General features: G+C 75.1%; 49 protein-coding genes, 2 tRNA genes and 1 pseudogene (1 of these 52 only partly in view). 42 read left to right on the top strand and 10 right to left on the bottom strand.

The features are described 5' to 3' along the window. Together IEY37_RS00445 and IEY37_RS00440 are read right to left on the bottom strand one after the other, a co-directional pair. On the bottom strand, positions 1-81 hold the beginning of the coding sequence (locus IEY37_RS00445) for a PH domain-containing protein (RefSeq protein WP_188939570.1). The gene continues 468 nt to the left of window position 1, outside the view; only the first 81 of its 549 coding nucleotides appear in the window; it begins with the start codon at positions 79-81; the stop codon falls past the left edge of the window. Between the two features lie 3 nt (positions 82-84). Beyond that, on the bottom strand, positions 85-837 hold the full coding sequence (locus IEY37_RS00440) for a PH domain-containing protein (RefSeq protein ID WP_188939569.1): 753 nt from the start codon (positions 835-837) through the stop codon (positions 85-87). Positions 838-1253: 416 nt separating this feature from the next. Here IEY37_RS00440 and IEY37_RS00435 point away from each other — a divergent pair, with 416 nt between their 5' ends. The 3 genes from IEY37_RS00435 to ilvC all read left to right on the top strand — a co-directional run bounded on the left by IEY37_RS00435 (position 1254) and on the right by ilvC (position 4833). Beyond that, positions 1254-3065 (top strand): acetolactate synthase large subunit, encoded by a 1812-nt coding sequence (locus IEY37_RS00435; RefSeq protein ID WP_188939568.1) that lies wholly within the window; start codon positions 1254-1256, stop codon positions 3063-3065. Positions 3066-3136: 71 nt separating this feature from the next. After that, positions 3137-3649 carry an acetolactate synthase small subunit gene (gene ilvN / locus IEY37_RS00430; protein WP_188939567.1) on the top strand — a complete coding sequence of 171 codons (513 nt, stop codon included), beginning with the start codon at positions 3137-3139 and terminating at the stop codon, positions 3647-3649. Between the two features lie 155 nt (positions 3650-3804). Next, positions 3805-4833, top strand: a complete 1029-nt coding sequence (gene ilvC / locus IEY37_RS00425; protein WP_188939566.1) for a ketol-acid reductoisomerase — start codon at positions 3805-3807, stop codon at positions 4831-4833. A 150-nt stretch (positions 4834-4983) separates the two neighbouring features. Here the strand turns inward: ilvC and IEY37_RS00420 are convergent, their stop codons facing one another. Beyond that, positions 4984-5712 (bottom strand): hypothetical protein, encoded by a 729-nt coding sequence (locus tag IEY37_RS00420; protein WP_188939565.1) that lies wholly within the window; start codon positions 5710-5712, stop codon positions 4984-4986. Positions 5713-6105: 393 nt separating this feature from the next. On the opposite strand from IEY37_RS00420, the gene serA reads away from it, so the two are divergent. The 7 genes from serA to IEY37_RS00385 all read left to right on the top strand — a co-directional run bounded on the left by serA (position 6106) and on the right by IEY37_RS00385 (position 13559). Then, complete coding sequence (gene serA, locus IEY37_RS00415; RefSeq protein WP_188939564.1) at positions 6106-7698, top strand: phosphoglycerate dehydrogenase; 1593 nt, start codon at positions 6106-6108, stop codon at positions 7696-7698. A gap of 284 nt (positions 7699-7982) precedes the next feature. Beyond that, positions 7983-9005: a 3-isopropylmalate dehydrogenase gene (locus IEY37_RS00410; RefSeq protein WP_188939563.1), complete on the top strand. Its 1023-nt coding sequence runs from the start codon at positions 7983-7985 to the stop codon at positions 9003-9005. A 57-nt stretch (positions 9006-9062) separates the two neighbouring features. Continuing rightward, positions 9063-10745: a citramalate synthase gene (gene cimA, locus IEY37_RS00405; protein WP_188939562.1), complete on the top strand. Its 1683-nt coding sequence runs from the start codon at positions 9063-9065 to the stop codon at positions 10743-10745. A 104-nt stretch (positions 10746-10849) separates the two neighbouring features. Further along, entirely contained in the window at positions 10850-11635 is a 786-nt protein-coding gene (locus tag IEY37_RS00400; RefSeq protein WP_188939561.1) for a fumarylacetoacetate hydrolase family protein, read from the top strand. 61 nt (positions 11636-11696) lie between these two features. Next, entirely contained in the window at positions 11697-13241 is a 1545-nt protein-coding gene (gene gltX, locus IEY37_RS00395; RefSeq protein WP_188939560.1) for a glutamate--tRNA ligase, read from the top strand. Between the two features lie 92 nt (positions 13242-13333). Then, positions 13334-13405, top strand: a tRNA-Gln gene (locus tag IEY37_RS00390). Between the two features lie 78 nt (positions 13406-13483). Next, positions 13484-13559 (top strand) — tRNA-Glu (locus IEY37_RS00385). A 164-nt stretch (positions 13560-13723) separates the two neighbouring features. Here the strand turns inward: IEY37_RS00385 and IEY37_RS00380 are convergent. Beyond that, a complete protein-coding gene (locus IEY37_RS00380) occupies positions 13724-14425 on the bottom strand; it encodes an IclR family transcriptional regulator (RefSeq protein WP_188939559.1) in 702 nt (233 codons plus the stop codon). Between the two features lie 76 nt (positions 14426-14501). On the opposite strand from IEY37_RS00380, the gene leuC reads away from it, so the two are divergent. The 3 genes from leuC to IEY37_RS22430 all read left to right on the top strand — a co-directional run bounded on the left by leuC (position 14502) and on the right by IEY37_RS22430 (position 17521). Beyond that, positions 14502-15920, top strand: coding sequence for a 3-isopropylmalate dehydratase large subunit (gene leuC / locus IEY37_RS00375; protein WP_188939558.1), 1419 nt, complete (start codon positions 14502-14504; stop codon positions 15918-15920). Between the two features lie 47 nt (positions 15921-15967). Continuing rightward, complete coding sequence (gene leuD / locus IEY37_RS00370) at positions 15968-16561, top strand: 3-isopropylmalate dehydratase small subunit (RefSeq protein ID WP_188939557.1); 594 nt, start codon at positions 15968-15970, stop codon at positions 16559-16561. Positions 16562-16837: 276 nt separating this feature from the next. After that, positions 16838-17521, top strand: a complete 684-nt coding sequence (locus tag IEY37_RS22430) for an HU family DNA-binding protein (RefSeq protein WP_464495626.1) — start codon at positions 16838-16840, stop codon at positions 17519-17521. Positions 17522-17604: 83 nt separating this feature from the next. Here the strand turns inward: IEY37_RS22430 and IEY37_RS00360 are convergent, their stop codons facing one another. Continuing rightward, positions 17605-18555, bottom strand: a complete 951-nt coding sequence (locus IEY37_RS00360; protein WP_229673466.1) for an NUDIX hydrolase — start codon at positions 18553-18555, stop codon at positions 17605-17607. Then, positions 18545-20833 (bottom strand): RNA degradosome polyphosphate kinase, encoded by a 2289-nt coding sequence (locus IEY37_RS00355; protein ID WP_373298230.1) that lies wholly within the window; start codon positions 20831-20833, stop codon positions 18545-18547. The genes IEY37_RS00360 and IEY37_RS00355 overlap by 11 nt, the downstream gene beginning before the upstream one ends. Before the next feature lie 168 nt (positions 20834-21001). On the opposite strand from IEY37_RS00355, the gene IEY37_RS00350 reads away from it, so the two are divergent. From IEY37_RS00350 to IEY37_RS00340, 3 genes are all read left to right on the top strand, one after another. Continuing rightward, on the top strand, positions 21002-21802 hold the full coding sequence (locus IEY37_RS00350) for a lysophospholipid acyltransferase family protein (protein ID WP_188939555.1): 801 nt from the start codon (positions 21002-21004) through the stop codon (positions 21800-21802). Continuing rightward, positions 21799-22836, top strand: coding sequence for an NAD(P)H-dependent glycerol-3-phosphate dehydrogenase (locus tag IEY37_RS00345; protein WP_229673464.1), 1038 nt, complete (start codon positions 21799-21801; stop codon positions 22834-22836). Before IEY37_RS00350 ends, IEY37_RS00345 begins: the two co-directional genes overlap by 4 nt. A gap of 82 nt (positions 22837-22918) precedes the next feature. Next, on the top strand, positions 22919-23995 hold the full coding sequence (locus tag IEY37_RS00340; protein ID WP_188939554.1) for a D-alanine--D-alanine ligase family protein: 1077 nt from the start codon (positions 22919-22921) through the stop codon (positions 23993-23995). 48 nt (positions 23996-24043) lie between these two features. On the opposite strand, the gene IEY37_RS00335 is transcribed toward IEY37_RS00340, so the two are convergent. Continuing rightward, complete coding sequence (locus IEY37_RS00335) at positions 24044-24547, bottom strand: DUF3515 domain-containing protein (RefSeq protein ID WP_188939553.1); 504 nt, start codon at positions 24545-24547, stop codon at positions 24044-24046. A 79-nt stretch (positions 24548-24626) separates the two neighbouring features. Continuing rightward, positions 24627-24860, bottom strand: coding sequence for an Lrp/AsnC ligand binding domain-containing protein (locus IEY37_RS00330; RefSeq protein ID WP_188939552.1), 234 nt, complete (start codon positions 24858-24860; stop codon positions 24627-24629). A gap of 244 nt (positions 24861-25104) precedes the next feature. Between IEY37_RS00330 and IEY37_RS00325 the strand changes: the two genes are divergently transcribed. The 3 genes from IEY37_RS00325 to IEY37_RS00315 all read left to right on the top strand — a co-directional run bounded on the left by IEY37_RS00325 (position 25105) and on the right by IEY37_RS00315 (position 29312). Further along, complete coding sequence (locus tag IEY37_RS00325; protein WP_188939551.1) at positions 25105-26091, top strand: thiamine-phosphate kinase; 987 nt, start codon at positions 25105-25107, stop codon at positions 26089-26091. Between the two features lie 114 nt (positions 26092-26205). Next, positions 26206-26880: a uracil-DNA glycosylase gene (locus IEY37_RS00320; RefSeq protein WP_188939550.1), complete on the top strand. Its 675-nt coding sequence runs from the start codon at positions 26206-26208 to the stop codon at positions 26878-26880. Then, a complete protein-coding gene (locus IEY37_RS00315; RefSeq protein ID WP_229673463.1) occupies positions 26877-29312 on the top strand; it encodes a molybdopterin-dependent oxidoreductase in 2436 nt (811 codons plus the stop codon). Before IEY37_RS00320 ends, IEY37_RS00315 begins: the two co-directional genes overlap by 4 nt. Positions 29313-29346: 34 nt before the next feature. On the opposite strand, the gene IEY37_RS00310 is transcribed toward IEY37_RS00315, so the two are convergent. Beyond that, on the bottom strand, positions 29347-30354 hold the full coding sequence (locus tag IEY37_RS00310) for a nicotinate-nucleotide--dimethylbenzimidazole phosphoribosyltransferase (RefSeq protein WP_188939549.1): 1008 nt from the start codon (positions 30352-30354) through the stop codon (positions 29347-29349). A 141-nt stretch (positions 30355-30495) separates the two neighbouring features. Here IEY37_RS00310 and IEY37_RS00305 point away from each other — a divergent pair, with 141 nt between their 5' ends. From IEY37_RS00305 to IEY37_RS00270, 8 genes are all read left to right on the top strand, one after another. Further along, positions 30496-30771, top strand: a complete 276-nt coding sequence (locus IEY37_RS00305; protein ID WP_188939548.1) for a hypothetical protein — start codon at positions 30496-30498, stop codon at positions 30769-30771. A gap of 76 nt (positions 30772-30847) precedes the next feature. After that, positions 30848-32002: an acyl-CoA dehydrogenase family protein gene (locus IEY37_RS00300; protein WP_188939547.1), complete on the top strand. Its 1155-nt coding sequence runs from the start codon at positions 30848-30850 to the stop codon at positions 32000-32002. 158 nt (positions 32003-32160) lie between these two features. Continuing rightward, the gene (locus IEY37_RS00295; RefSeq protein ID WP_188939546.1) at positions 32161-32469 is read left to right on the top strand and encodes a hypothetical protein; all 309 of its coding nucleotides are present in this window, start codon (positions 32161-32163) and stop codon (positions 32467-32469) included. Positions 32470-32610: 141 nt separating this feature from the next. Next, the gene (locus IEY37_RS00290; RefSeq protein WP_188939545.1) at positions 32611-35325 is read left to right on the top strand and encodes a valine--tRNA ligase; all 2715 of its coding nucleotides are present in this window, start codon (positions 32611-32613) and stop codon (positions 35323-35325) included. After that, complete coding sequence (locus tag IEY37_RS00285) at positions 35322-36821, top strand: bifunctional folylpolyglutamate synthase/dihydrofolate synthase (RefSeq protein WP_308426352.1); 1500 nt, start codon at positions 35322-35324, stop codon at positions 36819-36821. The genes IEY37_RS00290 and IEY37_RS00285 overlap by 4 nt, the downstream gene beginning before the upstream one ends. Next, the gene (locus IEY37_RS00280) at positions 36818-37228 is read left to right on the top strand and encodes a DUF4233 domain-containing protein (RefSeq protein ID WP_188939544.1); all 411 of its coding nucleotides are present in this window, start codon (positions 36818-36820) and stop codon (positions 37226-37228) included. Before IEY37_RS00285 ends, IEY37_RS00280 begins: the two co-directional genes overlap by 4 nt. A gap of 62 nt (positions 37229-37290) precedes the next feature. Beyond that, entirely contained in the window at positions 37291-37716 is a 426-nt protein-coding gene (gene ndk / locus IEY37_RS00275; RefSeq protein WP_188939543.1) for a nucleoside-diphosphate kinase, read from the top strand. Between the two features lie 55 nt (positions 37717-37771). Continuing rightward, positions 37772-38377, top strand: coding sequence for a GNAT family N-acetyltransferase (locus IEY37_RS00270; RefSeq protein WP_188939542.1), 606 nt, complete (start codon positions 37772-37774; stop codon positions 38375-38377). Positions 38378-38411: 34 nt separating this feature from the next. On the opposite strand, the gene IEY37_RS00265 is transcribed toward IEY37_RS00270, so the two are convergent. Continuing rightward, positions 38412-38690 carry a hypothetical protein gene (locus IEY37_RS00265; RefSeq protein WP_188939541.1) on the bottom strand — a complete coding sequence of 93 codons (279 nt, stop codon included), beginning with the start codon at positions 38688-38690 and terminating at the stop codon, positions 38412-38414. 342 nt (positions 38691-39032) lie between these two features. On the opposite strand from IEY37_RS00265, the gene IEY37_RS00260 reads away from it, so the two are divergent. The 15 genes and pseudogenes from IEY37_RS00260 to IEY37_RS00190 all read left to right on the top strand — a co-directional run bounded on the left by IEY37_RS00260 (position 39033) and on the right by IEY37_RS00190 (position 57610). Further along, complete coding sequence (locus IEY37_RS00260; RefSeq protein WP_373298235.1) at positions 39033-39959, top strand: ABC transporter ATP-binding protein; 927 nt, start codon at positions 39033-39035, stop codon at positions 39957-39959. Further along, positions 39959-40789 carry an ABC transporter permease gene (locus IEY37_RS00255; protein ID WP_188939540.1) on the top strand — a complete coding sequence of 277 codons (831 nt, stop codon included), beginning with the start codon at positions 39959-39961 and terminating at the stop codon, positions 40787-40789. Before IEY37_RS00260 ends, IEY37_RS00255 begins: the two co-directional genes overlap by 1 nt. A gap of 2 nt (positions 40790-40791) precedes the next feature. Continuing rightward, positions 40792-41613, top strand: coding sequence for an ABC transporter permease (locus IEY37_RS00250; protein ID WP_373298234.1), 822 nt, complete (start codon positions 40792-40794; stop codon positions 41611-41613). 263 nt (positions 41614-41876) lie between these two features. After that, positions 41877-45545 (top strand): translation initiation factor IF-2 N-terminal domain-containing protein, encoded by a 3669-nt coding sequence (locus tag IEY37_RS00245; protein WP_229673461.1) that lies wholly within the window; start codon positions 41877-41879, stop codon positions 45543-45545. Between the two features lie 206 nt (positions 45546-45751). Then, entirely contained in the window at positions 45752-46072 is a 321-nt protein-coding gene (rplU, locus tag IEY37_RS00240) for a 50S ribosomal protein L21 (RefSeq protein WP_188939537.1), read from the top strand. Between the two features lie 24 nt (positions 46073-46096). Further along, entirely contained in the window at positions 46097-46393 is a 297-nt protein-coding gene (gene rpmA, locus IEY37_RS00235) for a 50S ribosomal protein L27 (RefSeq protein WP_188939536.1), read from the top strand. Between the two features lie 143 nt (positions 46394-46536). Then, the gene (obgE, locus tag IEY37_RS00230) at positions 46537-47979 is read left to right on the top strand and encodes a GTPase ObgE (protein WP_188939535.1); all 1443 of its coding nucleotides are present in this window, start codon (positions 46537-46539) and stop codon (positions 47977-47979) included. Next, positions 47976-49109, top strand: coding sequence for a glutamate 5-kinase (gene proB, locus IEY37_RS00225; protein ID WP_188939534.1), 1134 nt, complete (start codon positions 47976-47978; stop codon positions 49107-49109). The genes obgE and proB overlap by 4 nt, the downstream gene beginning before the upstream one ends. A gap of 179 nt (positions 49110-49288) precedes the next feature. Beyond that, entirely contained in the window at positions 49289-50611 is a 1323-nt protein-coding gene (locus IEY37_RS00220; protein WP_188940082.1) for a glutamate-5-semialdehyde dehydrogenase, read from the top strand. 38 nt (positions 50612-50649) lie between these two features. Further along, positions 50650-51250, top strand: a pseudogene (nadD, locus tag IEY37_RS00215) (nicotinate-nucleotide adenylyltransferase); the annotation flags it as partial. A gap of 31 nt (positions 51251-51281) precedes the next feature. Beyond that, positions 51282-51653, top strand: coding sequence for a ribosome silencing factor (gene rsfS / locus IEY37_RS00210; RefSeq protein ID WP_188939532.1), 372 nt, complete (start codon positions 51282-51284; stop codon positions 51651-51653). 64 nt (positions 51654-51717) lie between these two features. After that, positions 51718-52365, top strand: coding sequence for a histidine phosphatase family protein (locus IEY37_RS00205; protein ID WP_188939531.1), 648 nt, complete (start codon positions 51718-51720; stop codon positions 52363-52365). Between the two features lie 438 nt (positions 52366-52803). Beyond that, positions 52804-54096 (top strand): ComEA family DNA-binding protein, encoded by a 1293-nt coding sequence (locus IEY37_RS21745; protein ID WP_229673459.1) that lies wholly within the window; start codon positions 52804-52806, stop codon positions 54094-54096. After that, entirely contained in the window at positions 54093-56594 is a 2502-nt protein-coding gene (locus IEY37_RS00195) for a ComEC/Rec2 family competence protein (protein ID WP_188939530.1), read from the top strand. Before IEY37_RS21745 ends, IEY37_RS00195 begins: the two co-directional genes overlap by 4 nt. An 86-nt stretch (positions 56595-56680) precedes the next feature. Then, positions 56681-57610, top strand: a complete 930-nt coding sequence (locus tag IEY37_RS00190) for an NADP-dependent oxidoreductase (protein ID WP_188939529.1) — start codon at positions 56681-56683, stop codon at positions 57608-57610. The last annotated feature ends 61 nt before the right edge of the window (positions 57611-57671 follow it).

Here is a 57671-nt window from a genome sequence, read left to right as displayed (position 1 = left end):
GGCGTCCCCGGGCAGCGGCCGCTCGTCCGGCTCCGGTGCCCTGCCGGACTCCGGGGCGGGGGACGGGACGGCGTGCGACACGGCTCAGTCGCGTCCCGCCGGCGCCCCGGCGGCGTGGGGGCCGGTAGCATCCGCGACGGCCGGCCCGGTGCGGGCGTCCGCGCCGGCCCCGCCGGTGCCGTCCGGCCCGTCCGGTGCAGCGGCGTCCGGACCGTCCGGCCCGTCGGCGGCGACGCCGCCTTCCCGCACGAGCCCCCCGTCCGCCCCAGCCGCGCCGTCCTGCACATCGCCGGTGGCCGCGCCGTCCAGGCCCACCGTGCGTTCCGGACCGACCGTGCCGACCGTGCTGACAGTGCCCACCGTGCCGACCGTGCTGTCCTGGACCCCGTCCTGGATGCCGTCCTCGGCCTCGACCTGGCCCCCGACCTCGTCCCCGTCCTCGTCACTGGCCGTCGCGGAGCCGCGCGGCGTCAGCGTCAGCCGGCCGCCGGAGACCTCGGCGAGCCGCGGCAGGTCGCGGGGCCGCACCATCGGCAGCCGGGTGCGCCGCCCGTCGGCGTCCACCGCCACGGCCCAGCGGGACCCACGGAACTCGAAGCGATCCAGCCGGTCCCACGGGATGCGGCGCACCCCGCGCAGCCCCACGGTGGTGATGGCGGCCGGGGTGGCGGAGGTCCGGGTGACGGCGGCGTACACCAGCGCCAGCAGCGGGATCAGGTAGATCGGCAGGAACCAGGGACGGAACGTGGCCAGCGGCGTGCAGGTGATGAACAGCAGCAGCGGAAGGATCAGGGTCACCGCCGGGAGTCGGAAGACGGCGCGATCACGGCGGGACACCCGTCCATCGTGTCATCCGGCGGGGGAGCGGCGCAGCGGTCGACGGGCGCCCGCGAGCGCCGGGTGGCCGTGCGGCCCACCTCCGGCGGAAGGGCGCGGAGACCGTCCCGGCCACCGTCAGTCCACGATGTGGGACGCCTGTCCCACCTGGTTGACACCCGGGCCGGCCGGTCCTACAGTCGCCGCATGTCCCTGATTCTCGTACTCCCCGAGCGCGCCGGCTGACCCGTCACCTCCAGCAGGCGCGCTGACCCCTTCGCATCCCACCCGGGAAGCAAGGGGTTTTTTAGTGCCCGGACACGGTCGGCGGTTCGACAGTCGGCCGACCGACCATCGCCCCGCCGCCCGTCGGACGGCCCGCCCATCCCGGGCCGCCGACGGTCACCGCACCACCTCGCCAGGAAAGCCGGAGACAGATGAGCACGCAGACCCGACCAGCGCCGGTCGCCCCGATGCCGCAGCAGCGTCCCGTGGCCCCCGCCCCCGTCGAGCACCTCTCCGGCGCGGCGTCCGTGGTCCGTTCCCTCGAGGAGGCCGGCGCCGAGGTGGTCTTCGGGATCCCCGGTGGCGCGGTGCTGCCGGTGTACGACCCGCTGCTGGACTCCCGCCGGGTCCGGCACATCCTGGTCCGGCACGAGCAGGGCGCGGGCCACGCCGCCACCGGGTACGCCCAGGCCACCGGCCGGGTGGGTGTCTGCATGGCGACGTCCGGCCCCGGCGCGACGAACCTGGTGACGCCGATCGCCGACGCGCACATGGACTCCGTGCCGCTGGTGGCCGTGACCGGTCAGGTGGGCCGGTCGCTCATCGGCACCGACGGCTTCCAGGAGGCCGACATCTGCGGCATCACCATGCCGATCACCAAGCACAACTTCCTGGTCAGCGACGCGCGGGAGATCCCCGAGACGATCGCTGCGGCGTTCCACCTGGCGTCCACGGGCCGACCCGGCCCGGTGCTGGTGGACATCCCCAAGGACATCCTGCAGGCGGACACCACCTTCCGTTGGCCTGCGGAGGTCCACCTGCCCGGGTACCGGCCGGCGGCCCGGCCGCACGCCGGGCAGATCGGCACGGCGGCGAAGCTGATCGCGACCGCGCGCCGTCCGGTGCTGTACGTCGGTGGCGGGGTGCTCAAGGCCCGGGCCAGCGCGGCGCTGCTGCGGCTGGCCGAGCTGACCGGCATCCCGGTGGTCACCACGCTGATGGCGCGCGGGGCGTTCCCCGACTCGCACATCCAGCACCTGGGCATGCCCGGCATGCACGGGACGGTCGCCGCCGTGGCGGCCATGCAGCGGGCCGACGTGATCATCGCCCTGGGCGCGCGCTTCGACGACCGGGTCACCGGCCAGCTGTCGACGTTCGCGCCCGGGGCGGCGGTCATCCACGCCGACATCGACCCGGCCGAGATCGGCAAGAACCGGGTGGCGGACGTGCCGATCGTCGGTGACGCCCGCGAGGTGATCACCGACCTGGTGGCCGCCGTGACCGCCGAGCAGGCCGCCGGCGTGGTCGCCGATCTCACGGCCTGGTGGGCCGAGCTGGACCAGCTGCGGGAGACATTCCCGCTGGGCTACGAGTGGCCGGCCGACGGGACGCTGGCCCCGCAGTACGTCATCCAGCGGCTCGGTGCCATCGCCGGGCCGGACGCCGTCTACGCCTCCGGCGTCGGCCAGCACCAGATGTGGGCCGCGCAGTTCATCTCCTACGAGAAGCCCGGGACCTGGCTCAACTCCGGCGGTCTCGGGACGATGGGGTACGCCGTGCCGGCCGCCATGGGCGCCAAGGTCGGCCGGCCGGACACCACGGTGTGGGCCATCGACGGCGACGGCTGCTTCCAGATGACCAACCAGGAACTGGCCACCTGCGCCATCGAGGGCATCCCGATCAAGGTGGCCGTCATCAACAACGGCAACCTCGGCATGGTGCGGCAGTGGCAGACGCTGTTCTACGGCGAGCGCTACTCGCAGACCGACCTGGGCACCCACAAGCACCGCATCCCCGACTTCAAGCTGCTCGCCGAGGCGTACGGCTGCGTCGGGTTGCGCTGCGAGTCCAAGGAGGACGTCGACCGCACCATCGACGCCGCCATGGCGATCGACGACCGGCCCGTGGTCGTGGATTTCACCGTCGGCGCCGACGCGCAGGTCTGGCCGATGGTGGCGGCCGGCACCGGCAACGACCACATCATGGCGGCCCGCGGCATCCGTCCGCTGTTCGACGAGGACTGACGGCACGTCGCCGGCCGGCCACGCAGCCGGCCGGCGCCGCAGTCCCTGTCGCTTCCGAGGAAACGAGACCTGTGTCCAGACACACGCTGTCGGTGTTGGTGGAGAACAAGCCCGGTGTGCTCGCCCGGGTCGCGTCGCTGTTCTCCCGCCGCGGCTTCAACATCCACTCGCTGGCCGTCGGCCCCACCGAGAACCCCGAGGTCTCCCGGATGACGATCGTCGTCGCCGTGGAGGAGCTGCCGCTCGAGCAGGTCACCAAGCAGCTGAACAAGCTGGTGAACGTGCTCAAGATCGTCGAGCTGCCGCCTGGCGGTTCGGTCAACCGCGAGCTGGTGCTCATCAAGATCCGCGCCGATGCGGCGACCCGGTCCCAGGTGGTGACGGTCGTCGACATGTTCCGGGCCCACGTCGTGGACGTCACCACGGAATCCATGACGATCGAGGCGGCCGGCACCACCGACAAGCTCGACGCCATGGTCAAGCTGCTCGAGCCGTTCGGCGTCCGCGAGATCGTCCAGTCGGGCATGGTGGCGCTGGGCCGCGGACCGCGGTCGATCACCTCCGAGCGGCTGCGGGCAGACTAGGCGCGCCGCGGCGGGACCGGACCCACCGCGCCGCGGTGGCGGCCGGGTCGACGGCCCGCCGTGCCCCGGCCCCACGACCCCAGCGTCGACACCCGTCGGCGCCGCCCCTTCGACACCGGCGCCACCCGGGCGCGGACGAGAGGAACCACACAGCGATGGCAGCGAAGATCTTCTACGAGGACGACGCGGACCTGTCGATCATCCAGGGCCGCAAGGTCGCCGTGATCGGCTACGGCTCGCAGGGTCACGCACACGCCCTGAGCCTGCGCGACTCGGGGGTCGACGTCCGGGTCGGCCTGCCGGAGACGTCGTCCTCCCGCGGCAAGGCCGCCGACGAGGGACTGCGCGTGGTGACGCCGGCGGAGGCCGCCGCCGAGGCGGACGTGATCATGCTTCTCACCCCGGACCACGTGCAGCGGCACGTGTACGCGGAGTCCATCGAGCCGCACCTGTCGGCCGGCAAGGCGCTGGCCTTCGGCCACGGCTTCAACATCCGGTTCGGCTACATCAAGCCGCCGGCCGACGTGGACGTGATCATGATCGCCCCCAAGGGTCCGGGCCACCTGGTGCGTCGGGAGTTCGTCGACGGCAAGGGCGTGCCCGACCTCATCGCGGTGGAGCAGGACGCCACCGGCAACGCCGAGGCGCTCGCGCTGTCCTACGCCGCGGCGATCGGCGGCGCCCGTGCCGGTGTCATCCGCACCACGTTCACCGAGGAGACCGAGACCGACCTGTTCGGCGAGCAGGCGGTGCTCTGCGGCGGCATGTCCCGGCTGGTGCAGACCGGCTTCGAGACCCTGGTGAACGCCGGGTACCAGCCCGAGATCGCCTACTTCGAGTGCCTGCACGAGCTCAAGCTGATCGTCGACCTGATGTACGAGGGCGGCATCGCCAAGCAGCGCTGGTCGATCTCCGACACCGCCGAGTACGGCGACTACGTGTCCGGCCCGCGGGTCATCGACGAGCACGTGGCCGAGAACATGCGCGGTGTGCTGGCCGACATCCGCGACGGCAGCTTCGCCGCCCGGTTCATCGCCGACCAGGACGCCGGCGCCCCGGAGTTCAAGCGCTTCCGGGCCGAGCAGGAGGCGCACCCCATCGAGGAGACCGGCCGCGAGCTGCGCAAGCTGATGAGCTGGGTCACCGCCGACGACGACTACACCGGGACCGCGGCGCGCAGCTGACGTGCCGGACCGGCCGGACGGCCCCGCATCCCACCCGGGTGCGGGGCCGTTCCTGTTCCGCCCGACCCGCGCGGCTGCGGACGACGGAGCCCCCGGTCGCCAGGCGACCAGGGGCTCCCTGCGGGGACCGGGGGACCGGCCGGCGAGCGGTCAGAAGGTCCGGCCGCCCCGGCTGCGGACCCACGCCCTGGTGGACCCGTTCAGCGTGAACACCGTGATGAGCACCGGCAGCACGATGCCGAAGGCGTAGACCACGCCGAAGCGGGTGGCGACGATCAGCAGGATCGCCAGCAGGAAGTACAGCGCGCACGCCGACACGACGATCCGGGAGTCCCTGCCGGACAGCAGCACGACGCCACCCCAGATCATCAGGGCGGCCACGATCGCAGCGCCGATCGCCACCACGATGGCGAAGGTGCCGATCTCCGGGCTGATCTCCCGCACGCGGGACGCGTTCTGGCGTGCCAGGTCACAGCCGTCCTGGGAGAAGTCGGGCAGCGTGCGGTCGCACGCCAGCCGGACGGTGGTGTCGGTGATCCCCGTCGCCACGCTGTTCGAGCCGCTCAGCAGCGACCCGATCAGGACGCCGAACAGCGACTGCAGGATCGCGGCGGCGCCGAAGACGAACGCCAGCACCGCCGCGGCCGTGGCCTGGCCCGGCCGCCCGGGACCGGGCGCACCGCCGAACCCCGGCTGCCCGTACCCGGCGGCCGGGTAGCCGGCGTACGGCGGCGGGGACCAGCCGTGCGCCGGAGCACCGGGCTGGTACCCGGGCCCCGGATACGGCCCGGGCTGACCCGGTCCGGCCGGACCCTGGCCTCCGAAGGGCTGTCCCGGCTGTCCCGGTGGCGGCTGTCCGTAGGGCGGGTAGCTGGTCACCGTGCGTCCTCCTCTGGTCGCCGGGGCCGCCGCGGTCCGGGCGGCCGGCGTCCTCCCGGCCGGATCGTAGGGCGGGCGGGGTGTCCGCGTCCCCGGTCCGCGCGATCGGAGGGGCCGTCGACGGGACGAGGCCGGCCGAGCCGCCGCCGATACGTCCCCCGGTGGAGAGCGGAGCCCGTCGGGTTGGCCTGTCCGTGCGTCGCGCCGCCGGTCCGTCCCGCGTCCGCCTGCGGGCCGGTCCCGGTGCGCCGTGACCGGCGCCGACGGTCGTGACTAGCATTGGCGCCCGCCCGCGGTCGACGTCGCCGCGCGGTGCCGCCGCGCCCGCGCGCGGTGCGCGACGGTCGCCGGACCCGGTGGCCCACCCGGAGAGTCCGACCGAGAGGAACCAACGTGTCGCAGCCCGTCGTGCTGATCGCGGAGAAGCTCGCCCCGTCCGCGATCGCCGAGCTCGGCCCCGACGTCGAGGTCCGCCACGTGGACGGCGCGGACCGGTCGGCGCTGCTGCCGGCGCTGGCCGAGGCCGACGCGGTGATGATCCGGTCGGCGACCACGATCGACGCGGAGGCGCTGGCCGCCGCGCCCCGGCTGAAGGTGGTCGCCAGGGCCGGCATCGGCCTGGACAACGTCGACGTGCCGGCGGCGACGGCCCGCGGCGTGCTGGTGGTCAACGCGCCGCAGTCCAACATCATCACCGCGGCCGAGCACGCGCTGGCGCTGCTGCTCGCGGTGGCCCGGCAGATCCCCGCCGCGCACGCCTCCGTCGCCGCCGGCGAGTGGAAGCGATCCTCGTTCGAGGGCGTCGAGATCGCCGACAAGACGGTCGGCGTGGTCGGTCTCGGTCGCATCGGGCAGCTCTTCGCGGCCCGCATCGCCGCCTTCGGCACCACGGTGATCGCCTACGACCCGTACCTGCAGCCGGCCAGGGCGGCCGCCCTGGGCGTGCAGCTGGTGGACCTGGCCACGCTGCTGCGCCGGGCGGACATCATCTCGATCCACCTGCCGCGCACGCCCGAGACGCTGGGGCTGATCGGCGCGGCGGAACTGGCCACCGTCAAGCCGAACCTGTTGCTGGTCAACGCGGCGCGCGGCGGCCTGGTCGACGAGCAGGCGCTCGCCGACGCGCTGACCGAGGGCCGCGTCGCCGGCGCCGGCATCGACGTCTACGTCAAGGAGCCGATGGCCGCCGACAACCCCCTGCGGACGGCGCCGAACATCGTGCTGACCCCGCACCTGGGGGCGTCGACCCGGGAGGCGCAGGACAAGGCGGGCACGGCGGTGGCCCGCTCGGTGAAGCTGGCCCTGCGCGGCGACTTCGTCCCGGACGCGGTGAACGTGCAGGCGGCCGGGCCGGTCGCCGACGAGCTGCGGCCGTGGATCCCGCTGGTCACCCGGCTCGGCGAGATCCTCACCGCGGTCGGCGGCACGGTCCCGGCCCAGGTGGCCGTCGAGGTGCGCGGCGACCTGGCCGCGGTGGACACGTCGATCCTGCAGCTGGCCGCGGTCCGCGGGATCTTCGGACCGGTCATCACCGACGCCGTCACCTTCGTCAACGCGCCCGCGCTGGCCGCCGAGCACGGCGTCACCCTGACCGGCACCGCCACCGAGGAGACCGGCGACTACCGCTCGCAGGTCACGCTGCGCGGCGCCATGCCCGACGGCTCGGTCCGGTCGGTGTCCGGGACGCTCTCCGGCGAGCGGCAGGTCGCCAAGCTCATCGAGATCAACGGGCGGCACTTCGACCTGCGCGCCGAGGGCGACCTGGTGCTGGTCGCCTACGCCGACCGGCCGGGCGTCATGGGCACGGTCGGGGCGCTGCTGGGTGCGGCCGGGGTGAACATCCTGGCCGCGCAGATCTCCCAGGAGATGTCGGGTCAGGCCTCGATCATGGTGCTGCGCGTCGACGGACTGCCGGACGCCGCGCTGCTGGAGCGGATCGGCGAGGCCGTCCAGGCCAGCGCCATCCGGGGCATCCCGGCCGGCTGATCGCGGCCCGGTCGGGTGCCCGGCAGGTCCGCGTCGACCGGACGGCCGCCCCGCGGTGCCCCCCGCCGACCGGTCGGACCACCCGTCGGGTGATGCGCCGACCGGACGGCGCGGTCCCGACCGGCCCCGCCGTGGCCCAGCGGAGACAGAGCGCGGCTGACGGCCCGGCGATGTCCACCTTCGGCCCAGGGCCGGTTACTCTACGCACTACGACCACCCGTCCGGTGGCGCGTCGTCGCTGCCCGGCGGGACGACGGGGAACCCCTGTACAGAAGCGGTGATGGATGAAGCTGGCGGTGATCCCGGGCGACGGCATCGGGCCCGAAGTCGTGGCCGAGGGCCTCAAGGTGCTGACCGGCGTCGTGCCCTCGGTCGAGACCACGATGTACGACCTGGGTGCGGCGCGGTGGCACCGGACCGGGGAGCTGCTGCCCGACTCGGTGCTCCGCGAGCTGCGCCAGCACGACGCCATCCTGCTGGGCGCCGTCGGCGACCCGACGGTGCCGTCCGGGATCCTCGAGCGCGGGCTGCTGCTGCGGCTGCGGTTCGAGCTGGACCACCACGTCAACCTGCGGCCGGCCCGGCTCTACCCGGGCGTGGCCGGTCCGCTGGCCGGGGACCAGGCGATCGACCTGGTGGTGCTCCGCGAGGGCACCGAGGGTCCGTACGCCGGCAACGGCGGCCTGCTGCGCAAGGACACCCCGCAGGAGATCGCCACCGAGGTGTCGCTGAACACCTACTTCGGCGTCGAGCGGGTGGTCCGGGACGCGTTCGAGCGGGCCCGCCGCCGCCCCCGCAAGCACCTGACACTGGTCCACAAGACCAACGTGCTGGTGCACGCCGGCCAGCTCTGGAGCCGGGTCGTCGAGGAGATCTCGATGGAGTACCCGGAGGTCAGCGTCGCCTACACGCACATGGACGCGGCGATGATCTACCTGGTCACCGATCCCGGCCGGTTCGACGTGGTGGTCACCGACAACCTGTTCGGCGACATCTTCACCGACCTGGCGGCCGCCGTCTCCGGTGGTATCGGGCTCGCGGCGTCCGGCAACCTGGACGTCTCCCGGACCAACCCCAGCATGTTCGAGCCGGTCCACGGGTCGGCCCCGGACATCGCCGGGACCGGCACCGCCGACCCGACCGCCACCGTGCTGTCGGTCGGCCTGCTGCTCGACCACCTCGGCCTGCCCGACGCCGCCCGCCGGGTCGAGGCCGCGGTGGCCTTCGACCTGGCCACCCGGCAGGCGGGGTCCTCGGGCCGGACGCAGGCGGTCGGCGACCGGCTGGCCGCGCTCGCGTCCAGCTGACGCCTCCGCACGACAGCGCCGGCGCCGCCGGGGTGCCGCCGCACGACAGGAGAGACCATGTCCGGCCCCGCCGTCGCTGCCGCGCGCGTCTCCTCGCCGCTCGGTGACGCGTTCCACGTCTTCGACACCACCCTGCGCGACGGTGCCCAGCGGGAGGGCATCAGCTACTCGGTCGCCGACAAGATCGCGGTGGCGACGCTGCTCGACGAGATGGGCGTCGGCTTCATCGAGGGCGGCTGGCCCGGCGCGCTGCCCAAGGACACCGAGTTCTTCGCCAGGGCGGCCGCCGGCGAGCTGGCGCTGACCACGGCGACGCTGGTGGCGTTCGGCGCGACCCGCAAGGCCGGCACCCGTGCCGCGCAGGACCCGCAGGTGCGCGCGCTGCTGGACTCGCAGGCCGCGGTCGTCACCCTGGTCGCCAAGTCCGACCCCCGGCACGTCGAGCGGGCGCTGCGCACCACGCTCGAGGAGAACCTGGCGATGGTGTCGGACACCGTCGAGCTGCTGGTCGGCGAGGGGCGCCGGGTGTTCCTGGACCTCGAGCACTTCTTCGACGGCTACGCCGCCGACCGCGACTACGGGGTGCGGGTGGCCGAGGCGGCGATCCGGGCCGGCGCCGACGTGGCCGTGCTCTGCGACACCAACGGCGGGATGCTGCCGCTGGGCGTCCACGAGGTGGTCACCGACGTGGCCCGGCGCACCGGGTTCCGGCTCGGGATCCACTGCCAGGACGACACCGGCTGCGCCGTCGCCAACACCGTCGCCGCGGTGCAGGCCGGCGCCACCCACGTGCAGTGCACCGCGAACGGGTATGGCGAGCGGGCCGGCAATGCGGACCTGTTCGCCGTGCTCGGCAACCTGGTCACCAAGCTCGGGCTGCCGGTGCTGCCGGAGGGCCGCTTGGTGGAGTCGGTGCGGATCTCACACGCCCTCGCCGAGCTGGCCAACATCTCGCCGGACACCCACCAGGCGTACGTCGGCGCGTCGGCGTTCTCGCACAAGGCCGGGCTGCACGCGTCCGCCATCCGCGTGGACCCGGAGCTGTACAACCACCTCGACCCCGAGGAGGTGGGCAACGACATGCACATCCTGATCACCGAGATGGCGGGGCGGGCGTCGGTCGAGCTCAAGGCCGCCGAGCTGGGCGTGGACCTGGGCGGCCGGACCGACGTGGTGGCCAGGGTGGTGGACACGGTCAAGCAGCGCGAGGCGCAGGGCTGGTCGTACGAGGCCGCCGACGCCTCGTTCGAGCTCCTGCTGCGCGCGGAACTGGCCGGCAGCGAGGGCACGGTGCCTGTCGCACCGTTCGAGCTGGAGTCCTACCGGGTGATCGTCGAGCACCACGCGGCCCGCGCCGGCGACGGCGCCGGCGACCGCACCGGCCGGCACGTTCCGGCCGAGGTGCTCTCCGAGGCGACGGTCAAGGTGCACGTCGGCGGGCGCCGCGTGGTCGCCACCGCGGAGGGCAACGGGCCGGTCAACGCCCTGGACTCGGCGTTGCGACTGGCGCTGGCCGACGAGCTGCCGGCGCTGGCCGGGGTCGAGCTGACCGACTACAAGGTGCGCCTCCTGGCCGGCCACGCGGGCACGGACTCCATCACCCGGGTGCTGGTCGCGTCGTCGTCCACCGAGCGGCCGGGGGATCCGGACTGGGTCACCGTGGGCGTGCACCCGAACGTCGTCGAGGCGTCCTGGCAGGCCCTGGTGGACTCGCTGGTGTACGCGCTCCAGCGGACCTGACCCGGTCCGCCACCCACCGACCCGACGGACCGACCGGACCGACCCGACCGATCGAGCCGGCCCACACCGGCCCACGAGAGCCGCCACGACCAGAGGAGACCGCCGTGCGCCTCGGCCGCATCGCCCACCCGCAGGGGGTGGCCTTCGTCGCCATCGAGCCCGCCCCGGCCGACACCCCGGGCGGCGGCGACGTCGCCCGCGAGATCGCCGACCACCCGTTCGGCACGCCGACCTTCACCGGCCGGAGCTGGCCGATGGCCGACGTCCGGCTGCTGGCGCCGATCCTGCCGTCCAAGGTCGTCGCGGTCGGCCGCAACTACGCCGACCACGCGGCCGAGCTGGGCAACCCGCTGCCCACCACGCCGCTGCTGTTCCTCAAGCCGTCGACGTCGGTGATCGGCCCGTTCGTGGCCGTCCAGATCCCGCCGTCGTCCGAGCAGGTCGACTTCGAGGGCGAGCTGGCCGTGGTCATCGGCCGGCCGTGCCGGGACGTGCCCGCGGCCGACGCGGGATCGGTGATCCTGGGCTACACCGTCGCCAACGACGTCACCGCCCGCGATCTGCAACGCGCCGACGTGCAGTTCACCCGTGCCAAGTCCTTCGACACCTTCTGCCCGCTGGGGCCGTGGATCGAGACCGAGCTCGACCCGGGCGACGTGGGCATCCGCACCGAGCTGGACGGCGAGGTACGGCAGGACGGGCACTCCGCCCAGATGGTGTTCACCGTGGGGGAGCTGGTCGAGTTCGCGTCCTCGATCATGACGCTGCTGCCGGGTGACGTGATCCTCACCGGCACGCCGGCTGGCGTCGGGCCGATGGCGGCCGGGCAGACGGTGGCGGTCACCGTCGAGGGCATCGGCACGCTGCAGAACCCGGTGGTCCGCCGCTGACCCGGCCGGGCGCCGGTGGGGCCGGGGACGGTGCGGGCCGCGCCGATAGGCTGACCCGGCCATGACAGCACCGACATCCGCCGCTCCGTCCGCACCGGGCGCGCCCGGGATCCCGGGCCCCGTCCGTACCCGCTTCTGCCCGTCGCCCACCGGGACGCCGCACGTCGGGCTGGCCCGCACGGCCCTGTTCAACTGGGCGTTCGCGCGGCACTGGGGCGGCACGCTGGTCTTCCGCATCGAGGACACCGACGCCGCCCGCGACTCCGAGGAGTCGTACCAGGCCCTGCTGCGCGCCATGCGCTGGTTGGGTCTGGACTGGGACGAGGGTCCCGAGGTCGGCGGCCCGCACGGCCCGTACCGGCAGAGCCTGCGCCGCGACATCTACGCCGACGTCGCGCGGCGGCTGCTCGAGGCCGGTCACCTGTACGAGTCGTGGTCCTCCCCGGACGACGTGACCGCCCGCCACCTGGCGGCCGGCCGGGACCCCAAGCTCGGCTACGACAACCACGACCGGACCCCGGATCCGGAGCTGGTCCGGAGCGCCCGGGAGCAGGGCCGGGCGCCGGTGCTCCGGCTGCGGATGCCCGACGGCGACATCGGGTTCGACGACCTGGTGCGCGGCCCGGTGGTGTTCCCGGCCGGCTCCGTCCCGGACCCGGTGCTGGTGCGCGGGAACGGCGAGCCGCTCTACACCCTGGTGAACCCGGTGGACGACGCCCTGATGGGGATCACCCACGTGCTGCGCGGCGAGGACCTGCTGCCGTCGACGCCGCGGCAGATCGCGCTCTACGCGGCGCTCTCGGACATCGGGATCGGGACCCCGGGCCGCACACCGGTGTTCGGCCACCTGCCGTTCGTCACCGGCGAGGGCAACCGCAAGCTGTCCAAGCGGGACCCGCAGTCCAACCTGTTCCAGTACGCCGACGACGGCTTCGTGACCGAGGGGATGGTCAACTACCTGGCCCTGCTGGGCTGGTCGATCGCCGACGACCGCGACGTGTTCACGCCGGCCGAGCTGGTGGCGGCGTTCGACGGCACCGGCATCTCGGGCAACCCGGCGCGGTTCGACCGCAAGAAGGCCGAGGCGATCAACGGCAGCCACCTGCGGCTGCTCGACCCGCAGGACTTCGCACAGCGACTGGCCCGCTACCTGGCGGACCGCGGGCGGCAGCTCGACGCGCCGGCCCAGGCCGTGGTGGCGGCGGCAGCGCCGCTGGTGCAGCCGCGCTGCGCGCTGCTGTCCGAGGCGGCCGCGATGCTGGACTTCCTCTTGGTGGCCGACGACGCCTTCGCGCTCGACCCGGCCGCTGCCGCGAAGACGCTCACCGCGGCCGCGGTGCCCGCGCTGCAGGCGGCGGTGGACGCGGTGGCCGGGCTGGACGGCTGGACGGCGGGCGCGCTCGAGGAGGCGCTCAAGGGCGCCCTGGTGGACGGGCTGGGTCTCAAGCCCCGGCTGGCCTTCGCGCCGGTCCGGGTCGCCGCCACGGGCCGCACGGTGTCGCCGCCGCTCTACGAGTCGCTGGAGCTGCTGGGCCGCGAGCGGACGCTGCAGCGGCTGCGGGCCGGGCTGGTGGTGGCCCGGAGCGGGGTGCCGGCGGCCGGCTGAGACGCGGGCGCGGTCGGCGCGGCCCTGCGGAACCTGTACGATGGTTTCTCGGTGCCGCGGGCAGGTCCGGTCACGGATCCACCCGAGGCCCTTGGGGTATGGTGTAATTGGCAACACTACGGATTCTGATTCCGTCATTCTAGGTTCGAGTCCTAGTACCCCAGCGAACACCGGTGCACGGATCCCTGGTCCGCGGCCGGTGGTCCGGTCCGTCGAGGTGACTCGGCGGTCAGGACACCTAGGGCCCCGTCGTCTAGCGGCCTAGGACGCCGCCCTCTCACGGCGGTAGCGAGGGTTCGAATCCCTTCGGGGCTACCACAGGCAGGCCCCCTCCCGGACGGGAGGGGGCCTGCCGGCGTTCCGGGACCGTGTGCCGGCTCCCCGCACCCGCGCGGTCGTGCCGGGCCGGCACCGCGGGGACCGGGCCGGCGCGGTGCCGAGATGCGGGCACCGGGCCGGCACCCCCATCCGGGAGGTCCGGGTCAGAGCCGGGCGGTCAGCGCCGCGGCCGCGTCCAGCAGGTCGCCGGCCCAGCGCTCGCCGGGGCGGCGACCGATGCGCTCGACCGGTCCGGAGACCGAGACGGCGGCCACCACGGTGCCCGCCGGGTCCCGCACCGGAGCGGACACCGAGGCGACGCCCGCCTCGCGCTCGGCCACCGACTGCGCCCAGCCGCGACGGCGGACCTCCGCCAGTGCGCGCTCGGTGAAGGAGGCGTCCGGCAGGACGGCGCGCACGGTCGCCGGGGGCGCCCAGGCCAGCAGCACCTTGGCGCCGGACCCGGCCGTCATCGGCAGCCGGGTACCCAGCGGCACCGTGTCCCGGAGCCCGGACGACGGCTCGGCGGTGGCCACGCACACCCGGACCAGCCCGTCCGGGCGGTAGAGCTGGACGCTCTCGCCGGTGCGGTCGCGCAGCCGGGGCAGCACCTCCGCGGCGGCCAGCACCAGGGGGTCGGGCGATCCGGCGGCGAGCGACTGCAGCAGGGGCCCGGGCCGCCAGCGTCCCTGGCCGTCCCGCTCGAGCATGCCGTGGATCTCCAGACCCACCGCGAGCCGGTGTGCCGTCGCCCTGGGCAGCCCCGTGGCGGCACAGAGCTCGGCCAGCCCGGACGGCGCCGCGGCCGCTGCGCGCAGCACCTGGACCGACTTGTCCAGGACGCCGATACCGCTAGACTGTCCCATGCAGCGATACTAGAATCCCGCATGTTGAGATGTCCACCGAGGTTTCCGGTGCGGCGGGACGGCAGAAAGGCCAGCAATGGGGCGCACTCTCGCGGAGAAGGTGTGGGACGCGCATGTCGTCCGCCGGGCGGAGGGCGAGCCCGACCTGCTCTACATCGACCTGCACCTGGTGCACGAGGTGACCAGCCCGCAGGCCTTCGAGGGGCTGCGGCTGGCCGGGCGGCCGGTGCGCCGGCCGGACCTGACGCTGGCCACCGAGGACCACAACGTGCCGACGGTCGACATCCGCGGCCCGATCGCGGACCAGGTCTCGCGCCTGCAGGTCGAGACGCTGCGCACCAACTGCGCCGAGTTCGGCGTCCGGCTGTTCCCGATGGGCGACCGCGAGCAGGGCATCGTGCACGTCGTCGGCCCGCAGCTGGGCATCACGCAGCCGGGCATGACGATCGTCTGCGGCGACTCGCACACCTCGACGCACGGTGCCTTCGGCGCGTTGGCCTTCGGCATCGGCACCAGCGAGGTCGAGCACGTGCTGGCGACCCAGACCCTGCCGCTCAAGCCGTTCAAGACCATGGCCATCACCGTCGAGGGCGAACTGCCGCAGGGGGTGTCGGCCAAGGACATCATCCTGGCGGTCATCGCCCGCATCGGCACCGGCGGCGGCCAGGGGTACGTGCTGGAGTACCGCGGCTCGGCGATCCGCGCGCTGTCCATGGAGGCGCGGATGACGGTCGCCAACATGTCGATCGAGGCGGGCGCCCGGGCCGGCATGATCGCTCCGGACCGCACGACGTTCGACTACATCCAGGGCCGGCCGCACGCCCCGCAGGGCGCGGACTGGGACGCCGCCGTCGAGTACTGGTCGTCGCTGGTGACCGACGACGACGCGGTCTTCGACGCCGAGGTCTACCTGGACGCCGCCACCCTGACGCCGTTCGTCACCTGGGGCACGAACCCCGGCCAGGGCCTGCCGCTCTCGGAGCGGGTGCCGGACCCGGCCGCCATCGCCGACGACAACGCCCGCATCGCGGCGGAGCGGGCGTTGGAGTACATGGGTCTGGACGCCGGCACGCCGCTGCGTGACATCCGGGTCGACACCGTGTTCCTCGGGTCCTGCACCAACGGGCGCATCGAGGACCTGCGGGTGGCCGCGGACATCCTGCGCGGGCGCCGGATCGACCCCGGGCTGCGGATGCTCGTGGTCCCGGGCTCGATGCGGGTCAAGGAGCAGGCCGAGGCCGAGGGGCTGGACCGGGTCTTCGTCGACGCCGGGGCGGAGTGGCGCAGCGCCGGCTGCTCGATGTGCCTGGGCATGAACCCCGACCAGCTCGCGCCGGGGGAGCGCAGCGCGTCCACCTCGAACCGCAACTTCGAGGGCCGGCAGGGCAAGGGCGGGCGCACGCACCTGGTCTCGCCCGCCGTCGCGGCCGCGACGGCACTGCGCGGCACGCTGTCCTCGCCGGCCGACCTGGACCCGGCCCCGGTCCCCGCCTGACCGCCGCCGCCCGGACCACCCACCGCACCTTCGAGGAACGGACCGTCATGGAAGCGTTCAGCTCGCACACCGGAGTCGGGATCCCGCTGCGCCGCAGCAACGTCGACACCGACCAGATCATCCCCGCGGTGTACCTCAAGCGGATCACCCGGACCGGCTTCGAGGACGGCCTGTTCGCCGCCTGGCGCGGCGACCCGACGTTCGTGCTCAACCAGCCGGCGTTCCAGGGGGGTTCCGTGCTCGTCGCCGGACCCGACTTCGGCACCGGATCGTCCCGGGAGCACGCCGTCTGGGCCCTGATGGACTACGGGATCCGGGTCGTCATCTCGCCGCGGTTCGCCGACATCTTCCGCGGGAACTCGGCGAAGGGCGGTCTTCTCGCCGCGCAGGTCGACGAGGACGGCGTCGAGCTGCTCTGGAAGCTGCTCGAGAACAACCCCGGCCTGGAGCTGACGGTCGACCTGGCGGCCCAGACGGTCACCGCGGGCGCCCACGTGCTGTTCTTCGACGTCGACCCGTACGTGCGCTGGCGGCTGCTCGAGGGCCTGGACGACATCTCGTTGACCTTGCGACATGCCGACCGGATCGACGAATTCGAGGCCGCGCGGCCCCGGTTCCTGCCGGTGACCACGGCGGTCTGACCGGCCGGCCGCGGCGGCCGGCGCCGGCCTCGCGGGGATCGCCGGCGGGACCGAGACCGACTGCTGGGCAATTGATCCCGTGGCCCGGCCGGGCGTCGGGCGACATCCCGCCCGGGTTCTCGGGAGCCGTCCGGGGGCGCCGGTCGGGGGTCGAGAACCGTTGACAGCACAGGTCATCGACCTGGCGGTATGGTGGCGCCGCGCGCCGATCAGGCCTACCGTGTGCGGTCAGTCGGCCCGGTATCGACGCGGGGCCGGAACCGCCCGGAGGAAACCGTGAACAAGACCGACCTGATCAACCAACTCGCCGAACGGCTCAACGGCGACAAGAAGGCCGCCCAGATCGCCGTCGAGGGCTTCATCGACCTGGTGCAGCGCGAGGTGCACAAGGGCGAGAACGTCTCGATCTCCGGCTTCGGCGTCTTCGAGAAGCGGGTCCGGGCCGCGCGCACCGCCCGCAACCCGCGCACCGGCGAGTCGGTCAAGGTCAAGAAGACCACCGTGCCGGCCTTCCGCCCGGGCAAGTGGTTCAAGGACGTCATCAGCGGCGCGGTGAAGATGCCCAAGCCCACCGGCAAGCCGACGAGCGCGCGCGCCTCGGCCGCCGCCGCGAAGGCCGCCGCCACGACGCCCCGCACCCGCCGCAGCACGGCCGCGGCCGCCTCGGCGGCACCGGCCGCCGCGCCTGCCGCCACGACCACCGCGCCGAAGACCACGCGGGCGCGGTCCACCGCCGCCGCCAAGTCCACCGCCGAGCCCAAGTCCGCGACCACCACGGCGGCGAAGTCGACCCGCGCCGCCTCCGGCACCAAGGCCGCCGCCGCGGAGCCCAAGACCACGCGGACCCGCAGCACGGCGACCAAGGCCGCCGCCGAGCCGAAGACGGCGGCCTCGACCCGCGCGCCGCGCGCGTCGGCCGGGAAGAGCACCACGACCAAGGCCGCCAGCAAGAAGAAGTGACGTCCCGCGCCCGGTGCGCGGCGACCCCGGTGCGCAAGGCACCGGGGTCGCCGCGCACCGGGCGGCCGGACCGGGAGCGCGGGTCAGACCACCGGCGCCGGGTAGGGATCGGCCTGCACCAGCTGGGTGTCGTCGAAGCTGAGCACCCAGAACGACGCCTTGGGTGTCGACACCTTCGGAACGGTCACGTCGGCCCGGCCGGCCAGTGACCGGACCACGCCGGGGATCACGCCGCCCTGGCTGCACGCCACGACGCACCGCACCTCGTCCGTGGCGCCGTGATCCGCCCGGCGCACCGCGCCCCCGGCAGCGCGGCTGCGTCCCACGGCCAGCTCCACCAGCCGCCGGCGGGACGCGGCCGGGTCGTCGCGGTAGGCGTCCTCGCCCAGCAGCGGCTCCTCCTCCAGCGGCAGTCCGAGCCGGTCGGCGAGCGGCAGGACGGTGGCGCGGCACCGCTCCGGCGGTGCGGTGACCGTCCGGGTCGGTGCGAACGGCAGGATCTCGGTGATCAGGGCGTCGGCCTGCTTGCGGCCCTTGGCGTCCAGCGGCCGGTGCAGGTCGTCCCCGTCGTAGGACTCCCGGCTGCCGGCCCGCGCGTGCCGCACCAGCACCACGTGCACCAGGTCGGCCGGCTGCAGCAGGAACGTGTCCAGGACCGCGCGGTCGAAGTCGTAGCTCATCCGGTGCCGGGCCTGCGCCGGCGACAGCCACTCCAGCCGGTCCACCTCGCGGTTCGCGGTCCAGCTGCCACCGGCGGCGCGGGCCGAGAAGTAGTGCACCGTCTTGGGACGCCCGCCGGTGGTGTACGACACCGTGGTCAGCCGGCGACCGAGCGCCGGCCGGAACCCGGTCTCCTCCTGCACCTCCCGCGCGGCGGTGACGGCCGGCGTCTCGCCGGGCGCGGCCTTGCCCTTGGGCAGCGACCAGTCGCGGTAGCGGGGGCGGCGGACCAGCGCGACCCGGACGCCGTGCTTGCGGGACGGACGCCACAGCAGGCCGCCCGCGGCCTGGATGGCGCCGGAGTCACTCGGCACCGGGGGTTCCCCGGCGCAGGAGCTCCTCCTGCAGGTCACGGCCCGGCCCGGAGGCCGGCGAGCGCGTCCAGCCCTGCGGACCCAGCACCCAGCAGCGGGTCTCCGGCGCCGCGACCGCGGACAGCAGGCCGGCCAGGCGGGTGGTGGCCTCGCGCGCCGTCACCCGCACCAGCGCCTCGACCCGGCGATCGAGGTTGCGGTGCATCATGTCCGCGCTGCCGATCCAGAACTCGGCGGGGCCGTCGCCCGACGCGCCCGACAGCCCGCCGGTGGGGCTGTCGGCCGCGCCGTTGCGGAAGTAGAAGATCCGCGAGTGCTCCAGGAACCGGCCGACGATCGAGCGCACCGTGATGTTCTCGGACAGGCCCGGCACGCCCGCCCGCAGGGCGCAGATGCCCCGCACGGTGATGTCCACGGTCACCCCGGCGCGCGAGGCCCGGTAGAGGGCGTCGATGACCTGCTCGTCGACCATCGAGTTCATCTTCAGCCGCACCTCGCCGCGGCGACCCGCGCGCTGGTGCTCGATCTCGCGTTCGATCCGGGCGACGATCCCGGTCCGGATGGAGTGCGGCGCCACCAGCAGGTTCCGGTACTCGGTCTGCCGGGAGTAGCCGGTCAGCACGTTGAACAGGTCGGTCAGGTCGGCGCCGAGATCCGGGTCGGCGGACAGCAGCCCGAGGTCCTCGTAGATGCGCGCCGTCTTGGGGTTGTAGTTGCCCGTGCCGACATGGCAGTAGCGGCGGATCGTCGGGCCCTCCTGCCGCACCACCAGGGCCACCTTGCAGTGGGTCTTGAGACCGACGAGGCCGTAGACGACGTGCACGCCCGCGCGCTCCAAGGCCTTGGCCCACGAGATGTTGGCCTGCTCGTCGAACCTGGCCTTGATCTCCACCAGGGCCACGACCTGCTTGCCGGCGGCCGCGGCGGAGATCAACGCGTCCACGATGGGCGAGTCGCCGGAGGTGCGGTAGAGCGTCTGCTTGATCGCCAGCACGTGGGGGTCGGCGGCGGCCTGCTCGATGAACCGCTGCACCGTGGTGGCGAACGACTCGTAGGGGTGGTGCACCAGCACGTCGCCGTCGCGCAGCCGGGCGAAGATGCTCTTGGGTGTCTCGCCCTCGGCGAACGCCGGGTTCGTCGCGGGGACGAACGGAGCGTCCTTGAGCGTCGGCCGGTTCAACCCGTGGAGCTGCCAGAGGCTCGACAGGTCCAGCAGTCCCGGAACCTCGACGGCGTCCACCGGGTCGACGTCGAGCTCGCCCAGCAGCAGGTCGAGCACCCGCTCGCTGGTGGTGTCGGTGACCTCCAGCCGGACCGGCGGTCCGAAGCGGCGCCGGGCCAGTTCCCGCTCCAGGGCCTGCAGCAGGTCCTCGTCGCGGTCCTCCTCGACCTCGAGGTCGGCGTTGCGGGTGACCCGGAAGGTCTGGTGCTCGATGACCTCCATGCCGGGGAACAGCTCCGCCAGGTGCGCGGCGATGAGGTCCTCGATGGGCAGGAAGTCGTCGACACCGCGACGCACCCGGATGAACCGGTCGACGTTGTTGGGCACCTTGACCCGCGCGAAGCGCTCGGCGCCGGACTGGGGGTCGCGGACGATGATCGCCAGGTTCAGGCTCAACCCGGAGATGTAGGGGAACGGGTGGGCCGGGTCCACGGCCAGCGGCGTCAGCACCGGGAAGATCTGCGCGGTGAAGAACTCGGCGAGCCGGTCCCGGTCGGCCGCCTCGATCGAGTCCCAGTGCACGATGCGGATTCCCGCCTGCACCAGCCGGGGCAGCACGTCGTCGGTGAAGCACCGGCCCTGCCGCTCGACCAGCTCCCGGGTGCGGGCGGCGATGAGCGCCAGCTGCTCCCCGGGGGTCAGCCCGTCCGCGCTCGTCACCGAGAGACCCATCTCCTGGCGGCGTTTGAGGCCGGCGACGCGGACCATGTAGAACTCGTCGAGGTTCGAGGCGAAGATCGCCAGGAACTTGGCCCGTTCCAGCAGCGGTTCCCCGGCGTCCTCGGCGAGCGCCAGCACCCGCTCGTTGAAGTCCAGCCACGACAGCTCGCGGTTGAGGAAGCGGTCGACCGGGAGCGGCTCCCCGCCGGCCAGCTCCCGGGCGTTGTCCTCGCGGAAGCGCTCGAAGACCTCGGTGTCGGGGGAGTGGAACGGTTCCACCGAGGGCGGCCGGCCGTCCCCCTCGGGGCGCGGGGCGTCCTGGCCCGGCACGCCGGTGCGGGGATCGACGGCGGTGACCTGGGCGGCCGGCTGATCGGTGGCTGTCACGAGCGACATTGTCGCCCCCTGCCGCGACCGGGACCAAGGCGCGCCCGGGGCCCGGCCGGGCGGCGCCGGCGCCCGGGACCGGCGTGGGCCCTGGCGGGACCGCCGGTGTGGTTTGCTCGACGCTTCGAGCGGTGCGGCGAGCGGCGTCCTGGCGGCGCCCACGGTGCGGAGGCACACATGGTGCGGCGTGGCGGGTGGCGGCACGGTCCGGTGTACGAGCCGGGCAACTTCTGGATCCGGTTCTGCGAGCTGGTGCTCTTCCCGCTCACCCGGCTGCTGGGCCGCGGGCGCTACGCCGGGCAGCAGCACATCGCGGTGCCCGGGCCGGTCCTGGTGGTGGGGAACCACATCTCGCACCTGGACCCGATGTACGACGCCGTGCTGATCCGCCGCACCGGCCGGCTGCCGCGGATCATGGCCAAGGCCTCGCTGTGGAAGCTGCCGGTGGTGGGCCGGGCGGTCCGCGGCACCCGGCAGATCCCCGTCGAGCGCGGCGGCGGCGCCGGGCAGGCCGGACTCGACGCGGCCATCAGGGCGCTCGCCGACGGCGGTGTCGTGCTGATCTACCCCGAGGGCACGATCACCCGCGACCCGGACCTGTGGCCCATGCGGCCGCGGCCGGGGGTTGCCGCGCTGGCGCTGTCCGGCGACTTCCCGGTGGTCCCCATGGCGCACTGGGGCACGCACGAGGTGTTCCGGTCCTACGGCGGCGACGGTTCCCGCCGCGGCCGGTTCCGGCCGCTGCCGCGCAAGGACGTGCACGTCCTGGTCGGACCCCCGCTGGACCTGTCGCAGTGGCGGGGCCGGCCGGTGGACGCCCGGGCGGTCCGGGACGTCTCGATGCTGATCATGACGGCGGTCCGCGACCTGGTGGGCGAGTTGCGCGGCGAGGAACCACCGACCGCGTTCTTCGACCCCAAGAAGGTGGAGCGGCAGCAGGCGGCGGCCCGGCAGGCGGAGCCGCCGGCGGGCCGGTGACCGTGGCGTCGACGACCGGATCCGGGACGGCCCCGCTGCAGCGGTTCGCCGTCCTGGGTGCCGGGTCGTGGGGGACGACGTTCGGCAAGGTGCTCGCCGACGCCGGGCGGGACGTGACGATCTGGGCGCGGCGGGACCGGCTGGCCCGGTCGATCGACGCTGACCACGTCAACCCTGACTACCTGCCCGGCGTGCACCTGCCGGCGACGCTGCACGCCTCCGCGGACCTGGACGCGGTGCTGGACGGTGTCGACGCCGTCGCGCTGGCCGTGCCGAGCCAGTCACTGCGCGAGAACCTGGTGCTGTTCCGGGAGGTGCTGCCGCCGGGCGTGCCGGTGGTGTCGCTGGCCAAGGGCGTCGAGATCGGCACCGACCTGCGGATGAGCGAGCTGATCGGGTCCGTCGGCCGAGTCGCGGCGTCGCGGATCGTGGTGCTCACCGGGCCGAACCTGGCCAAGGAGATCGCCGCGGACCATCCGACGGCGTCCGTGCTGGCCTGCACCGACCACGACCGTGCCGTCGCGGTGCAGGCCGCGTGCGCCACGCCGTACTTCCGTCCGTACACCATCACCGACGTCGTCGGTGCCGAGATCGCCGGCACCGGCAAGAACATCGTCGCGGTGGCGTGCGGTCTCGCCGACGGGCTCGGTCTCGGGCTGAACACGGTGGCCTCGCTGATCACCCGCGGGCTGGCCGAACTCACCCGGCTGGGCGTGGCGCTCGGCGCCAGCGCCGAGACGTTCGCCGGTCTGGCCGGGTTGGGCGACCTGGTGGCCACCTGCTCGTCCCCGCTGTCCCGGAACCGGACCCTGGGTGCGCGGCTGGCGGCAGGGGAGGAGCTGGACGCCGCGCTCGCCGCCATGGGCGGCCAGGTGGCCGAGGGCGTGGTCAGCTGCCGGTCGGTGCGCGACCTGGCGCACCGGCACGGCATCGACATGCCGATCACCGAGGCGGTCTTCCGGGTCTGCTACCGGCATCTGCCGCCGCCCGGGATGATCCGCTTCCTGATGGACCGGCCGCACTCCCGGGAGTGACCCGTCACCGCGGCGCGCCCGGGCCGGTGGTGTCGCGGGCGGGTGGCCGGTCCGGCCGACCGGCGACCGTAGGGTGACGCCCATGGGCGAGCGGATCCGGGTGGCCGTGGTGTTCGGCGGTCGCAGTGGCGAGCACGCCGTGTCGTACCTGTCGGCGCGCAGCGTGCTGGCGCACCTGGACCCGGACCGGTTCGAGGCGGTGCCGGTCGGGATCACGCCGGACGGCTGCTGGCTGCGCGTCGACCCGGCCGCGGTGCTCGAGCCGTCCGCGCGCCCGCTGCCGGCGGTCCGCGACGGCGCGCCGCTGGTACTGCGCACCGACTCCAGCCGGGCGCTGCTCGCACTGGACGGGCCGGCCGGCGGCAGCGAGACCGTGGACGTGGTCTTCCCCGTGCTGCACGGGCCGTTCGGCGAGGACGGCACCATCCAGGGCATGCTCGAGCTCGCCGGGCTGCCGTACGTCGGTCCCGGCGTGCTGGCGTCCGCCGTCGGCATGGACAAGGCGTTCACCAAGAAGATCCTGGCGGCGGACGGGTTGCCGGTCGGCGACCACGTGGTCGTGCCCCGGGACCGCGACACCGTCACCACGGCCGAGCGGGATCGGCTGGGCCTGCCGGTGTTCGTCAAGCCGGCCCGGGCCGGCTCGTCGCTGGGCGTGACCCGCGTCGACAGCTGGTCGGACCTCGCCCGCGCCGTGGCGGTGGCCCGGGACGCCGACCCCAAGGTGCTGGTGGAGAAGGCCGTGCCGGGCCGCGAGATCGAGTGCGGCGTCCTGGAGTTCCCGGACGGCCGGGTCGAGGCGAGCCCGACCGCGGAGATCCACCTGCCGGCCGACTACGACTACTACGACTTCAACGCCAAGTACCTGGACGACGTGGCCACCTTCGACATCCCGGCCGACCTGCCCGGGGACACGGCGGACGAGATCCGCGAGCTGGCCGTCCGGGCGTTCCGGTCGATCGACGCGCAGGGCCTGGCGCGGGTGGACTTCTTCGTCACCCCGGAGGGCCGGCCGGTGATCAACGAGGTGAACACGATGCCCGGCTTCACCCCGATCTCGATGTTCCCGCGGATGTGGCAGGCCGGCGGCCTCGAGTACCCGCAGCTGCTGACCGTGCTGATCGAGACGGCGCTCGCCCGCGGCACCGGCCTGCGCTGACCTCGGGTCGTCGCCCCCTCCGGTGGCGGCGGCCGGCCCGGCGTGCGATCAGCCCCGGGCCGGGACGACCGAGCCGTGGCCGTCGCAGACGGACCGGGCCGGCAGCACCTGGTCCACCACGGCGGAGATCTCCTGGATCGCCCCGGTGCCGGTGCCGTCGGGCAACGTCAGCGCGATACGCACCGGCCGGTCGACGGCCAGGTACGTCGTCTGCCCGATGTCGGACAGCTGCAGCCACTGCACCCTGGAGACGTCCACCAGGGCCGCGCTGCACGTCAGCTCCCGGGGATCGGTGACGCCGCAGCGCAGCACCACGGCGGGGTCCCCCCACGCCGCCACGCCCTCGGTCTGCCCGACGAGCTGGCGCCGTGCCAGCCCCGCCAGGTCGTCGGACAGCGCGTCGTCGAGCGTGCGGCAGGAGGCCGTGGCCGCGGCCGGCTGGTCGACGAGCGGGATGGCCAGCGGGCCGCTCACCGGGTGCCGCTCGGCCCGGCCGGCCAGCACGGCCACCAGGGCGATCACCACCACCGTCAGGACCAGGGCCAGCGACATCCGCCGCCGCAGCGCCCGGCGTTCGACGTCCGGGCGGGGGTCGGGATCCGTGGCGCGGGGGCCGGTCAGCGCGGACCCCTCAGAGGTGCACGACCGGGCAGGTGAGCGTCCGGGTGATCCCGGACACGCCCTGCACCCGGGCGACCACCAGCTTGCCCAGCTCGTCGACCGTGTTCGCCTCGGCCCGGACGATGACGTCGTAGGGGCCGGTGACGTCCTCGGCGCTGGTGACCCCCGGGATGTCGGCGATCGCCGACGCGACCGCGGCCGCCTGACCCACCTCGGTCTGGATCAGGATGAATGCCTGCACCACGGCGTGCTCCTCGTCGTCGTCCCCGGGCCGTCCGGACGGGCTGCCCCCCGTCGCGGCCGGGCGGTACGGCCGCCCCGCCGGCCGGCGCGGCGCCCGTCCTCGGCCCGCAGCCTATCCGTCCGGTGCCGGCCGCCGGCCGGCTGCGCGGCGGGAGGCGGTCCGGGGACGACGGGGACGTCCGGCACCATGGGGCGCGGCCCGGGGCTCGCACCGGGTGCCCGTTCGACCTGGAGGTAGTCCCGTCGTGTCCAACACCCCACCGGCCACCGACCGACCGGAGGGCTCCATCGGCGAGCTCGGCGAGTTCGCCGTCATCGACCGGATCACCGCCGGGACCACCATGACCGGGTCCGTCGAGCTCGGCCCGGGTGACGACGCGGCCGTCGTCACGACGCCCGACGGTCGCGTGGTGATCAGCGTCGACATGCTCGTCGACGGCGTGCACTTCCGCTCCGACTGGGCCGGGCACGAGCAGATCGGGCGGCGTGCCGCCCTGGCCGCCATGTCGGACATCGCCGCGATGGGCGCTGTGCCCACCGGGCTGGTCGTCGCCGTCGCCGCGCCCCCCTCGCTGCCGGCTGAGCGGATGCTCGAACTCGGCCGGGGCCTGTCGGCGGCGGCCGCCGAGGCCGGGGCCGCGCTGGTCGGCGGCGACCTGACCCGCGCCGACGCGCTGAGCCTGGCCGTCACGGTGATCGGCGACCTGCGCGGGGTGCGGCCGGTCCGACGGTCCGGTGCCCGGGCCGGCGACGTCGTGGCCGTCACCGGCCGGCTCGGCTGGGCGGCCGCCGGGCTGACCGTGCTGTCCCGGGGGTTCCGCTCGCCCGCCGCCCTGGTCAACGCCTACCGGGTGCCCGAGCCGCCGCTGGCCGCCGGGCCGGTCGCGGCGGCGTCCGGTGCCACCTCGATGGTCGACGTCTCCGACGGCCTGCTGGCCGACCTCGGCCACGTCGCGCACGCCTCCGGGGTGGCGATCAACATCCGCTCCGCGTCGCTGCAGGTGCACCCCCGGCTGGTCGAGGTCGCCGCCGCCCTGGGCCGGGACCCGCTCGACTGGGTGCTCACCGGGGGGGACGACCACGCGCTGGCCGCGACGTTCCCGCACGGCGCGACCCTGCCGCCGGGCTGGGAGGCGATCGGCAGCGTCGGCGTACCGGGGGACCTCGGCCCCGTGGTCACCGTGGACGGTGCGGTGCGCGAAGGCGCCGGCGGCTGGGACCACTTCGGCTGACCGCCCCGGCGGACGGTGCACGCGGACGGGTCCGGCGGACCGGTCCGGCCGGCCGCTCCCGTCGACCGCCCGGGCTGGCCGGCGCGGCTCCGGCGGCCCGGTAGCGTCGGCCCCGTGCGCCGTCCGCTGAGCGAGATCGTCGACCCCGGCTGGGCGCAGGCGCTGGCCCCGGTGGAACGCGACATCGAGGCCATGGGTGACTTCCTGCGCACCGAGATCGCCGCCGGGCGCAGCTACCTGCCGGCCGGACCGGACGTGCTGCGCGCGTTCCGCGCGCCGCTGGCCGACGTCCGGGTGCTGGTGGTCGGGCAGGACCCGTACCCGACGCCGGGCCACGCCGTGGGTCTGTCGTTCTCGGTGGCCCGGCAGGTCCGGCCGCTGCCGCGGTCGCTGGCCAACATCTACCGCGAGCTCGCCGCCGACCTCGGGGTCGCGCCGCCCGAGCACGGCGACCTGACCGGGTGGACCCGGTCCGGGGTGCTGCTGCTGAACAGGGTGCTCACCGTCGCGCCCGGCGCCCCGGCCAGCCACCGCGGCAAGGGCTGGGAGAGGGTGACCGACCGCGCCATCGCCGCCCTGGTCGAGCGCGGCGGCCCGCTGGTGGCCGTGCTGTGGGGCCGGGACGCGCAGTCGCTGACGCCGGCGCTGGCGGGCATCCCGGTCGTCGCCAGCGCCCACCCGTCACCGATGTCCGCCGACCGCGGCTTCTTCGGCTCGCGGCCGTTCTCCCGGGTCAACGCACTGCTGGCCGAGCAGGGCGCCGCGCCGGTCGACTGGTCGCTGTCGTGACCGACGCGACCACGGTGCCGGATGTCGGGCCCGGTGTCCCGACGGTGCCGGATGTCGGGCCCGGTGTCCCGACGGTGCCGGATGTCGGGCCCGGGGTCCCGACGGTCACCCACTGGGGCAGCTACCTCGTCCGCGCCGAGCACGGCCGCGTCGTCGCGCTCGACCCCCATCCCGGCGATCCGGATCCGAGCCCGATCGGCGGCAACGTCGCGTCGGCGCTGACGTCGCCGGCCCGGCTCACCCGCCCGCTGGTCCGTGGCGGCTGGCTGGAGCACGGCCCCGGCCCCGCGGGCGTCGACGGCCGCCCCCGGCGCGGCGACGACCGCTACGTGCCCGTCGACTGGGACACCGCGGCGTCACTGGTGGCCGGCGAGATCCGCCGGGTGCGCGAGCGGCACGGCAACCGTGCCGTGTTCGGCGGGTCCTACGGCTGGGGATCCGCCGGCAGGTTCCACCACCCGCAGTCGCAGATCCACCGCTTCCTCAACCTCGCCGGCGGCTACACCCGGTCGGTCGACACCTACTCGTCGGCCGCGGTCACCGTGCTGCTGCGGCGGGTCGCCGGCGGGTGGCAGACCGCCATGGACTCCACCCCGATATTCGACGAGATCGCCGAGCACGGCAGCCTCGTCGTCGCCGTCGGCGGCATGGCCCTGCGCAACAGCCAGGTCAACGACGGCGGGCTCGGGATCCACTCGTCTCCCGGGGCGCAGCGCCGGCTGCGCGCCGCCGGCGTCGATGTCGTGTCGGTGTCGCCGCTGCGCACCGACGCCGCCGACTTCCTCGACGCCACCTGGCTCCCCGCTCGGCCCGGCACGGACGTGGCCGTCCTGCTGGGCCTGTCGCACACCATCGTCGAGGCCGGACTGCACGATCGCGACTTCCTCGAGCGCTGCTGCGTCGGCGCCGACCGGTTCCTGGCCTATTTGCGCGGCGAGACCGACGGCGTGGTCCGGAGTGCCGAGTGGGCCGCCGGGATCAGCGGCCTGGACGCCGGGGTGCTCCGGTCCCTGGCGCACCGGATCGCCACCGAGCGGACGGTGATCTCGGCGTCGTTGTCGGTGCAGCGCGCGGACCATGGCGAGCAGGCGCCGTGGGCGGCGCTGGCGCTGGCCGCCGTCTCCGGCTCGATGGGCCGGCCCGGCGGCGGGTTCGGCTGCGGGCTCGGCGCCCTGCACCGCAACGGCATGCGGCTGTCCCGGGTCCCGGTGGCCGCGTTGCCGCAGGGCGTCGACCCGGTCTCCGACTTCATCCCGGTCGCCCGGATCGCCGACCTGCTGCTGCGCCCCGGTGCGGAGTTCGACTACGACGGTGGCCGGTACACCTACCCGGACATCCGGCTCGTCTACTGGGTGGGCGGCAACCCGTTCCACCACCACCAGGACCTCAATCGGCTCGCCGACGCCTGGCAGCGACCGGACACCGTCGTGGTGCACGAGCATGTCGCGAACGCGCTCGCCCGGCACGCCGACATCGTGTTGCCGGCCGCCGCTTTCACCGAGCGCACCGACTTCGCCGCCGGCCGGGAGGACCCGTACCTGTCGGTCATGACGGCGGCGGCGCCGCCGCCGGGCGACGCCAGGACCGACTACGACATCCTCGCCGCGATCGCCGGTCCCCTCGGGATCCGCGACCGGTTCACCGAGGGCCGCTCGGCCGACGAGTGGGTGCAGGAGCTGTACCGGCGCACCGTGGACCGCGCCGGCCGGCTCGGCGTGACCCTGCCCGACTGGCCGGAACTGGTGCGCAGGGGCGGCGTCCCGCTGCCGGACCTGGACCGGCCCGAGCCGCCGTACGCGGCCCTGCGCCGGGATCCGGAGGCCCACCCGATCGCCACGCCGTCGGGCCGGCTGGAGCTGTTCTCGGAGACCATCGACGGCATGGGCTACGACGACTGCCCGGGACACCCGACCTGGCTCGAGCCGGCCGAGTGGCTGGGAGGCGCGCTGGCGCACCGCTTCCCGCTCGCCCTGGTGTCCGGACAGCCGGAGCGGCGACTGCACTCGCAGTTCGACAACGGTGCCCACTCGCGGGCCGGCAAGGTCGCCGGCCGGGAGCCGGTGACAGTGCACCCGGTGGACGCCGCCGCGCGCGGTATCGCCGACGGCGACGTGGTGCGGCTCTGGAACGCGCGCGGCGAGTGCCTGGCCGGCGCGGTGGTGTCCGCCGACATCCGTCCCGGCGTCGTGCGGCTGTCCACCGGCGCCTGGTACGACCCGGTGCGGCCCGGCGGCCTGGACGTGCACGGCAACCCCAACGTGCTGACCCGCGACCACGGCACGTCGCGACTGGCCCAGGGCCCCAGCGCGCACACCTGCCTGGTCGAGCTGGAGCGCTGGGACGGCCCGCTGCCACCGGTCACCGCCTTCGACGGCATGCCGCTGGTCGAGCCCCGGGCCGGGGACGCGGCACCGCACGGCGCCGGGGACTGATCCGGGGACGGCCGGCGCGGCGGTCCGAGCCGGCTCAGAGCAGTTCCGGGTCCCAGCGCTCGACGGCGTCCGCCGTCCGGCCCCGGCCGGGGTCGGCGGCGAGCGCCTCGGTCGCCGCCTCCGCGGCCATCGCGGCGCGGATCGCCGGCACCAGCAGCACCGCGCCGAGCCCGCTGCCCAGGCCGAGCTGCCAGCTGGTCAGCGGGTCCCGGCCGAGCACGTCCAGCAGCCGGCGGTGGGCCCGCTCCGGGGCCAGCGAGGTGGCCACCACGTACAGCTCCGAGCCGGGCGCCATCCGGTTGGCCAGCACGGCGCCGAGGGTGCCGACGACGTCGTCGACCAGCACCGGGGTGCGGCGGGCGGCGGCCTGTGCGACGAAACCGGCGAAGGCTGCCAGGTCCGCGCCGCCGGCGATGCGCAGCAGCCCCACGGCGTCCGTCGCCTCCGACGTCGCCCGGTGCAGCGCGTCCCGGACCACCCGGACCTTGCGGATCCAGGCGGCGTCGCCGACGCCGGAACCGCGGGAGGTCACGTCCACCGGTTCCATGCCGGTGACGGCCGCGACGAGCGCGGCGGCCGGGGTGCTCACCGCGACGCTGCAGACCCCGCCCACGAGCAGGTCGGCGCCGTCGTCGATCTCGCGGTCGGCGGCGGCGATGCCGGCGTCGACGGCGTCCACCAGTTGCCGGTCCGTCAGGGCGTCCTCGCGGTCGATGCGCCCGCTGGGGGAGCCGGTCAGGTCGACGAGGCGCGTGGCGACGCCGGCGGCCCCGGCGGAGGCGACGACCGGGCCCCGGCCGGCCGCCAGGTCGGCGACCCGGGCGGCGGTCTCCGCCGCCGGGTACGCCGAGACGCCCAGCTCCGCGACGCCGTGGTCGGCGGCGAACACCACCAGCCGCGGCGACCGCAGAACCCCGTCCCCACCGTCCGCGCACGCGGCGAGCAGGGTGCGCAACGGCCCGAGGACGCCCAGCTCCTGCCGCGCCGGGGTGGACAGGTCGACGAACGGGACGTCGGGGATCGCCGGGGTGTCGCTGGGCACGGACGGCTCCTGTTCTGCCGGCGGGCCGGCGACACGGCGGGCGCGGATGGCCGCCGCGGGTCGCCGGTCACGCTACCGTCGGTCGACCGGCGGCCACCGGACGCCACGGTGCGGCCCGACCGGGACCAGGACGGAGACACCATGACGCAGGACGACCTCTCCGCGGCCCCGCTGGAACCGGACGCCGGAGCGTGGCAGTGGATCCTGGCCGACGAGGCGGGCATCGTCATCGGCCCGGCGCCGGTGGCCTTCGCCGACCAGACGTCAGCCGAGGACTGGCTGCGCGAGCACTTCGCCGAGTTGGAGGAGCAGGGCGTCTCGACGGTGTCGCTGACCGACGGCGAGAGCACCGTCTACGGGCCCATGTACCTGGCGCCGGACGCCCCGGGCCCGGAGGAGGCTCCCGCCGAGCTGTGAGCCTCGCCCGCGGTTTGTGAACCGCGGTTCACCGGAGCATCCTGGGTGCGCACACTCGACGACGAGGAGCGGACCCATGCCGGACTTCGACGAATCGCCGGAACACCGCCAGCTCCGGGAGCTGGTGCGGGACATCACCGCCGCCCACGGCCCCGCGGAGTACGCCGACCACGCCCGTCGCGCCGCACCGGAGGACGGCCTGTGGTCCGACCTGGGCAAGGCCGGCTGCATCGGGATCAACGTCCCGGAGGAGTACGGCGGCGGCGGCGCCGGCATGCAGGAGCTGGCCCTGGTGGCGACCGAGTCCGCCGCGGCGGGCTGCCCGCTGCTGCTCCTGCTGGTCTCCAGCGCCATCGGCGTCGAGGTGCTGCGCCGGCACGGCTCCGCCGAGCAGCGCCAGGAATGGCTGCCGCGGTTGGCCGACGGGTCGGTCAAGCTGTCCTTCGCCATCACCGAGCCCGACGCCGGCTCGAACTCGCACCGGATCAGCACCACCGCGGAGCGGGACGGCGCCGACTACGTGATCACCGGTGGCAAGTACTACATCTCGGGCATCGACCAGTCGGCGGCGGTGCTCACCGTGGCCAGGACCGGCGTCGACGCGGACACCGGCCGCGGCCGGCTGACGCTCTTCCTGGTGCCGACGGACACCCCGGGCCTGTCCTGGACCGCGATCGACGTCGCCGCGCAGATCCCGGACCGGCAGTTCACCGTGCACTTCGATCGGGTGCGGGTGCCGGCGTCGGCGGTGGTGGGGGCGCCCAACGACCTGGGTCCGCTGTTCGACGGCCTGAACCCCGAGCGGATCACCGCCGCTGCGATCGCCGTCGGGATCGGCCGGTTCGTGCTGTCCGCCGCCGCCCGGTACGTCAGCGACCGGTCGGTGTGGGGCGTGCCGACGGGCGCCCACCAGGCGGTGGCGCACCCGCTGGCGCGGGCCAAGGTCGAGGTCGAGGTGGCCGCCGTGGCGACCGCGCGCGCCGCCTGGCTGCACGACGCCGGCCGGCCCGCCGGCGAGGCGGCCAACATGGCCAAGTTCGCCGCCGCGGAGGCGGCCGGCCACGCGGTCGACGCGGCGATCCAGGCCCACGGCGGGAACGGGCTGTCCGCGGACTTCGGCCTGCTCCCGATGTGGGGCATGGCCCGGCTGCTGCGGATCGCGCCGGTGAGCAGCGAGATGATCCTGAACTACGTCGCGCAGCACTCGCTGGGCCTGCCGCGCTCGTACTGACCCGACCTGACCCGACTTGACCGGACCTGACCCCGGGCCGTGCCGGCTTCCGGCTCCGGTGCGCCGCCCACCGGGTTCCCGCACGTCCGCCATGTCCTTCCCGGACCGCGCCCAGACCGGCCACAGTGCGGCCACACCTGCCCGGAGCACCGTCGTCGGTGACGGCGCCGACCGGCGCCCTCGTCCCGGCCGCGGAGTGGGTGAGCTCGATGACGGTGCACGTGGAACGGATTCCCGCCGCGCGGGCGGGACTCGAGCGCCGGTGGCGCTGGGTGGCCGCCACTCCGGCCGGGGTCGCCGTGCCGGTGCGCACGCCGCACTTCACCTGCCGCGAGGAGGCCGAGGACTGGCTGGCGGCGCGCGGCGAGTGGCTGGCCCGGCACGGGGCGTCGGCCGTCGTGCTGCTCGACGGCGAGCGGGTCGTCTACGGCCCGGTGCGCTGGCGGACCGTGGTGGGCACGGTCTGACCGGCCGCACGGCTCGGTGACGGCCCGGCCCCGGCCTGGCTCGGCGGCGGTCCGGTACCGGCCTGGTGGCGGCCCGGAACCGGCCCGGTCCCAGCCCGGCGGCGGGGCCGCCGGGCGGTGCCACGCACCTAAACTGGTGCGGTGACCGCCACCGCGCCGACCCCGCTGCCCGCCCAGTACGACCCGGCGGTCGTCGAGGTAGCGCTGTACCGGCGGTGGCTGGACGCGGGGTACTTCCACGCCGACCCGCGGCGGGTGCTGTCCGGGGAGCGGCGGCCGTTCTCGATCGTGCTGCCGCCGCCGAACGTCACCGGCGACCTGCACGTGGGGCATGCCCTCGATCACACGATCATGGACATCCTGGCGCGCTGGCACCGGATGTCCGGCGACGAGGTGCTGTGGCTGCCCGGCATGGACCACGCCGGGATCGCCACCCAGACCGTCGTCGAGCGGCAGCTGGCCAGGGACGGCAAGACGCGCCACGACTACGGCCGCGAGCTGTTCGTCCAGAAGGTCTGGGACTGGAAGCGCGACGCCGGCGGGGCGATCCTCGGCCAGATGAAGCGGCTCGGCGACTCGGTCGACTGGGATCGGGAGCGCTTCACGCTGGACGAGGGCCTGTCCGCGGCGGTGCAGACCATCTTCAAGCGGCTGTACGACGACGAACTGATCTACCGGGCCGAGCGCATCATCAACTGGTGCCCGGGGTGCCTGACCGCGCTGTCCGACATCGAGGTCGAGCACCGCGAGGACGCCGGCGAGCTGGTGTCCGTGCGCTACGACGGGGTGACCGCGCCGGGCGAGGAGCCGTGGTCGGTGGTCATCGCCACCACGCGCGTCGAGACCCTGCTCGGTGACACGGCTGTCGCGGTGCACCCGGACGACCCGCGGTACGCGGCCGTGGTCGGGCGCATGCTGCGGCTGCCCCTGGTCGACCGCGAGATCCCGGTGGTGGCCGACGACCACGTCGAGCCGGAGTTCGGCACGGGCGCGGTGAAGGTGACACCGGCGCACGACCCCAACGACTTCGAGATCGGCCGCCGGCACGGGCTTCCGATGCCGACCATCCTCACCGAGGACGCCCGGATCACCGGGACCGGGACGCGTTTCGACGGCATGGACCGGTTCGAGGCGCGCGCCGCGGTCAAGGCCGACCTGGCCGCGCAGGGCCGGGTGGTGGCCGAGAAGGTGCCGTACGTGCACTCGGTCGGGCACTGCTCCCGCTCGGACGACGTGGTCGAGCCGCGGCTGAGCCTGCAGTGGTTCGTCCGCGTCGCCCCGCTGGCCCGGGCCGCCGGCGACGCCGTCCGGGACGGCCGCACCCGGATCCACCCGCCGGAGCTGGCCGCGCGGTACTTCGACTGGGTCGACAACATGCACGACTGGACGATCTCCCGACAGTTGTGGTGGGGACACCGGATCCCGGTCTGGTACGGGCCGGACGGCGCGGTCCGCTGCGTCGGGCCGGACGAGGAGCCGCCCGGTGAGGGCTGGACGCAGGACCCCGACGTGCTGGACACCTGGTTCTCGTCCGCGCTGTGGCCGTTCTCGACCATGGGCTGGCCGCAGGACACCGAGACGCTGCAGGCGTTCTACCCGACCAGCGTGCTGGTCACGGGCTACGACATCCTGTTCTTCTGGGTGGCCCGGATGATGATGTTCGGGCTGTACGCCATGGGGCCGGAGCGTCCGGAGCAGGACGTGGTGCCGTTCCGCACCGTGGCGCTGCACGGCCTGGTCCGGGACCAGAACGGCAAGAAGATGTCCAAGTCCCGCGGCAACGTGGTCGACCCGCTGGCGTGGATCGACACCTACGGCGCGGACGCCGTCCGGTTCACCCTGGCCCGGGGGGCGAACCCCGGCAGCGACCAGGCCATCGCCGGCGAGTGGGTCGGCGGCTCGCGCAACTTCTGCTCGAAGCTGTTCAACGCCACCAGGTTCGCGCTGCTGAACGGGGCCAGGGTGCCCGAGCGGCCGGTGGACCGGGCGGCGTCGACCGCGGCCGACCGGTGGGTGCTCGGCCGGCTCGACGAGGTGGTGGGCCAGACCTCCGCGCTGCTGGGCGACTTCCAGTTCGGCAAGGCGGCCGAGGGGCTGTACCACTACGCCTGGGACGAGGTCTGCGACTGGTACCTCGAGGTCGCGAAGGTCCAGCTGGCCGAACCCGAGCGCGCCGAGCAGACCCGCGAGGTGCTCGGCACCGTCCTGGACACCGTGCTGCGACTGCTGCACCCCTTCGTGCCGTTCGTCACCGAGTCGCTGTGGACGGCGCTGACCGGCGGCGAGTCCCTGGTGGTGGCGGCCTGGCCGACGACCGCCGACACCGCCGGCGCCGACGGTGTCGGTGACGGCGCTGACGGTGTCGGTGACGGGGGGCACCCCGACCCGGACGCCGACACCTGGATGGCGGACCTGCAGCAGCTGGTGACACAGGTCCGGCGGTTCCGTGCCGACCAGGGCCTGGCGCCCGGCCGCCGGGTGCCCGCGGTGGTCAGCGGCGCCGACGGGCACGCCGCGGTCGCCGCCGCCCTGACCCGCCTCGAGCCGGCCGGTGCCGGGTTCACCGCGACCGCCACGGTGACGGTCGCGCTGTCCTCCGGCACGGCCACGGTGGCGCTGGACACCTCGGAGGCCATCGATCTCGGCGCCGAGACCGCCCGGCTGGACAAGGAACTGGCCGTGGCCCGCAAGGACCTGGCCGACACCGGCCGCAAGCTCGGCGACGAGCAGTTCCTGGGCAAGGCGCCGGCGCGCGTGGTGGACGGCATCCGGGCGCGGAACACCAAGGCGCAGGCGGACATCGAGCGGCTCACCGCACGGCTGGCCGAGCTGGGCGCCGCCGGGGCGGCGTCGTGACCGGCCCCGGCGGGGAGCAGGACGACTGGCCCGACGACGAGCTGGACGCCGCGACCCCGGTACCGCCGCACGAGGCGGAGATCGCCGCCGCGACCAGCGATCTCGACGACGACAGCGGTGCGCTGCTGATCCCGGAGAGCCCGCCGCTGACTCTCGGGGCCGTGGAGGCGCTGCTGGACCGGCGGCGCAACGAGGTGCAGATCCACCCGACGCTGGACCGGATCTCGGCGCTGCTGGACGTCGTCGGCCACCCGGAGCGGTCGTTCCCGGTGATCCAGGTCGCCGGGACGAACGGCAAGACGTCGACCACCCGGATGATCGACGCGCTGCTCGGCCGCATCGGGCTGCGCACCGGCCGGTTCACCTCGCCGCACCTGCAGCTGGTGACCGAGCGGATCAGCATCGACGGCACGCCCATCGACCCGGACCGGTACGTCGCCGCCTACGAGGACATCGCCGCCTACGTCGACCTGGTCGACGCCGCCGCGGAGCGCGCGGGCGGGCAGCCGCTGTCGAAGTTCGAGGTGCTGACGGCCATGGCGTTCGCGGCCTTCGCCGACGCGCCGGTCGACGTCGCCGTCGTCGAGGTCGGTCTCGGGGGCACCTGGGACTCGACGAACGTGGTGGACGCCCGGGTGGCCGTCGTCACCCCGGTCGGGCTGGACCACCAGCAGTTCCTCGGCGACACCGTGGCCGAGATCGCCGGCAACAAGGCCGGGATCATCAAGTCCGGTGCCGTCGCCGTGCTGGGCCCGCAGTCCCCGGAGGCGCTGCAGGTGCTGCTGCGCCGCGCGGTCGAGGTGGACGCGACGGTGGCCCGCTTCGGCAGCGAGTTCGGCGTCGCCGAGCGCGCCTTCGCGGTCGGCGGGCAGCGGCTGACGCTGCAGGGCCTCGGCGGCGTCTACGAGGACGTCTTCCTGCCGCTGGCCGGCGAGCACCAGGCGCAGAACGCCGCGCTCGCGCTCGCCGCGGTCGAGGCGTTTTTCGGAGCCGGGCCCGGTCGCCAGCTCGACGCGGCCGCCGTCCAGGACGGCTTCGCGTCGGTGTCCTCGCCGGGCCGGCTGGAGCGGGTGCGCACCTCGCCGACGATCCTGGTCGACGCCGCACACAACCCCGACGGCGCCCGGGCGCTCGCCGCCGCGCTGGCCACCGAGTACTCCTTCAGCCGCCTGGTGGGCGTGCTGGCGGTGCTCGGCGACAAGGACGTCCGCGGGGTGCTGGAGGCGCTGGCCGACAGCTTCGACGCGGTGGTGGTGACGGTGAACTCGTCGCCGCGGTCGCTGCCGGTGGCCGACCTGGCGGAGCTGGCGGTCGACGTCTTCGGTGAGGAGCGGGTGCACACCGCGCCGCGGATGGACGCGGCCATCGCCCTGGCGGTGGACCTGGCGGAGAGCGCGGACGACGACGTCCCGGCCGCCGGCACGGGTGTGGTGGTCACCGGCTCCGTGGTCAGCGCCGGGGACGGGCGGACGCTCGCCGGGTTGAGCCCGGCATGACCGACCCCCGGCCGCCGGCGGCGCCGCGCCCGTACGACCCGGAGCGCGGGCTGCGTGGGGCCATGTCGGCGGTGCTGGTGCTCGAGGCCATCACGGTGCTGCTGTCCATCCCGGTCGCCCGCAACACCGGGTCGGGGACCGGTGCCGTGGGGGTGCTGCTGATCTGCCTGCTGGCCGCGGCGATGGTGGCGCTCTGCGCGTTCGTCTCCCGGCCGTGGTTCCTCACCGCCGCCTTCGTCCTGCAGGGGCTGACCGTGCTGGGCTGGTTCATCAATCCCTCGCTGGGCGTGATGGGCGTGGTCTTCGCCGCCGTGTGGGCGCTGCTCTGGTGGTTCCGGCAGGAATTCCGGCGCCGGCAGGCGGCCGGTACGCTTCCGGTGCCGCCGCCCGGGCGACCCGGGGACTGACGCGCCGGCCCGTCGGGCCCGCGTCCCGGCGGCCGTCCAGCCACCGACCAGAGAGGTCCGCCGTGTCCGCAGACAGCCAGGCCGAACGCACGCTCGTGCTCATCAAGCCGGACGGGGTGCAGCGCGGCCTGGTGGGGGAGATCCTGCGGCGCATCGAGCGGAAGGGCCTGCGGCTGGCGCGCCTCGAGCTGCGCACCGTGGACGACGCGACGGCCCGCGCGCACTACGCCGAGCACGAGGGCAAGGGCTTCTTCCCGTCGCTGCTGGAGTTCATCACCTCGGGGCCGCTGGTGGCGGCCGTCGTCGAGGGCGACCGGGCGATCCCCGCCTTCCGCCAGCTGGCCGGCGGCACGGACCCCGTGGACAAGGCCACCCCCGGGTCCATCCGAGGCGACTTCGGGCTCATCACCCAGTTCAACCTGGTGCACGGCTCGGACTCCCCGGAGTCCGCGGCCCGGGAGATCGCGCTGTGGTTCCCGGAGTCCTGACCGCGGCCGGCGGCGTCGGCCCGGCGCTGGCCGTGGCCCCGCCCCGGGACGTCCGGTGACCGGGCCCGTCGACGGCGCCGCGCCGCTGGACGCCTCCGCTGCGGCGGCCAGGACGTCGCCGGGTGGCGACCCCGAGCTGCGCCGGGTCGGCCCGCACGGCCGGCTGGCGGCCGACCACGCGTTCGCCGTCGCGCTGGTGACGCTGTGGCTGCGGGTCTCCCGGGCCGGCGGCCCGGTCGGCTTCGTCGCCACCGTCGAGCGCCCCGAGGTGGCGCGGGCCGCGGCGCCCGTCGTCGAGCAGCTCCGCCAGGGCGCGGCCGAGTCCCTGGTGCTGCTCCAGAACCGCACGCTGGTCGGATTCGGCCTGCTGGTGCCGGGCTCCGGGGTCACCGCGCACACCGCGGTGCTGCGGATGCTGATGATCGACCCGGATCACCAGCACCGCGGGCTGGGACGCCGGCTGCTGGACGGGCTGCTCGACCTGGCGACCGAGCGTGGGATCGAGCGGGTCACGCTCTCCGCCCGCGGCGGCGAGGGTCTGGAGGGGTTCTACGAAGCCGCCGGTTTCACCGAGTGGGGCCGGGCTCCCGGCGCCGTCCGGGTGGCGCCCGGGGACGACCGCGACGAGATCTGGTTCGACCGGTCGGTGCGGCGGGACTGACGCCGGCTCGCCGGGCGCGGGCGTCCGGCGGCCGTCAGTGCCGGTGGTGCGCCGGCGTCCGGCGCAGGAACGCCCAGGCGACCAGGACCAGCCCGGCCACCAGCGTGGACAGCCCGACGACGACCGGCACGGTGATGTCGAGGCCGGTGCTGGCCAGCGCGACGGGCGGGCCGGGGTGGTGCGGGTGACCGGACCCGGACGGCGTCACGGTCTCGGTACCTCCGGCGACGGCCGCCGGTGCGCACAGCAGGAGGGTGACGAACGCGGCGAGGACGGCGAGCGCGGCTGCGACGCCCGCTCTCAGCCTCCGCACGTCCGTACCTCCCGCCGTCCCGGCGCCACCCGGGCACCGGCCTGTCGCCGTGGTCGCCACCCACCGCGGGACGCGGTGGCGGTCTGCTGCCTAGACGTCCGGGACCCCGCCCGGGGTGCCCCGTCCTCCGCGTCCTTTCGGGTGATCCTTGACGCCCACTGTACGGGCGGCTTCTCTCCGCGACCGGCTGCGACGTGCGTGTCCCCGGCCACGGGCGGCCGTCGCCGGCGGCGAAACCCGGGGGTCCGCTGTCGGTGCCCCGGGGTACCGTCCGGCCTCGTGACCGCAGCGACATCCGGCCGTCCCGCACCGGTGGGCCGGCCCGGCGACAGGCCCTCCGTCATCACCGCCCGCGGGCTGCGCAAGAGCTTCGAGGTCAAGGGCGGCGCGACGGTGGAGGCGGTCCGGGGGATCGATCTGGAGGTGCCCGCGGGGCAGGCGTTCGGCTTCCTCGGTCCCAACGGCGCGGGGAAGTCGTCAACCATGCGCATGATCGCGTGCGTGTCGCCCCGGACCTCGGGGGAGCTGCGCATCCTGGGCCGGGATCCGGCCGTGGACGGTGTCGCCATCCGGGCCCGGCTGGGTGTGGTGCCGCAGCAGGACAATCTCGACGAGGAGCTCAGCGTCCGGGAGAACCTGTTCGTCTACGGCCGCTACTTCGGCCTGCCTCGAGCCCGCTGCTGGCAGCGCGCCGACGAGCTGCTCGAGTTCGCCCAGCTGACCGAGAAGTCCGGCGCCAAGGTGGAGAACCTGTCGGGCGGCATGAAGCGGCGGCTGACCATCGCGCGGTCGCTGATGAACGAGCCCGAGGTGCTGCTGCTCGACGAGCCCACCACCGGGCTGGATCCGCAGGCCCGCCACGTGCTGTGGGACCGGCTGTTCCGGCTCAAGCAGCAGGGCGTGACGCTGATCCTCACCACGCACTACATGGACGAGGCCGAGCAGCTGTGCGACCGGTTGGTGGTCATGGACGGCGGGGTGCTGGTCGCCGAGGGGTCGCCGGCGGAGCTGATCGCCGGCTACTCGACCCGCGAGGTGCTGGAGCTGCGCTTCGTCCCCGGCGAGCAGACCGCCGCGGAGCCGTTGGTGGCCGGGCTGGTCGAGCGGGTCGAGACCCTGCCGGACCGGCTGCTGCTGTACACGCCGGACGGCGACCGCACCCTGGCCGAGGTGACCGAGCGCGGCGTCCGGCCGGTGTCCGCCCTGGTCCGCCGGTCGACCCTCGAGGACGTCTTCCTGCACCTCACCGGCCGGAGCCTGGTCGACTGATGACCGTCCACGACACCTCGCCCGCGACCGCGGCGTCCCGCTGGCCCGGGGGCACCCGGGCCGTCGTCGAGTACCTGGTGCTCGGCTGGCGGCGCTACCTGGTCTCCAGCCTGTCCGAGGCGGTCGGCGCACCGCTGCTGTACCTGCTCGCGCTCGGCCTCGGGCTGGGGGCGCTGGTCGACCGCGGGTCCGGCGGTGGCGCGCTGGGCGGGGTCGGCTACCTCGACTACATCGCCCCGGCGCTGCTCACCGCGGCGGCGCTGCAGGTCGGGGTGGGGGAGTCCGCGTACCCGGCCTACTCGCGCTTCAAGTGGACCCGGGTGTTCCTGGGGATCTCGGCGACCCCGGTCTCGCCCCGGCAGATCGCCGACGGCCAGCTGCTGTTCGTCGCGTTGCGGGTGGTCACCGGAGCCGTCCTCTACTACCTGGTGCTGCTGGCGTTCGGTGCGGCCGGCGGCGGGTGGGGACCGCTGATGGTCGTGTCCGGCACGCTGACCGCCTGCGGCTGCGCCGCCTGGATCCTCGCGCTGGACTCGGTGCTGACGTCCGAGGGCGGCGTCTTCAACGTGCTCTTCCGGTTCGTCATCGTCCCGATGACCTTGTTCTCCGGCTCGTTCTTCCCCGTCGACCGGATCCCGGCGGCCCTGCGCTGGGTCGCCTGGGTCTCCCCGCTGTGGCACGGCAACGAGCTGGCCAGGACCGCCGCACTCGGCGGCGCCGCCGGGGTGCCGGCCGCCCGGCTGCTGCTGCACGCGGTGGTGCTGCTGGCGCTGCTCGGCACCGGTGTCGCCGTCGCGCGCCGCGGGTTCGACCGGAGGTTGCTGCGGTGACCGTGCCCACCGGCCTCCGGCCGCCGGCGCCGCTGGTGCTGCGGATCCTGCCGTTCCACCTGTACGCCCGCCGTTCCCGGGTGCTGCTGGAGCGGTCGCTGCGGGTGTACCGCCGGTCCTGGATGGTGATCCTGTCCGGGTTCTTCGAGCCGGTGTTCTACCTGCTCGCCCTCGGGCAGGGTCTCGGCTCGCTGGTCGGCAGCGTCGAGACCGCCGCCGGCCCGGTGACGTACGCCGCGTACATCGCCCCCGGCCTGCTGGCGACGTCCGCCATGAACGGCGCCATCTACGACGCGACGACGAACGTGTTCTTCAAGATGCGGTTCGCCAAGCTGTACGACGCCATGCTGGCGACCTCGCTCGGGCCGGTCGACGTCGCGCTGGGCGAGATCACCTGGTCGTTGATCCGGGGCGGGCTCTACTCCGTCGGGTTCGTCGTGGTGATGCTGGCCATGGGCCTGGTCGCGTCGTGGTGGGCCCTGCTGGCCGTGCCGGTCGCGCTGCTCATCGCGCTCGGCTTCGCGGCCGTGGGCATGGCCGTGACCTCGTACGTCAAGACCTTCCAGCACCTGGAGTGGATCCAGACGGCCATCCTGCCGATGTTCCTGTTCTCGACGACCTTCTACCCCCTGGGCACCTATCCGCGACCGGTCCAGCTGTTGGTCGAGTGCCTGCCGCTGTTCCACGGCATCGAGCTCATGCGCGGGCTGTGCCTGGGGGTCGGCGGTCCCGCGCTGCTGCTGCACGGCCTCTACTTCGTGGCCATGGCGGTGGTCGGGCTGGCGGTGACCGCGCGCCGGCTGGAGCGACTGCTGCTCCGCTGAGCCAGCGCCGGTCACGGGCCGTGATCCGGTGGTGTGCGATAGTGGAGGAGGTCCGTCGGGCGTCACGGCCCGGCCGGACCCGGCCCTGATCCGCGTCGATCGGACCGCCGCCCGGTGAGTGGGACATCGGCGCCGGCGGACGGCATCGCGACGGCTGGGCCGGACCTTGCAGACTTCACGGGGGCGGAGACGCCCCCCACATGTTCGCCGTTCCTGTGCGGCCGCGTTCACACGCGCCCGGGACCGGCAGGAGAGGACTTGCGGTGAGCGCAACCCCACCGACCGACGTGCACACCCTCGAGACCGCGCTGGCAGACCTGCCGGCCCGCACCCGGGTGCACGAGCTGGCCCGCCGGGCCGGGACCACGTCCAAGCAGGTGCTGGCACGGCTGGCCGAGCTCGGCATTCCGGCCGCGTCCGCCTCGTCGTCGGTCCCCGCCGAGGGGGCGACGCAGGTGCTGACCGCCCTGCTCGGCGCCCCGGCCGGCGACCCTGCCGCCGAGGTCGACCTCGGCCAGACGTCGCCCGCGGACGCCGGCGAGGAGGGTCAGCAGCCCCCGCTGTCCACCACCCAGCCCGAGGGCGTCCCCGCCGACAGCGGGACGTCGACGCTCCCCGGCGAGGCGGTGTCGCCGCTGTTCCTGCCGCCGGCCGAGGTGCCGGCCGCCCGGCGCCGGGGTCGGCGGACACGCAAGGACGCCGACCAGCCGGCTCTCGGCGACGTCGACAACGCCCCGGTCGCCGATCGGTCCGGCGCCGATGAGTCCGCCGCCGAGGTGCCGACCGCCGCCGAGCAGCCCGCCGCCGAGCACCCCGCTGCCGAGCAGCCCGCCGAGGGCCCGACCGCCGGCGAGCCGACCCCGTCCGAGGGCGCGGCGGCTTCCGGCCAGGGCCGCCGGCGTTCCCGGCGGCGTGGCGGCGGCGACGCGGCGCCGCAGGGCCAGCCGGGCGAGGCGGCCACGCCCGCCCCGGTCGGAGCCCTCGAGGGCACGCCGGAGTCCGGCGACGCCGCGACCACGGCGTCCGCGGCCGCCGCCGACGATGACCCGGCCGCCGGGACGTCGGCCGCCGAACTGGGCGAGGACGACACCGAGCAGGGCTCGGGCGGCCGCCGCCGCCGGCGGCGGGGTCGCCGTGGCCGAGGTCGCGCCGGCGACGAGACCGAGGCGGAGACCGACACCGCGGACTCGACGACGCCGGCCGGCGGGACGGACGACCCGGCCGCGGAGGCCGCCTCGGGCGACCGGGCCGCCACCACGGATGGCGCCGCGGACGCCGGCACCGACGCGACTGCCGACCCCGAGGGGGCGGCGGGCGAGGACTCCGGGGAGACCGCGGAGGCGGAGGACGCCGCCGAGGAGTCGGGCGGTCGCCGGCGGCGCCGGCGGCGCCGTCGCGGCGGGTCGGACGCCGGCGAGTCCGGCGAGGGCGCCCGCGAGGACGACCCGGACGACACCGTCGTGCACGTCCGGGCCAGCCGACCGTCCAGCGCGGCCGGCGAGGTGCAGGGCGTCCGCGGCTCGACCCGGCTCGAGGCCAAGCGCCAGCGCCGCCGGGACACCCGGGACTCCCGGCGCCGGCCGCAGATCCTCACCGAGGCGGAGTTCCTGGCCCGGCGCGAGGCCGTGGAGCGCGTCATGGCGGTGCGCCAGCGCGGCGACCTGGCGCAGGTGGCGCTGCTGGAGGACGGCATCCTCGTCGAGCACTTCGTCTCGCGCGCCGGCTCCGAGTCGCTGATGGGCAACATCTACCTCGGCCGGGTGCAGAACGTGCTGCCCTCGATGGAGGCGGCGTTCGTCGACATCGGGCGCGGCCGCAACGCCGTGCTCTACGCCGGCGAGGTCAACTGGGACGCTGCCGGGCTGGCCGGCAAGGCCCGCCGCATCGAGACCGCGCTGAGCAGCGGCGACACCCTGCTGGTCCAGGTCTCCAAGGACCCGGTCGGACACAAGGGCGCCCGGCTCACCACCCAGATCTCGCTGCCGGGCCGGTTCCTGGTGTACGTGCCGGGCGGTGGCGCGACCGGCATCAGCCGCAAGCTGCCGGACACCGAGCGCAAGCGGCTGAAGTCGATCCTCGACCGGATCGTCCCGGAGGACGCCGGGGTGATCATCCGCACCGCCGCCGAGGGGGTGTCCGAGGAGGAACTGTCCCGCGACGTCGAGCGGCTGAAGGCGGCCTGGGCGGACATCTCGGCCCGGGCCGAGCAGCGCACGACCGCGCCGGTGCAGCTGTCCAGCGAGCCGGACACCTTGATCAAGGTGGTCCGTGACCTGTTCAACTCGGACATCTCGCGGCTGGTGCTGGACGGCGAGGACGCCTACCGGGCGGTGTCGGACTACGTGTCCGCGGTCGCGCCGGAGCTGGCCGACCGGGTGTCGCGCTACGAGAGCAGCGGCTCGGCCGACGTCTTCTCGGCGTACCGCATCGACGAGCAGATCGCCAAGGCGCTGGAGCGCAAGGTGCACCTGCCGTCCGGCGGCTCGCTGGTCATCGACCGCACCGAGGCCATGACGGTCGTCGACGTGAACACCGGTAAGTACACCGGCTCCGGGGGCAACCTCGAGGAGACGGTCACCCGAAACAACCTGGAGGCCGCCGAGGAGATCGTCCGGCAGCTCCGGCTGCGGGACGTCGGCGGCATCATCGTCATCGACTTCATCGACATGGTGCTGGAGTCCAACCGCGAGCTGGTGCTCCGCCGGCTGACCGAGTGCCTGGGCCGGGACCGGACCCGCCACCAGGTCGCGGAGGTCACCTCGCTGGGCCTGGTCCAGATGACGCGCAAGAAGATGGGCACCGGCCTGCTCGAGGCCTTCTCCCAGCCCTGCCCGCACTGCGGCGGGCGCGGCCTGGTGCTGCACGACGTGCCCGTGGATCACTCCGGGTCGGCCGACACGGACGAGGGCGAGCGGTCGGGCGGCGGTCGGGGCCGGCGCCGGCGCGGCGGGGGCGAGGCCGCCGCGGAGCGCGAGCCGGCCAAGGAGCCGGTGCGGGTGGTGCGGCCGCCGGACCCGCGTGGTCCCCGGCCGCCGGCCATCGGACACGGTGAGACCGCCCCCCGGACGGACGCCGCGGCGGTCGCCGCCGCGGTCGGCGTCGGTTTGGGCAGCGAGATCGTCGAGGTCGTGGAGGGCGAGCTGCTCGACGCGACCGAGGCCGTGGCGGCGGGCGTCGCCGACGTCGACGCCGGCGGCGCGCTGGGCGTCGTCGCCTTCGAGGCCGTCGCGCTGCTGCCCGTCGGCGGCGACGCCGCCGACGAGGACGGCGGGACCGTTCCGGTCGAGGAGACCGGTGGTCCGCTGTCGGACGCCTCCGCCGCCGTGCAGGCCGTCCTGGCGGCGCTGGACGCGACGACCACATCCCGGACGCCGGCTCAGGAGTCCGCTGCGGTGGACGCGCCCGCCGGTCGGGACGGAGCCGGCGACGGCCCCGTGCGGTCGCGTGGCGGGTCCGACGGACGTCGCCGGCGCGCCGGACGGGGCGCGGAGCGGGGCGCGGACACCGGCGCCGCGGAGCAGGGCACCGACACCGCTGCGGCCGACCGGGGGGCCGGCACCGGCGCTGCCCACCTCGACGGCGCCCCGGCGGGCGGCGATCCGGACGGTGCTGCCGCGCCGGCCCCCGAAGCCCGCACCGCGGATCTCCGTGCGGACGCCGACGGCTCCGGCGTGGACGCGGACGGTCCCGACGCGTCCGCTCCGCGGTCCGGCCGGCGCCGCGGGCGCCGGGTCGCCGGTCGACCCGCGGGCGCACCCGAGCCGGCCGGTACGGCGAACGGTTCGCCGGCACCGGTGGTGACCCTGCCGCCGATCGCCACCGGGACCGGTCACGTGGTCACCGAGCCGGCGGAGGCGGCGCCGCGCCGCCGGCGGCGGGCGGCGTCCCGCCCGGCGGGTCCGGCCGGGGCCACCGTCGGCACGGAGGGCTGACCCCGGGGCCGTCGCCGGCGCTGTTTGGCGACGGGCCCACCGGGCGGTACAGTCGTGGGTGGCCCGCTGCACGTCAGCGGGCCTTGCATTGTCCGCAGTGCACCTGTCCTCGGTGCCCCGCGGCGGGCCGGGCCCCGGTGGTCCGGCGAGCGCCGTGGGCGGGCACCGGTACAGAGCAGACAGACAGATGGAGAGGCGCGATCCGCATGTACGCGATCGTCAGGACCGGCGGCAAGCAGTACAAGGTCGCCGAGGGTGACGTCATCGAGGTCGAGAAGCTCGAGGGTGCACCCGGCGACGCCGTCGCGTTTCCCGCGGTGCTCGTCGTGGACGGGACCACGGTCACCACGGCGGCCGCCGAGCTCGCGGCCGTGACGGTGTCCGGTGAGGTCGTCGACCACACCAAGGGCCCGAAGATCGTCATCCACAAGTTCAAGAACAAGACCGGGTACCACAAGCGGCAGGGTCACCGCCAGCCGCTCACCCGCGTCCGGGTCACCGGTATCGCCACCGGTTCCACCCGCTGATCACGGCCAGGGAGGCTCACGGACATGGCACACAAGAAGGGCGCGTCCAGCTCGCGCAACGGTCGTGACTCGAACGCGCAGCGGCTCGGCGTCAAGCGGTTCGGCGGCCAGCTGGTCTCCGCCGGCGAGATCCTGGTCCGCCAGCGCGGCACCAAGTTCCACCCGGGCGAGGGCGTCGGCCGCGGCAAGGACGACACGCTGTTCGCGCTGACCGCCGGTGCGGTCGAGTTCGGCACCCGGCGTGGCCGCAAGACGGTCAACATCGTCGCCGAGGTCCTCGCGGCGCCGGTCGCCGTGGCCGAGGAGCCGGCGCAGGTCTGACCGGCTGCCCGCCGGTCGGCCGGCCGCAGCGCACAGGTCCTCACGAGGGGCGGATCCGGCGACGTCCGGGTCCGCCCCTCGTCCGTTCCCGCAGGGGACCCGGGCGACTCCAGTGACACCAGTACGGAAGGGAGGTGCACGACATGGCCAGGTTCGTCGACCGTGCCGTCCTGCACCTGCAGGCCGGGGACGGTGGCCACGGCTGCGTGTCCGTCCACCGCGAGAAGTACAAGCCGCTCGGCGGACCCGACGGCGGTGACGGCGGCAACGGCGGCGACGTCGTCCTGGTGGTGGACCGGGACGTGCACACGCTGCTGGACTTCCACTTCCGCCCGCACGCCAAGGCGGGCAACGGCCGTCCCGGGCAGGGCGGCAACCGGGACGGCGCCAACGGCGCCGACCTCGAGCTGTCGGTCCCGGAGGGCACCGTGGTGCTCGACCAGGACGGCCGGATGGTCGCCGACCTGGTCGGTCCCGGGACGCGCTGGATCGCGGCCCGCGGCGGCCGCGGAGGTCTGGGCAACGCCGCGCTGGCCTCGCGCAGCCGCAAGGCGCCGGGTTTCGCGCTGCTGGGCGAGCCGGGGGAGGCCGCCGAGCTCACGCTGGAACTCAAGTCCATGGCCGACGTCGGCCTCATCGGCTTCCCCAGCGCCGGCAAGTCGTCGCTGGTCTCGGTGCTGTCCGCGGCCCGCCCGCGGATCGCCGACTACCCGTTCACCACGCTCGAGCCGGTGCTCGGCGTGGTGTCCGTGGGGGACCAGGTGTTCACCGTCGCGGACGTGCCCGGCCTCATCCCCGGCGCGAGCCAGGGGCGCGGCCTGGGCCTGGAGTTCCTCCGGCACGTCGAGCGCTGCTCCGTGCTGGTGCACGTCGTCGACTGCGCGACCTACGAGCCCGACCGCGACCCGGCGTCGGACATCGCCGCCATCGAGCACGAGCTCGCGCAGTACCTGCCGTCACTGCCCGGGGACCTGGCCGAGCGGCCGCGCCTGGTGGTGCTGAACAAGATCGACGTGCCGGAAGCCAGGGACCTCGCCGAGATGGTCCGTCCCGACCTGGAGGCGGCCGGCCACCGGGTCTTCGAGGTCTCCACCGCCACCCACGAGGGGCTGGACGCCTTGCGGTACGCGATGGCCGAGGCCGTCGCCGCGGACCGGGCATCCCGGCCGGCCCCGCGGGCGGAGCGGATCGTGCTGCGCCCCGCGGCGGTCGACGACTCCGGCTTCCAGGTCACCGTCGACCCCGAGGACCCGGACGGCTTCCTGGTCACCGGCAGCCGGCCCGAGCGCTGGGTGCGGCAGACCGACTGGAACAACGACGAGGCCGTGGGCTACCTGGCCGACCGGCTGGCCCGGCTCGGCGTCGAGGCCCGGCTGATCCAGCTGGGCGTCGCCCCCGGCGCCCCGATCCGCATCGGTGACGTCACGTTCGACTGGGAGCCGACCCTGCCGTCGGGCGTCGACCTGGTCCGCACCGGCCGCGGCACCGACCAGCGGCTCGACCGGATCGACCGGATCGGCGCGCCGGAGCGCAAGGCGCTGCACCGGATCCGGCGTGGCCTGGAGCCGGAGGACGACGAGCGGTGATCCCGGAGGCGGTGTCGGCCACCCGCCAGGCCGTCGCGCAGGCGCGCACGGTCGTCGTCAAGGTCGGCTCGTCGTCGCTCACCGGCCCGTCCGGTGCGGGTGGGCTGGACGGCGGGCGGCTGGATGCGCTGGTCGACGCGGTGGCCCGGCGGGTCACCGGGGGCGGCCACGTCGTGCTGGTGTCCTCGGGTGCCATCGCCGCCGGGCTGGCCCCGCTCGGGTTGCGCCGCCGGCCGCGGGACCTGCCCACCCAGCAGGCGGCCGCGTCCGTCGGCCAGCAGTTGCTGGCCCAGCGGTACGCCGGGTCCTTCGCCCGGTACCGGCTGCCGGTCGGCCAGGTGCTGCTCACCGGCGACGACGTCGTGCGTCGCGCGCACTACCGGAACGCCCAGCGCACCTTCGCCAAGCTGCTCGGGTTCGGGGTCGTGCCGGTGGTGAACGAGAACGACACGGTGGCCACCGACGAGATCCGGTTCGGCGACAACGACCGACTGGCGGCGCTGGTCGCCCACCTCGTCGGGGCCGAGGCCCTCGTCCTGCTGTCCGACGTCGACGCCCTCTACACCGGCGACCCGCGGCTGCCGGACGCCCGCCCGGTCCGGGAGGTGGCCGACGTGGCCGCGCTCAGCGGGGTGCAGGTCGGCTCCGGTGGCAGCGACGTGGGGACCGGCGGGATGGCCACCAAGCTCGAGGCGGCGCTGATCGCCACCGGCGCCGGCATCCCGGTCCTGCTCACCGCCGCCGAACACGCCGAGCGGGCGCTGTCCCGGAAGCCGGACCCGGCCCTCGGAACGGCGTTCGCGGCGTCCGGCCGGCGCACCAGCGCCCGGTCCTTCTGGCTCCGGCACGCCGCCCACCCCAGCGGCACCCTCCAGCTGGATTCCGGCGCGGTGGCGGCGGTGCTGGACCGGCGGAAGTCGTTGCTGCCCGCCGGCATCACCGCGGTCGCCGGCGACTTCGAGTCCGGCGACGTCGTCGACCTGGTCGGGCCGGACGGCCAGCCGGTGGCCCGGGGTTTCGTCGCGCACGACGCCGCGGACCTCCCGCCGATCATCGGTCGCACCCTGGCCCAGCTGCCGCCCGAGTTGCGGCACGAGGTCGTGCACGCCGACGACCTGGTCGCACTGTGACGACCGACCGCTGTGACGACCGACCGTCCCGGAGTCCGTCCCGCCGGAGTGCAGGAGCCCCAGTGACCTCGTCCAACCCCAGGCCGACCGTGGTCCCGTCGCCGCCTGCCGACCTGTCCGCGGGGGCCGGCCCGACCGGCTCGGCGGCCGCGGCGGTGGCCGCGGTCCGTCCGGATGCGGTGCCGGTCCCCGGGCGCGGTACGTCCCGGGCCGGCCGCTCCGAGCCGGCCGACCGGGACCAGGTGCTGGCCGCGGCCCGGCGGGCGCGCGGTGCGTCCAGGGCCCTGGCGACGGCCCCGCGCGGGGTCAAGGACGCGGCGCTGCGCGCCATGGCGGAGCGGTTGCGGGCATCCGTCGGGCCGGTGCTCGAGGCCAACGCCGAGGACCTGGCAGCCGGCGTCGAGGCGGGGCTGTCCTACGGGCTGCTCGACCGGCTCCGGTTGACCGCTGACCGGGTGGCCGGGATGGCCGCCGCCCTCGACACCCTGACCGCCCTCCCCGACCCGGTCGGCGAGGTGGTCCGCGGATCCGTGCTGCCCAACGGCGCCCAGCTGACCCAGCTCCGGGTCCCGCTGGGTGTCGTCGCGATCGTCTACGAGGCCCGCCCCAACGTCACCGTCGACGCCGCCGGGATCGCGCTCAAGTCCGGCAACGCCGTGCTGCTGCGCGGCTCCGCGTCCGCCCGGTCCACCAACGTGGTGCTGGCCGGGCTGCTCCGCGACGGCGTCGCGGCGGCGGGGCTGCCCGCCGACCTCGTGCAGCTGGTGCCGGGCACCGACCGTGCGTCGGTGCAGCACCTGGTGACCGCCCGCGGGCTGGTGGACGTGGTGGTCCCGCGCGGCGGCGCCGGCCTCATCCGGTCCGTGGTGGAGACCTCCACGGTCCCCGTCATCGAGACCGGCGTCGGCAACTGCCACGTCTACGTGGACGCCTCCGCCGACGTCGCGATGGCCGTGGACATCCTGGTCAACTCTAAGGCGCGGCGGCCGTCGGTGTGCAACGCGGCGGAGACCGTCCTGGTGCACCGGGACGTCGCCGAGCCGTTTCTGGCCGCCGCGCTGCCGGCGCTGCACCGGGCCGGCGTCACCGTGCACGCCGACCCGGCCGTCGCCGAGCTGGCCGGCCGCCTCGGTGCGGCCGGTGTGGTGCCGGCCGAGGACGCGGACTGGGACACCGAGTACCTGTCGCTCGACCTGGCCGCGGCGGTGGTGCCCGACCTGGACGCCGCCGTCGCGCACATCGACCGGCACGGCACCGGGCACACCGAGGCCATCGTCACCGGCACGCTCGAGGCCGCGGCCGCCTTCACCGCCCGGGTGGACGCCGCCGCGGTGATGGTCAACGCGTCGACGGCCTTCACCGACGGCGGCGAGTTCGGGCTGGGGGCGGAGATCGGCATCTCGACCCAGAAGCTGCACGCCCGCGGGCCGATGGGGCTGGCCGAGCTGACCTCCACCAAGTGGGTGCTCACCGGCACGGGGCAGATCCGGGGAGCGTCGTGATCCGCCCGCCGGACGGTCGCCGGCGCCGGATCGGCGTCATGGGCGGCACGTTCGACCCCATCCACCACGGCCACCTGGTGGCGGCGTCGGAGGTCAGCCACCTGTTCGGTCTGGACGAGGTGGTGTTCGTGCCCACCGGCCAGCCGTGGCAGAAGGAGTCGGTCACACCGGCCGAGCACCGCTACCTGATGACCGTGATCGCGACGGCGGCCAACCCGCGGTTCTCGGTGTCCCGGGTGGACATCGAGCGGGGCGGGCCGACGTACACCCTCGACACGCTGCGGGACCTGCGCGCGCAGGAGCCCGAGGCCGAGTGGTTCTTCATCACCGGCGCCGACGCGCTGTCGGCCATCATGAGCTGGAAGGACGTCGACCAGCTCTTCGAGCTCGCGCACTTCGTCGGAGTGACCCGACCCGGGTACCAGCTGACCGACCGGGCGCTGCCGAACGGGTCCGCCACGCTGCTGGAGGTGCCGGCGCTGGCGATCTCGTCGACGGACTGTCGTCGGCGTGTGGCCGGTGGGGTACCGGTCTGGTATCTCGTGCCGGACGGGGTGGTGCAGTACATCGCCAAGTACGGTCTGTACCGGGAGGGTGCCCCGGCACCCACGAACGGAATGGTCGGGCCGGCCGGCGGGACGGCGCAGGACGAGCAGCAGGAGGAGGCCGGATGAGTGCCACCGACCGGGCGGTCGAGCTGGCCCAGATCGCCGCGCAGGCCGCGGCGGACAAGCTGGGCAGCGACATCCTGATCATCGACGTGTCCGACCGGCTGGCCATCACGGACTGCTTCGTCATCGTCACCGGCTCGAACGACCGCCAGGTCGGCGCCATCGTGGACTCGATCGAGGAGCGCCTGCGCGACGCCGGCGTCAAGCCGGTCCGTCGCGAGGGGCAGCGGGACGGCCGCTGGGTGCTGCTGGACTTCCTCGACATCGTGGTGCACGTGCAGCACGCCGAGGAGCGGGTGTTCTACGCGCTCGACCGGCTGTGGAGCGACTGCCCGACCATCCCGTTCGTGGACGCCGGGCTGCCCGCGTGACGGTCGCCGGGCCGCGCCGGCCGCGACCCGGACCGGTGCCGGGCTGCCGCGCGGCGGACCGCCCGTGACGCTGCACCACCTGGTCCTGCTCCGCCACGGCGAGACGGACTGGAACCGCGAGCAGCGCATGCAGGGTCACGTCGACATCCCGTTGAACGCGACGGGCCGCGCGCAGGCTGCGGCGGCTGCGCGTTCCGTGGCGGCGCTGCGCCCCGACGTCATCGTGTCCTCGGACCTGTCGCGGGCGCGGGAGACCGCCGCGCCGGTCGCCGCGGTGACCGGCCTGGCCGTCCACACGGACCCGCGTCTGCGGGAGACCTCGCTCGGGGACTGGGAGGGGCGGACCCGCGACGAGGTGGCCGCCGGCTGGCCGCAGGAGTGGGAGCAGTGGCGGGCGACGTCCGCGCACGTCGCCCCACCGGGCGGCGAGTCGCGCTGGCAGGTCGCGGACCGGGCCGGTGCGGTCGTCGCCGAGCTCGACGCCGGACCGGCCGAGCGGGCGCTGCTGGTCGTGCACGGCGGGCTGATCGTCGGCCTGACCGGCCGGCTGCTGGCCCTGCCCGACGCCAGCTGGAGCACCCTGATCGGTGTCGCGAACTGCCACTGGGTGGTACTGCACCGCCGGCACGACCGGTGGCGGCTGCACTCCTACAACGCCGGACTGGGCGCCGTGGTGCTGCCGGGCGACGAGGAGCAGGTCGCCGGCACCTGACCCGCCGGTGGGCCCCTGAGCGCGCACCTCGCGCGGTGGTCCGGGTGTCCGACCACCGTCGCGGCCTCCGAACCGCCGTGCGACGACCGCCCGGGGCCGGACCCGGGGCCGGCGTCGGGGTCGCCCGCGCGCCGGCCCGGACGGTGCCGGGGCGTCCCGCCCGGCGTGTCGGGGGGCGCCGGGCGGGACGCTCCTGCGGCCAGGAGCCGACCAGGCCCCGGCTGATACCCGCAGCCAGCCCGGGCCCGACCGCGGGCGGCGATCTGCGGGCGTGCGGCGGGGTCGACTGGCCGTCCGGCAGCGGCACGACGCTCGTGCCACCGGCGTGCCGACCGTGGGTGTCGTCCACCGCCGGTCGTTGTCCCCATCGTGCCGAGCAGTCCACCGCCTGGGGCCGGCCCGTGGTGACACCCGGCCCGGCTGCCTAGCGTCGCCGCCGTGCCCGAGACGACAGCCCAGCGCCGGATCCGCGTCCTGGCCGCCGGTCGCCCGCCGGTCCACCGGACCGCGGACCGTGCCGGTCCCGGTCGGGAGGACGGGTTGGGCGGCTTCGGTGGCTGGGTGCCGGACGGCGTGCGGTGGGCGGATCCGGACAGGGGCGGCGACGACCTGGACAGGGTCGTCCACGACGACCTCGACGCGGACATCGTCGACGACGACCTCGACGCGGACATCGTCGACGACGACCTCGACGCGGACATCGTCGACGGGCAGGTGCGGGACGCCGTCGACCCGGATGCCGCCGGCGGTCGTCCCGGCAGGTCCGCGGAAGCGGCGCAGCGATCCGGGTGGGTGGCGCGCGTGCAGCGTCGGGGGCCGTGGGGCCGGCTGGCCCGGCGGTGGGTACCCGAGTCCCTGCAGGAGAGCCGCGTCGATCCGGGTCGTCGGGGCGCCGTGCTGCTCACCGCGGTCGCCGCGCTGGCGGCCGTGGCGGCCGCGGTGGGCGTCTGGCGCGACCGCCCGGAGCCGCGGCCGGTCGATGCGGCGGCGGTGTCGGTCGCGGCCGCGGTGGGGATCCCGACGTCGGGCGGCACGGTGCCGGCCGTCCCCCGATCGTCGACGCGGGGCGGCGGCGAGGCTGCCGGCGGCGCAGGTGGCGCAGGCAGCGCCGCGGCGGCCGGCACGGCGGGGCGTCCCGACGCTGCGGGGGATCCGACGCGTGCCGCGACCGCGGGCCGTCCCGGCGCCTCGGCGGCCGGTGGCCCGGACACCGCGGATCCCTCGACCGCCACCCCACCGATCGTCGTGTCCGTGACCGGCCGGGTGGCCCGTCCGGGCCTGGTGCGGCTGCCCGCCGGGTCCCGTGTCGCCGACGCCCTCGCCGCGGCCGGCGGTGCGCGCGGTGATGCGGAACTGACCGGGCTGAACCTGGCGCAGCGGCTGCAGGACGGTCAGTCCGTCGTCGTCGCCGCCCGCGGGACCACTCCCGTCCCGGGTGGCTCGACGGTCGTGGGCGGTGCTCCCGCACCCGTCGGCGGCGGATCGTCGGGCCCGGGTGCCGGTGCCGGCCCCAGGACCTCGGGCGCAGGCGTCCCCGGCGGTCCGGTCGACCTGAACACCGCCGATGCCGCGACGCTCGACGGGCTGCCGGGCGTCGGCCCGGTGACCGCGACCGCGATCGTCGCGTGGCGGCAGCAGCACGGCCGCTTCGACAGCGTCGAGCAGCTCCAGGAGATCGACGGCATCGGCCCGGCCAAGTACGCGCAGCTGGCTCCCCGGGTGACGGTGTGACGGGCCGCCGTGCTCGCCGGGCGGCCCGGCGGAGGGAGCTGGAGGAGCCGCCGGCCCGGCTCGACCTCCGGCTGGCGCTGCCGGCGACCGCCGCCTGGGCGGGAGCACTGCTCGGCTCGACCGACGACCGGTCGCTGCAGGTGGCATCGGTGCTCGCGGTGTCCCTGAGCTGCCTGCTGCTGTGCCGGACGGCGCGTGGCCGGCTGCGACACGGTGCGATCGCCGCCACGGCGCTGTTCCTCGGCCTCGAGCTGGTCGCCGGTGTCGAGGTCCGGGCCGCCGCCGCGGATCCGTTGATCGCGGCCGCCGCCGACGGCTCGTGGGCCCAGACCACGCTCACCGTGGCCGCCGTCCCCACGGCCGTCGCCGCACGCCCGGTCGGTGCAGACGGCGGGGACGGCGGCGGTGACGGCGCCGCCGGCGGTGACGGCCTGGCAGGCGGGGACGGCGCCGCTGGCGGTGAGGGCGCCCGAGGCGGTGCTGCCTCCCGGTGGCGGTTCGCAGCCCGGGACGTGGACGCGCGGGTCGCCGGCCGGGCGTGGTCCGCGGTCGCCGCCGTCACGGTGTTCGGCGACGGTGACCACTGGCGGGATCTCGCGCCGGGCACCCGGGTGCGGGTGTCCGGGCTGCTCGCCCCGGACACGTTCGGGACGCAACCGTCCGTCCTGCTGCGGGCGCGGGACCCGCCGGTCGTGCTCACCGCACCGCCCTGGTGGCAACGCGCCGCGCAGCAGGTGCGGCGGCGGCTGGCCGCCGCGGCAGCGCCGCTGGATCCGGATGCCCGGGGCCTGCTGCTGGGCGTCGCGGTGGGGGACACGTCGGCGATCCCGGACGGGTTGGCCGCCGATGCCCGCACCACCGGCCTGACCCACCTGGTGGCCGTGTCCGGGTCGCACTTCGCGGTGCTCTGCGGCGCCGTGGTGCTGGTGCTGCGGCGGATCGGGCGCCGGTCGGCCGTGGCCGGCGGCGCGGTGACCGTGGCGGCTCTCGTCGTGCTGGTCGGCCCGCAGCCGTCGGTGCTGCGGGCGGCGGCGATGGGCGGGCTGTCGCTGGTCGGTGTGCTGCTGGGCCGGCCCCGCGCCGCCGTTCCGGCGCTGAGCGCGGCGGTCGTCGTGCTGCTCGTGCTCGATCCTTCGCTGGCGACGGCACCGGGATTCGTCCTGTCCGTCCAGGCGACCGCCGCGCTCGCCCTGCTGGCGCCGGTCTGGTCCCGCGCGCTCCGCCGGCGCGGTTGGCCCGCCGGTGCGGCCGACGCCCTGGCCGTGCCGCTCGCCGCGACCGTGGCCACCGTCCCGGTGATCGCCTCGCTGTCCGGCTCGGTGTCGCTGGTCGGCGTGCCGGCCAACATCCTGGTCGCGCCGGTGGTGGCGGTCAGCCTGGTGCTCGGCGTGCTGTGCGCGGCCGTGGGAGCGGTGTGGCCGGCCGGCGGTGCGGCGCTGGCGAGGGCGGACGCGGTGCCGCTGCAGTGGATCGGGACGGTGGCGCACACCCTGGCCCGCTGGCCGTCGGCGACGCTTCCGTGGCCCGCGTCGGTCGGTGGCGTGCTGGTGCTCGCCGGCCTGCTGGCCGTGGTCGTGCTGGCCCTGTCCGGCCGGCGGAGCCGGGCCGTCCTGCTCGCCGCGGCCGTCGGCGCCGCGGTCGTGTTCGTCCCCGCGCGGGCGCTCGGGCCCGTGCCCTGGGGTTGGCCGCCGCCCGACTGGTTGCTCGTGGGATGCGAGGTCGGACAGGGCGACGCCATGGTGCTCTCGACCGGCGAGCCGGGCGTCGGCGTCGTGGTGGACGCCGGGCCTGATCCCGCTCTGGCCGACGCCTGCCTGGACCGGCTGGCGGTCGCCACGGTGCCGCTCGTCGTGCTGACCCACCTGCACGCGGACCACGTCGACGGCCTGCCCGGCATCTGGCCGGGTCGGTCGGTCGGTGCGATCGGTGTCGGGCCGGACCGGAGCTCGGCGTCGGCGTGGTCGACGCTGACGGGCGCGGCGGCGGCGAGGGGCGCTCCGGTCCTGGACCTGCGCCCAGGGGTGCGCTGGTCCAGCGGGGCCCTCACCCTCGAGGTGCTGGGACCGGCCGCCGCCTTCCACGGCACCGACTCCGACCCGAACAACGACTCCGTGGTGCTGCGGGCGACGCTGCGCGGCGTCCGCATCCTGATGACCGGGGACATCGAACGGGAGGCCCAGCAGGCGCTGCTGGACCGGCGCACCGACCTGCGCGCCGACGTGCTGGAGCAGCCGCACCACGGCTCGGCCAGGTTCCTGCCGGCGTTCGCCGCGGCGGTGTCGGCGCGGGTCTCGGTCATCGGGGTCGGCTCGGGGAACAGCTACGGCCAGCCGAGCCCGTCCGCGCTGGCGACGCTGGCCGCCGCCGGGACCGCCGTGCTCCGCACCGACCTGCAGGGCGACGTCGCGGTCACGCTGTCGGAGGGTGTTCTGGCGACCGCCGCGCGCGGGGCCGGGTCACCGGTGGCCCGCGGCGCCGTCCGGGGCCGGGGGTCGTGACGGGCGGTGGCGCGGCACGCCGAGGAATGCCCGCGACGGCGGCACGGTTGCGGACACACGATCACGACGGTCCATCAGGAGGCAGCATGCCCAGAGCGGTACAGCGGGACGGATACGGCGGCGTCGACGTGCTGGAGGTCCGCGAGGTCCCCGCGCGGACGGCGGGACCGGGGGAGGTCGTCGTCGAGGTGGTGGCGGCGGGCCTCAATCCGGGCGAGGCGGCGATCCGGGCCGGGGTGTTCGCGGACCGCTGGCCCTCCACCTTCCCCGAGGGGCAGGGCAGCGACCTGGCCGGTCGGGTCACCGCCGTCGGACCCGGCGTGGTCGACGTGGCCGTCGGGGACGAGGTCATCGGGTTCACCGACGAGCGCCGCTCGCAGGCCGACGAGGTGGTGCTGCCCGCCGGCAACCTGACGCCCCGACCGGCCGGTGTTCCGTGGGAGGTGGCCGGTGCGCTGTTCGTGGCCGGCACCACCGCGGTCGCAGCGGTCCGGGCGGTGGCCGCGCAGGCCGGGGAGACCGCGGTGGTGTCCGGGGCGGCGGGCGGCGTGGGCTCCCTGGTCGTGCAGCTGCTCGCCGGGGCCGGGGTGCGGGTCCTCGGGCTCGCCGGGCCCGACCACCACGACTGGCTCCGGGCGCACGGCGTCGAGCCCGTCGACTATCGCGGTGACGTGGCGGCGTCGATCCGGGAACGGACCCCGGACGGGATCGACGCGTTCGTCGACACCTTCGGGGGCGGGTACGTCGACCTGGCCGTGGAGCTCGGCGTCGCGCCCGAGCGCATCGACACCGTCGCCGACTTCGCGGCGGCCGCCCGGCACCCCGGGGTGCGCACCGACGGCAACGCGGCGGCCGCGACCGCGGAGGTCCTCGCCGAGGTCGCCGGGCTGGTCGCGGACGGCCGGCTCGAGGTGCCGATCGCCGCGACGTACCCGCTCGAGCAGGTGCGGGACGCCTACACCGACCTCGAGCGCCGCCACACCCTCGGCAAGATCGTCCTGCTGACCGGCCGCTGAGCGCGGCCACGTCGGGCGGGCCTGGTGTGCCGGGGCCCCGGCACGCCTCGGGGGCGGCGGC

It is taken from the genome of Nakamurella endophytica, assembly GCF_014646215.1.
Taxonomy (GTDB): domain Bacteria; phylum Actinomycetota; class Actinomycetes; order Mycobacteriales; family Nakamurellaceae; genus Nakamurella; species Nakamurella endophytica.
This window is presented reverse-complemented; position numbering and strand designations above follow the sequence as displayed.

Excerpts from the sequence above, each read along its gene's own strand:
- leuD (WP_188939557.1), top strand. The coding sequence starts at position 15,968 with ATGGAAGCGTTCAGCTCGCACACCGGAGTCGGGATCCCGCTGCGCCGC.
- IEY37_RS00305 (WP_188939548.1), top strand. The coding sequence starts at position 30,496 with ATGACGCAGGACGACCTCTCCGCGGCCCCGCTGGAACCGGACGCCGGA.
- obgE (WP_188939535.1), top strand. The coding sequence starts at position 46,537 with ATGGCCAGGTTCGTCGACCGTGCCGTCCTGCACCTGCAGGCCGGGGAC.
- IEY37_RS00435 (WP_188939568.1), top strand. The coding sequence starts at position 1,254 with ATGAGCACGCAGACCCGACCAGCGCCGGTCGCCCCGATGCCGCAGCAG.
- IEY37_RS00355 (WP_373298230.1), bottom strand. The coding sequence starts at position 20,833 with ATGTCGCTCGTGACAGCCACCGATCAGCCGGCCGCCCAGGTCACCGCC.
- IEY37_RS00350 (WP_188939555.1), top strand. The coding sequence starts at position 21,002 with ATGGTGCGGCGTGGCGGGTGGCGGCACGGTCCGGTGTACGAGCCGGGC.
- IEY37_RS00410 (WP_188939563.1), top strand. The coding sequence starts at position 7,983 with ATGAAGCTGGCGGTGATCCCGGGCGACGGCATCGGGCCCGAAGTCGTG.
- IEY37_RS00340 (WP_188939554.1), top strand. The coding sequence starts at position 22,919 with ATGGGCGAGCGGATCCGGGTGGCCGTGGTGTTCGGCGGTCGCAGTGGC.
- gltX (WP_188939560.1), top strand. The coding sequence starts at position 11,697 with ATGACAGCACCGACATCCGCCGCTCCGTCCGCACCGGGCGCGCCCGGG.
- IEY37_RS00300 (WP_188939547.1), top strand. The coding sequence starts at position 30,848 with ATGCCGGACTTCGACGAATCGCCGGAACACCGCCAGCTCCGGGAGCTG.
- ilvC (WP_188939566.1), top strand. The coding sequence starts at position 3,805 with ATGGCAGCGAAGATCTTCTACGAGGACGACGCGGACCTGTCGATCATC.
- IEY37_RS00255 (WP_188939540.1), top strand. The coding sequence starts at position 39,959 with ATGACCGTCCACGACACCTCGCCCGCGACCGCGGCGTCCCGCTGGCCC.
- IEY37_RS00280 (WP_188939544.1), top strand. The coding sequence starts at position 36,818 with ATGACCGACCCCCGGCCGCCGGCGGCGCCGCGCCCGTACGACCCGGAG.
- rplU (WP_188939537.1), top strand. The coding sequence starts at position 45,752 with ATGTACGCGATCGTCAGGACCGGCGGCAAGCAGTACAAGGTCGCCGAG.
- IEY37_RS00190 (WP_188939529.1), top strand. The coding sequence starts at position 56,681 with ATGCCCAGAGCGGTACAGCGGGACGGATACGGCGGCGTCGACGTGCTG.
- IEY37_RS00335 (WP_188939553.1), bottom strand. The coding sequence starts at position 24,547 with ATGTCGCTGGCCCTGGTCCTGACGGTGGTGGTGATCGCCCTGGTGGCC.
- rsfS (WP_188939532.1), top strand. The coding sequence starts at position 51,282 with ATGAGTGCCACCGACCGGGCGGTCGAGCTGGCCCAGATCGCCGCGCAG.
- rpmA (WP_188939536.1), top strand. The coding sequence starts at position 46,097 with ATGGCACACAAGAAGGGCGCGTCCAGCTCGCGCAACGGTCGTGACTCG.
- leuC (WP_188939558.1), top strand. The coding sequence starts at position 14,502 with ATGGGGCGCACTCTCGCGGAGAAGGTGTGGGACGCGCATGTCGTCCGC.
- cimA (WP_188939562.1), top strand. The coding sequence starts at position 9,063 with ATGTCCGGCCCCGCCGTCGCTGCCGCGCGCGTCTCCTCGCCGCTCGGT.
- IEY37_RS00380 (WP_188939559.1), bottom strand. The coding sequence starts at position 14,425 with ATGGGACAGTCTAGCGGTATCGGCGTCCTGGACAAGTCGGTCCAGGTG.